Origin of the sequence: uncultured Stenotrophomonas sp. (assembly GCF_963519125.1) — a bacterium.
In the GTDB taxonomy this organism is placed as follows: Bacteria; Pseudomonadota; Gammaproteobacteria; order Xanthomonadales; family Xanthomonadaceae; genus Stenotrophomonas.
The window spans coordinates 56704-108426 of record NZ_CAUQLJ010000005.1; the positions used below are offsets into that span (position 1 = coordinate 56704).

The 51723-nt window shown below is 65.9% G+C and carries 75 protein-coding genes and 1 tRNA gene (2 of these 76 cut by a window edge); 45 read left to right on the forward strand and 31 right to left on the reverse strand.

The genetic code is table 11. The features are described from left to right. Positions 1-215, forward strand: partial view of a 7-cyano-7-deazaguanine synthase QueC gene (queC, locus tag RYM47_RS05590; RefSeq protein WP_315386561.1) — the final stretch only. It extends 451 nt beyond the left edge of the window; only the last 215 of its 666 coding nucleotides appear in the window; its start codon lies beyond the left edge, outside the window; the stop codon is at positions 213-215. Between the two features lie 78 nt (positions 216-293). After that, a tRNA-Lys gene (locus RYM47_RS05595) sits at positions 294-369 on the forward strand. Positions 370-433: 64 nt separating this feature from the next. Here the strand turns inward: RYM47_RS05595 and RYM47_RS05600 are convergent. From RYM47_RS05600 to RYM47_RS05690, 19 genes are all read right to left on the reverse strand, one after another. Further along, positions 434-916 carry a GIY-YIG nuclease family protein gene (locus tag RYM47_RS05600; RefSeq protein WP_315386562.1) on the reverse strand — a complete coding sequence of 161 codons (483 nt, stop codon included), beginning with the start codon at positions 914-916 and terminating at the stop codon, positions 434-436. Between the two features lie 13 nt (positions 917-929). After that, positions 930-1958: a tyrosine-type recombinase/integrase gene (locus RYM47_RS05605; protein ID WP_315386563.1), complete on the reverse strand. Its 1029-nt coding sequence runs from the start codon at positions 1956-1958 to the stop codon at positions 930-932. Next, complete coding sequence (locus RYM47_RS05610) at positions 1958-2170, reverse strand: DUF4224 domain-containing protein (protein ID WP_315386564.1); 213 nt, start codon at positions 2168-2170, stop codon at positions 1958-1960. The genes RYM47_RS05605 and RYM47_RS05610 overlap by 1 nt, the downstream gene beginning before the upstream one ends. A gap of 15 nt (positions 2171-2185) precedes the next feature. Continuing rightward, complete coding sequence (locus tag RYM47_RS05615; protein ID WP_315386565.1) at positions 2186-3166, reverse strand: DNA cytosine methyltransferase; 981 nt, start codon at positions 3164-3166, stop codon at positions 2186-2188. Next, positions 3163-3309 carry a hypothetical protein gene (locus RYM47_RS05620; RefSeq protein ID WP_315386566.1) on the reverse strand — a complete coding sequence of 49 codons (147 nt, stop codon included), beginning with the start codon at positions 3307-3309 and terminating at the stop codon, positions 3163-3165. Before RYM47_RS05620 ends, RYM47_RS05615 begins: the two co-directional genes overlap by 4 nt. Then, positions 3302-3529 (reverse strand): hypothetical protein, encoded by a 228-nt coding sequence (locus RYM47_RS05625; RefSeq protein ID WP_315386567.1) that lies wholly within the window; start codon positions 3527-3529, stop codon positions 3302-3304. The genes RYM47_RS05620 and RYM47_RS05625 overlap by 8 nt, the downstream gene beginning before the upstream one ends. Next, on the reverse strand, positions 3526-3783 hold the full coding sequence (locus RYM47_RS05630) for a hypothetical protein (RefSeq protein ID WP_315386568.1): 258 nt from the start codon (positions 3781-3783) through the stop codon (positions 3526-3528). Before RYM47_RS05630 ends, RYM47_RS05625 begins: the two co-directional genes overlap by 4 nt. After that, a complete protein-coding gene (locus RYM47_RS05635; protein WP_315386569.1) occupies positions 3780-4412 on the reverse strand; it encodes a hypothetical protein in 633 nt (210 codons plus the stop codon). The genes RYM47_RS05630 and RYM47_RS05635 overlap by 4 nt, the downstream gene beginning before the upstream one ends. Continuing rightward, positions 4409-4636: a hypothetical protein gene (locus tag RYM47_RS05640; protein ID WP_315386570.1), complete on the reverse strand. Its 228-nt coding sequence runs from the start codon at positions 4634-4636 to the stop codon at positions 4409-4411. Before RYM47_RS05640 ends, RYM47_RS05635 begins: the two co-directional genes overlap by 4 nt. Further along, a complete protein-coding gene (locus RYM47_RS05645; protein ID WP_315386571.1) occupies positions 4633-4854 on the reverse strand; it encodes a hypothetical protein in 222 nt (73 codons plus the stop codon). The genes RYM47_RS05640 and RYM47_RS05645 overlap by 4 nt, the downstream gene beginning before the upstream one ends. After that, the gene (locus RYM47_RS05650) at positions 4854-5444 is read right to left on the reverse strand and encodes a hypothetical protein (protein ID WP_315386572.1); all 591 of its coding nucleotides are present in this window, start codon (positions 5442-5444) and stop codon (positions 4854-4856) included. Before RYM47_RS05650 ends, RYM47_RS05645 begins: the two co-directional genes overlap by 1 nt. 2 nt (positions 5445-5446) lie before the next feature. Next, positions 5447-6340: an ATP-binding protein gene (locus RYM47_RS05655; RefSeq protein WP_315386573.1), complete on the reverse strand. Its 894-nt coding sequence runs from the start codon at positions 6338-6340 to the stop codon at positions 5447-5449. Positions 6341-6428: 88 nt separating this feature from the next. Further along, positions 6429-6854, reverse strand: coding sequence for a hypothetical protein (locus RYM47_RS05660; protein ID WP_315386574.1), 426 nt, complete (start codon positions 6852-6854; stop codon positions 6429-6431). A gap of 95 nt (positions 6855-6949) precedes the next feature. After that, complete coding sequence (locus RYM47_RS05665; RefSeq protein WP_315386575.1) at positions 6950-7477, reverse strand: hypothetical protein; 528 nt, start codon at positions 7475-7477, stop codon at positions 6950-6952. Between the two features lie 148 nt (positions 7478-7625). Then, entirely contained in the window at positions 7626-7811 is a 186-nt protein-coding gene (locus RYM47_RS05670) for a hypothetical protein (RefSeq protein ID WP_315386576.1), read from the reverse strand. A gap of 106 nt (positions 7812-7917) precedes the next feature. Next, positions 7918-8103: a hypothetical protein gene (locus RYM47_RS05675; protein ID WP_315386577.1), complete on the reverse strand. Its 186-nt coding sequence runs from the start codon at positions 8101-8103 to the stop codon at positions 7918-7920. Beyond that, positions 8100-8447, reverse strand: coding sequence for a hypothetical protein (locus RYM47_RS05680; RefSeq protein WP_315386578.1), 348 nt, complete (start codon positions 8445-8447; stop codon positions 8100-8102). The genes RYM47_RS05675 and RYM47_RS05680 overlap by 4 nt, the downstream gene beginning before the upstream one ends. A 148-nt stretch (positions 8448-8595) precedes the next feature. Then, positions 8596-8910: a hypothetical protein gene (locus tag RYM47_RS05685; RefSeq protein ID WP_315386579.1), complete on the reverse strand. Its 315-nt coding sequence runs from the start codon at positions 8908-8910 to the stop codon at positions 8596-8598. 7 nt (positions 8911-8917) lie between these two features. Further along, complete coding sequence (locus RYM47_RS05690) at positions 8918-9349, reverse strand: helix-turn-helix transcriptional regulator (RefSeq protein ID WP_315386580.1); 432 nt, start codon at positions 9347-9349, stop codon at positions 8918-8920. An 84-nt stretch (positions 9350-9433) separates the two neighbouring features. Here RYM47_RS05690 and RYM47_RS05695 point away from each other — a divergent pair, with 84 nt between their 5' ends. From RYM47_RS05695 to RYM47_RS05860, 34 genes are all read left to right on the forward strand, one after another. Beyond that, positions 9434-9652, forward strand: coding sequence for a hypothetical protein (locus RYM47_RS05695; protein WP_315386581.1), 219 nt, complete (start codon positions 9434-9436; stop codon positions 9650-9652). A 298-nt stretch (positions 9653-9950) separates the two neighbouring features. Then, positions 9951-10319, forward strand: coding sequence for a hypothetical protein (locus RYM47_RS05700; protein WP_102945287.1), 369 nt, complete (start codon positions 9951-9953; stop codon positions 10317-10319). 79 nt (positions 10320-10398) lie between these two features. After that, positions 10399-11238, forward strand: coding sequence for a hypothetical protein (locus RYM47_RS05705; protein ID WP_315386582.1), 840 nt, complete (start codon positions 10399-10401; stop codon positions 11236-11238). Further along, positions 11235-12545 carry a DnaB-like helicase C-terminal domain-containing protein gene (locus RYM47_RS05710; RefSeq protein ID WP_315386583.1) on the forward strand — a complete coding sequence of 437 codons (1311 nt, stop codon included), beginning with the start codon at positions 11235-11237 and terminating at the stop codon, positions 12543-12545. Before RYM47_RS05705 ends, RYM47_RS05710 begins: the two co-directional genes overlap by 4 nt. Next, complete coding sequence (locus RYM47_RS05715) at positions 12542-12712, forward strand: hypothetical protein (protein ID WP_315386584.1); 171 nt, start codon at positions 12542-12544, stop codon at positions 12710-12712. The genes RYM47_RS05710 and RYM47_RS05715 overlap by 4 nt, the downstream gene beginning before the upstream one ends. Beyond that, positions 12709-13176 (forward strand): recombination protein NinB, encoded by a 468-nt coding sequence (locus tag RYM47_RS05720; RefSeq protein ID WP_315386585.1) that lies wholly within the window; start codon positions 12709-12711, stop codon positions 13174-13176. Before RYM47_RS05715 ends, RYM47_RS05720 begins: the two co-directional genes overlap by 4 nt. Beyond that, positions 13173-13529 carry a hypothetical protein gene (locus RYM47_RS05725; protein WP_315386586.1) on the forward strand — a complete coding sequence of 119 codons (357 nt, stop codon included), beginning with the start codon at positions 13173-13175 and terminating at the stop codon, positions 13527-13529. The genes RYM47_RS05720 and RYM47_RS05725 overlap by 4 nt, the downstream gene beginning before the upstream one ends. Then, a complete protein-coding gene (locus RYM47_RS05730; protein WP_315386587.1) occupies positions 13526-14233 on the forward strand; it encodes a site-specific DNA-methyltransferase in 708 nt (235 codons plus the stop codon). Before RYM47_RS05725 ends, RYM47_RS05730 begins: the two co-directional genes overlap by 4 nt. Before the next feature lie 154 nt (positions 14234-14387). After that, positions 14388-14654: a hypothetical protein gene (locus RYM47_RS05735; RefSeq protein WP_315386588.1), complete on the forward strand. Its 267-nt coding sequence runs from the start codon at positions 14388-14390 to the stop codon at positions 14652-14654. Between the two features lie 165 nt (positions 14655-14819). Next, positions 14820-15008 carry a hypothetical protein gene (locus RYM47_RS05740; RefSeq protein ID WP_315386589.1) on the forward strand — a complete coding sequence of 63 codons (189 nt, stop codon included), beginning with the start codon at positions 14820-14822 and terminating at the stop codon, positions 15006-15008. Further along, positions 15005-15808 carry a hypothetical protein gene (locus RYM47_RS05745; RefSeq protein ID WP_315386590.1) on the forward strand — a complete coding sequence of 268 codons (804 nt, stop codon included), beginning with the start codon at positions 15005-15007 and terminating at the stop codon, positions 15806-15808. Before RYM47_RS05740 ends, RYM47_RS05745 begins: the two co-directional genes overlap by 4 nt. A gap of 168 nt (positions 15809-15976) precedes the next feature. Beyond that, on the forward strand, positions 15977-16570 hold the full coding sequence (locus tag RYM47_RS05750; protein WP_315386591.1) for a hypothetical protein: 594 nt from the start codon (positions 15977-15979) through the stop codon (positions 16568-16570). Between the two features lie 47 nt (positions 16571-16617). Then, on the forward strand, positions 16618-17085 hold the full coding sequence (locus tag RYM47_RS05755; RefSeq protein WP_315386592.1) for a hypothetical protein: 468 nt from the start codon (positions 16618-16620) through the stop codon (positions 17083-17085). Positions 17086-17115: 30 nt separating this feature from the next. Next, a complete protein-coding gene (locus RYM47_RS05760; RefSeq protein ID WP_315386593.1) occupies positions 17116-17934 on the forward strand; it encodes a hypothetical protein in 819 nt (272 codons plus the stop codon). Further along, positions 17922-18332 (forward strand): terminase small subunit, encoded by a 411-nt coding sequence (locus tag RYM47_RS05765; RefSeq protein ID WP_315386594.1) that lies wholly within the window; start codon positions 17922-17924, stop codon positions 18330-18332. The genes RYM47_RS05760 and RYM47_RS05765 overlap by 13 nt, the downstream gene beginning before the upstream one ends. Then, on the forward strand, positions 18316-19674 hold the full coding sequence (locus tag RYM47_RS05770) for a phage terminase large subunit (protein ID WP_315386595.1): 1359 nt from the start codon (positions 18316-18318) through the stop codon (positions 19672-19674). The genes RYM47_RS05765 and RYM47_RS05770 overlap by 17 nt, the downstream gene beginning before the upstream one ends. Further along, entirely contained in the window at positions 19671-21707 is a 2037-nt protein-coding gene (locus RYM47_RS05775) for a hypothetical protein (RefSeq protein ID WP_315386596.1), read from the forward strand. The genes RYM47_RS05770 and RYM47_RS05775 overlap by 4 nt, the downstream gene beginning before the upstream one ends. Before the next feature lie 12 nt (positions 21708-21719). Next, on the forward strand, positions 21720-22778 hold the full coding sequence (locus RYM47_RS05780; protein WP_315386597.1) for a hypothetical protein: 1059 nt from the start codon (positions 21720-21722) through the stop codon (positions 22776-22778). A gap of 213 nt (positions 22779-22991) precedes the next feature. Continuing rightward, the gene (locus tag RYM47_RS05785) at positions 22992-23309 is read left to right on the forward strand and encodes a hypothetical protein (protein ID WP_315386598.1); all 318 of its coding nucleotides are present in this window, start codon (positions 22992-22994) and stop codon (positions 23307-23309) included. Positions 23310-23318: 9 nt separating this feature from the next. After that, complete coding sequence (locus RYM47_RS05790; RefSeq protein WP_315386599.1) at positions 23319-23735, forward strand: Gp49 family protein; 417 nt, start codon at positions 23319-23321, stop codon at positions 23733-23735. A gap of 210 nt (positions 23736-23945) precedes the next feature. Further along, the gene (locus tag RYM47_RS05795) at positions 23946-25007 is read left to right on the forward strand and encodes a phage major capsid protein (RefSeq protein WP_102945302.1); all 1062 of its coding nucleotides are present in this window, start codon (positions 23946-23948) and stop codon (positions 25005-25007) included. 46 nt (positions 25008-25053) lie between these two features. Further along, entirely contained in the window at positions 25054-25377 is a 324-nt protein-coding gene (locus RYM47_RS05800; protein ID WP_315386600.1) for a hypothetical protein, read from the forward strand. Beyond that, the gene (locus tag RYM47_RS05805) at positions 25377-25907 is read left to right on the forward strand and encodes a hypothetical protein (RefSeq protein WP_315386601.1); all 531 of its coding nucleotides are present in this window, start codon (positions 25377-25379) and stop codon (positions 25905-25907) included. Before RYM47_RS05800 ends, RYM47_RS05805 begins: the two co-directional genes overlap by 1 nt. A gap of 71 nt (positions 25908-25978) precedes the next feature. After that, complete coding sequence (locus RYM47_RS05810) at positions 25979-26716, forward strand: hypothetical protein (RefSeq protein ID WP_315386602.1); 738 nt, start codon at positions 25979-25981, stop codon at positions 26714-26716. After that, on the forward strand, positions 26713-27468 hold the full coding sequence (locus RYM47_RS05815; RefSeq protein WP_315386603.1) for a hypothetical protein: 756 nt from the start codon (positions 26713-26715) through the stop codon (positions 27466-27468). The genes RYM47_RS05810 and RYM47_RS05815 overlap by 4 nt, the downstream gene beginning before the upstream one ends. Further along, on the forward strand, positions 27468-28892 hold the full coding sequence (locus RYM47_RS05820) for a hypothetical protein (protein WP_315386604.1): 1425 nt from the start codon (positions 27468-27470) through the stop codon (positions 28890-28892). Before RYM47_RS05815 ends, RYM47_RS05820 begins: the two co-directional genes overlap by 1 nt. A 2-nt stretch (positions 28893-28894) precedes the next feature. Next, complete coding sequence (locus RYM47_RS05825; RefSeq protein WP_315386605.1) at positions 28895-29596, forward strand: SPRY domain-containing protein; 702 nt, start codon at positions 28895-28897, stop codon at positions 29594-29596. Continuing rightward, the gene (locus RYM47_RS05830; protein WP_102945308.1) at positions 29596-30093 is read left to right on the forward strand and encodes a hypothetical protein; all 498 of its coding nucleotides are present in this window, start codon (positions 29596-29598) and stop codon (positions 30091-30093) included. Before RYM47_RS05825 ends, RYM47_RS05830 begins: the two co-directional genes overlap by 1 nt. Before the next feature lie 39 nt (positions 30094-30132). After that, positions 30133-30642 carry a hypothetical protein gene (locus tag RYM47_RS05835; protein ID WP_315386606.1) on the forward strand — a complete coding sequence of 170 codons (510 nt, stop codon included), beginning with the start codon at positions 30133-30135 and terminating at the stop codon, positions 30640-30642. Beyond that, positions 30642-31253: a hypothetical protein gene (locus RYM47_RS05840; protein WP_315386607.1), complete on the forward strand. Its 612-nt coding sequence runs from the start codon at positions 30642-30644 to the stop codon at positions 31251-31253. The genes RYM47_RS05835 and RYM47_RS05840 overlap by 1 nt, the downstream gene beginning before the upstream one ends. Further along, positions 31250-31702 (forward strand): hypothetical protein, encoded by a 453-nt coding sequence (locus RYM47_RS05845; protein WP_315386608.1) that lies wholly within the window; start codon positions 31250-31252, stop codon positions 31700-31702. Before RYM47_RS05840 ends, RYM47_RS05845 begins: the two co-directional genes overlap by 4 nt. Beyond that, complete coding sequence (locus tag RYM47_RS05850) at positions 31699-32367, forward strand: hypothetical protein (RefSeq protein WP_315386609.1); 669 nt, start codon at positions 31699-31701, stop codon at positions 32365-32367. The genes RYM47_RS05845 and RYM47_RS05850 overlap by 4 nt, the downstream gene beginning before the upstream one ends. A gap of 13 nt (positions 32368-32380) precedes the next feature. After that, the gene (locus RYM47_RS05855; RefSeq protein ID WP_315386610.1) at positions 32381-33691 is read left to right on the forward strand and encodes a hypothetical protein; all 1311 of its coding nucleotides are present in this window, start codon (positions 32381-32383) and stop codon (positions 33689-33691) included. Beyond that, positions 33691-35847 (forward strand): hypothetical protein, encoded by a 2157-nt coding sequence (locus tag RYM47_RS05860; protein ID WP_315386611.1) that lies wholly within the window; start codon positions 33691-33693, stop codon positions 35845-35847. The genes RYM47_RS05855 and RYM47_RS05860 overlap by 1 nt, the downstream gene beginning before the upstream one ends. On the opposite strand, the gene RYM47_RS05865 is transcribed toward RYM47_RS05860, so the two are convergent. The 3 genes from RYM47_RS05865 to RYM47_RS05875 are packed head-to-tail and all read right to left on the reverse strand — an operon-like array spanning position 35812 to position 36886. Next, complete coding sequence (locus RYM47_RS05865) at positions 35812-36030, reverse strand: hypothetical protein (protein WP_315386612.1); 219 nt, start codon at positions 36028-36030, stop codon at positions 35812-35814. The two genes, RYM47_RS05860 and RYM47_RS05865, sit on opposite strands and share 36 nt — an antisense overlap. Beyond that, positions 36027-36353, reverse strand: coding sequence for a hypothetical protein (locus RYM47_RS05870; RefSeq protein WP_315386613.1), 327 nt, complete (start codon positions 36351-36353; stop codon positions 36027-36029). The genes RYM47_RS05865 and RYM47_RS05870 overlap by 4 nt, the downstream gene beginning before the upstream one ends. Positions 36354-36397: 44 nt before the next feature. Continuing rightward, a complete protein-coding gene (locus tag RYM47_RS05875; protein WP_315386614.1) occupies positions 36398-36886 on the reverse strand; it encodes a hypothetical protein in 489 nt (162 codons plus the stop codon). 113 nt (positions 36887-36999) lie between these two features. On the opposite strand from RYM47_RS05875, the gene RYM47_RS05880 reads away from it, so the two are divergent. The 6 genes from RYM47_RS05880 to RYM47_RS05905 are packed head-to-tail and all read left to right on the forward strand — an operon-like array spanning position 37000 to position 40848. Then, a complete protein-coding gene (locus RYM47_RS05880) occupies positions 37000-37482 on the forward strand; it encodes a glycosyl hydrolase 108 family protein (protein ID WP_315386615.1) in 483 nt (160 codons plus the stop codon). Then, complete coding sequence (locus RYM47_RS05885; RefSeq protein WP_315386616.1) at positions 37482-37805, forward strand: hypothetical protein; 324 nt, start codon at positions 37482-37484, stop codon at positions 37803-37805. The genes RYM47_RS05880 and RYM47_RS05885 overlap by 1 nt, the downstream gene beginning before the upstream one ends. Then, positions 37802-38020 carry a hypothetical protein gene (locus RYM47_RS05890; protein WP_306988326.1) on the forward strand — a complete coding sequence of 73 codons (219 nt, stop codon included), beginning with the start codon at positions 37802-37804 and terminating at the stop codon, positions 38018-38020. The genes RYM47_RS05885 and RYM47_RS05890 overlap by 4 nt, the downstream gene beginning before the upstream one ends. 1 nt (position 38021) lies before the next feature. Continuing rightward, positions 38022-38456 carry a hypothetical protein gene (locus RYM47_RS05895; protein ID WP_315386617.1) on the forward strand — a complete coding sequence of 145 codons (435 nt, stop codon included), beginning with the start codon at positions 38022-38024 and terminating at the stop codon, positions 38454-38456. Next, on the forward strand, positions 38432-38692 hold the full coding sequence (locus RYM47_RS05900; RefSeq protein WP_315386618.1) for a hypothetical protein: 261 nt from the start codon (positions 38432-38434) through the stop codon (positions 38690-38692). Before RYM47_RS05895 ends, RYM47_RS05900 begins: the two co-directional genes overlap by 25 nt. Next, on the forward strand, positions 38692-40848 hold the full coding sequence (locus RYM47_RS05905) for a tail fiber domain-containing protein (RefSeq protein ID WP_315386619.1): 2157 nt from the start codon (positions 38692-38694) through the stop codon (positions 40846-40848). Before RYM47_RS05900 ends, RYM47_RS05905 begins: the two co-directional genes overlap by 1 nt. Here RYM47_RS05905 and RYM47_RS05910 read toward each other — a convergent pair. Next, complete coding sequence (locus tag RYM47_RS05910; RefSeq protein WP_315386620.1) at positions 40845-41900, reverse strand: acyltransferase; 1056 nt, start codon at positions 41898-41900, stop codon at positions 40845-40847. The genes RYM47_RS05905 and RYM47_RS05910 overlap by 4 nt on opposite strands. A gap of 718 nt (positions 41901-42618) precedes the next feature. Between RYM47_RS05910 and RYM47_RS05915 the strand changes: the two genes are divergently transcribed. After that, positions 42619-43290 carry an MliC family protein gene (locus RYM47_RS05915; protein WP_315386621.1) on the forward strand — a complete coding sequence of 224 codons (672 nt, stop codon included), beginning with the start codon at positions 42619-42621 and terminating at the stop codon, positions 43288-43290. 128 nt (positions 43291-43418) lie between these two features. On the opposite strand, the gene RYM47_RS05920 is transcribed toward RYM47_RS05915, so the two are convergent. Together RYM47_RS05920 and RYM47_RS05925 are read right to left on the reverse strand one after the other, a co-directional pair. Further along, entirely contained in the window at positions 43419-44081 is a 663-nt protein-coding gene (locus tag RYM47_RS05920; protein WP_315386622.1) for a DUF3011 domain-containing protein, read from the reverse strand. Between the two features lie 85 nt (positions 44082-44166). Then, entirely contained in the window at positions 44167-44568 is a 402-nt protein-coding gene (locus RYM47_RS05925; protein ID WP_315386623.1) for a response regulator, read from the reverse strand. Between the two features lie 162 nt (positions 44569-44730). Between RYM47_RS05925 and RYM47_RS05930 the strand changes: the two genes are divergently transcribed. Beyond that, positions 44731-45030, forward strand: a complete 300-nt coding sequence (locus RYM47_RS05930) for a zf-TFIIB domain-containing protein (RefSeq protein WP_315386624.1) — start codon at positions 44731-44733, stop codon at positions 45028-45030. 30 nt (positions 45031-45060) lie between these two features. Here the strand turns inward: RYM47_RS05930 and RYM47_RS05935 are convergent, their stop codons facing one another. The 6 genes from RYM47_RS05935 to RYM47_RS05960 all read right to left on the reverse strand — a co-directional run bounded on the left by RYM47_RS05935 (position 45061) and on the right by RYM47_RS05960 (position 51518). Beyond that, entirely contained in the window at positions 45061-45573 is a 513-nt protein-coding gene (locus RYM47_RS05935) for a GNAT family N-acetyltransferase (RefSeq protein WP_315386625.1), read from the reverse strand. Between the two features lie 110 nt (positions 45574-45683). Continuing rightward, positions 45684-46700: a copper resistance protein B gene (locus RYM47_RS05940; protein WP_315386626.1), complete on the reverse strand. Its 1017-nt coding sequence runs from the start codon at positions 46698-46700 to the stop codon at positions 45684-45686. After that, positions 46697-48478, reverse strand: coding sequence for a copper resistance system multicopper oxidase (locus tag RYM47_RS05945; protein ID WP_315386627.1), 1782 nt, complete (start codon positions 48476-48478; stop codon positions 46697-46699). The genes RYM47_RS05940 and RYM47_RS05945 overlap by 4 nt, the downstream gene beginning before the upstream one ends. A 97-nt stretch (positions 48479-48575) precedes the next feature. Beyond that, complete coding sequence (locus RYM47_RS05950; protein WP_315386628.1) at positions 48576-48959, reverse strand: CopL family metal-binding regulatory protein; 384 nt, start codon at positions 48957-48959, stop codon at positions 48576-48578. Positions 48960-49051: 92 nt separating this feature from the next. Beyond that, positions 49052-50857 carry a DNA helicase RecQ gene (gene recQ, locus RYM47_RS05955; RefSeq protein WP_315386629.1) on the reverse strand — a complete coding sequence of 602 codons (1806 nt, stop codon included), beginning with the start codon at positions 50855-50857 and terminating at the stop codon, positions 49052-49054. A 94-nt stretch (positions 50858-50951) separates the two neighbouring features. Beyond that, positions 50952-51518 carry a Dps family protein gene (locus tag RYM47_RS05960; RefSeq protein ID WP_315386630.1) on the reverse strand — a complete coding sequence of 189 codons (567 nt, stop codon included), beginning with the start codon at positions 51516-51518 and terminating at the stop codon, positions 50952-50954. A gap of 89 nt (positions 51519-51607) precedes the next feature. Here RYM47_RS05960 and hrpA point away from each other — a divergent pair, with 89 nt between their 5' ends. Next, a protein-coding gene (gene hrpA, locus RYM47_RS05965; protein ID WP_315386631.1) for an ATP-dependent RNA helicase HrpA crosses the window boundary here: on the forward strand, positions 51608-51723 show its beginning. Its footprint extends 3982 nt past the window's final position; the window shows 116 of its 4098 coding nt (coding positions 1-116); the start codon lies at positions 51608-51610; the stop codon falls past the right edge of the window.

A 51723-nucleotide genomic window follows, 5' to 3' on the forward strand; every position in this document is an offset into this window, starting at 1 on the left:
AAGGGGCGGGCATCCAGGTGCACGCCCCGCTGCAGTTCCTGAGCAAAGCCGACATCGTGCGTGAGGGCGTGCGCCTGGGCGTCGACTTCGGCCTGACCGTCTCCTGCTACAACGCCGACGCCACCGGCGCGGCCTGCGGCCACTGCGACGCCTGCCGCCTGCGCGCCCAGGGCTTCGCCGACGCCGGCGTACCCGACCCGACCCGCTACGCCTGATCGCGACGCGCCGGGGTACGCCTGCGGCGCAAGATGGGTTAGAATGCGCACCCCCGGCGCGAAGTCGGGGCATGCAATGGGCCGTTAGCTCAGTCGGTAGAGCAGAAGACTTTTAATCTTTTGGTCGATGGTTCGAATCCATCACGGCCCACCAACTGCGACAAGGGTTTCAGCCCTTTCCCCTCGCTCCGCAATATCCAGACCGATACGCAACGGCCCTAAATCTTGTGGGCATGGGCCTTGTTGAAGCGCGGCTTCTCGGCGCGGATTGCGTGCTTTTCTGCCGCCTCGGCTTCCGCTCTCGACGGGTGCCATTCGACGGTGATTCTCTCGACCTGTCGGAACCACGATGCTGCGTAACCGTGCGCTCTGGTTCGCTGCATAGGGCTCGCAGAGATGCCGACATACAGCAGCTCGCCGGCCTGGTTGAAGTGCCTGTACAGGCAGACCTCGACCTTCTTCTCCGCCATCTTCACGTTGGTCCGGATCCAGTCCGAGAGCGTGACGATGTCCCAGAGTGCTTTCCCGTCCGCCGTGCGCATGGCAGCCACAGGGAAGTACCGCTTGCGCATGATCGCAGCGCCTTTCTCCGGTGGGACGCCCAGGTATAGGGCAACGGCGGCGGCATCCATCCACCTGCCGCTGACGAGGTCGTTTGCCGAGAGAGAACGGATGGAGGCGTCGCGTTCGATGGAAATCACTGGAGTTTCCCCTTCACTTCGTCGGGCTGGTCAACGCGCCGCGCCGCTTCCTCACGTAGATCTCGGTTGTGGTCACCGACTGGTGCCCCAGCTGCTGCTGTGCCTGGCGGATATCGCCGGCCGAATCGGCCTTGTCGGTGCCGGCCTTGGCCCGCAGATCACGGAACTGAAACTGGTCCTTCGGAATGCCTGCGCGCTCGCGTGCGCGGTCGAAGCGGTAGCGCAGCGCGTCCTTACCGATTGGCAGCCAGTCCTCGCCCAGCAGCAGCCGCGTGCTGATCGGCGCGTTGTCCGGGCGGTCGCGTGTGAGCAGCCGGTCGATCAGCACCTTCAGCTCGCCGGTGATGGCGATGCGCATCTGGGTCTTGGTCTTCCCTTGCCGCAGCACCAGCACGCCGTCCTTGATGTTCCTGCGGTCCAGCTCGCGCACGTCCGCCGGTCGCTGGCCGGTCAGGTAGGCCAGGTCCATCGCATCGCGCAGCACCTGGTCGGCGGCATCGTAGACCCGCTGCAGCACGTCGTCTTCCACGTACACGTCGCGCCCGGTCTCGCGGTTACGGTTGATGCCCAGGCACGGGTTGGGCAGGTCGGTGTATCCCTTCTGCCGGCACCAGTTCCACAGGTGCGACAGCAGCGACTTCTCGCGGTTCGCGCTGACCGGCGCGGCCTTCCGCGACAGCAGGTAGTTGTGCACGTGGCGTGGCTTGATGGACTCGAGCGGGCAGGGCGGGTCGTCGAAGTAGCGCTTCAGCATCGACAGCTCGCGCATGTTCACCGCCTGTGTGCCCGGCGCCTTCTTCGGGATGACCTCGACCTGATAACGCTCGGCAGCCTGTCGGAACGTCAGCGCGGCGCCTGCAGGGATCGCACCGGCATGCTCGAGCTCGGCCCATTTCTTGATGGCCAGGCCGTAGTCGCTGCCCAGCGGTGTCTCTTTGCGCGGCTTGCCTCCGTGGTCGTAATAGAAGTGCACCACGCCTGACTTCTGCTTGCGCTTGCGGAGCCGGGGGATTGCCCCAGCCTTGGTCGGTTTCCTTCCCATCATGCTGCCTTGTTGGATTCCCACTCTGCCGCCGGCGCGGCTTTCGGTTCGGGTTTGCCCTCGATCGCGGACCACAGCACAACCGGCCAGCCGTGGGCATCGAGATAGTGCCTGATCCCGTTCTGGACCAAGAACGCGGCTTGCCGTTTGCGCTGCGGGGTACGGGCCAGGGCCTTGATGTCGTCGCGGGACAGGTAGGGGCTGTCGGCCATGTTGATTTTCTCCTGTCAGTTCGTAGGCGCAGAGGTGGGATAGCAATCCATGTAGGCGCCGATCACCTCTGCGGCGACCTGCGGCACGATCGCGTTTCCGAAAGCCTTCAACGCGCCGGTGCGGGAGTACCAGTGGAACGCTTCCGGGTCCTGGGTGCCGGGCTCGAAACCGGGGCGCAAAGCAGCCACTCGACCGGAAAGCCCATGAGCCAGCAGGGGAATGCTGGGTTCAATCCGACGCCCTTTGTCGTCGTGTCCCGCGACCCGAATGGAGGCAGCCCAACTGCTAGACCGATGGCCTGCGACAGCGGGATCCCGGTGTCCTGCGGGCGAGGCGGCATGCAGCCGCGGCGCGAGTCCGCCGCGGTCGGCGTTGGCCACAACCGGTGGTTCTGCTGCAGCCAGAACACCTGCCGCGGCAACAGATCCAGCCGGCTCGCCCCGTCCTTCCGCGGGGCAAACGACATTCCCAGCGAATCCTTGTGGTCCCGGGTTGTCGGTGTGGGCCAGAGTCCAGAGTCGGTCTCGGCGATGCGGGGCGTCGACGGCACAAGCTGGGATAACGAGCGCCCTGCCGGCGTAGCCAATGCCTTCCAGGTCAGTGAGCACTCCGTCGATCCAATCCCGCCCAACCGCTGCCGCAACCTGCTCTCCCACGAAGAGAGCGGGCCGTCGGGCACGGACGAGTCGGAAGACGTGCGGCCACAGATGCCGATCGTCTGCCTGGGCTTTGCCTTGACCCGCGAGCGAGAACGGCTGGCACGGCGGGCTGCCGGACCAGATTTCTCGATCGTCGGGCCACCCAGCAAGTCGTGCTGCGAGGGGCCATCCACCGATGCCGGCGAAGAAGTGGCACTGCCGGTAGCCGGCAAGGTCGTCGGGTTGAACATCAGTAATGCTCCGGGTGTCGACATGGCCCGCGGGGATCAGGCGGGCGTCAATGAGGTTGCGCAGCCACTGCGCTACGAAGGGATCCCACTCGCTGTAATAGTTCATGCGCGAACGGCCCTCAGGGTTCGGCGCCAGCACCACCGCACCCCGCGCCAGGCGGCCGAGCACGCCCAGCCGATCAGGAACGCGATCAGCAGCAGCAGGCCCGCGATCAGGTACTTCGTAGGCCAGATCAGGAGGTCAGCCATTGGCGCTCTTCCTCTTCTTGCTGGCGCGTCCATCGGCGCCACCCTCGACAACCTGCCGGCGGGTGATGCTGTTCTTGCCGATGGGCGTGTTGCCCAGGGTCTGGACCTTGCCACCGGTGCGCTCGAACTCGGCGAGGTGGCCGGCCAGCTCCTGGCGCTCGACTTCTTTCTGCCGGTCGGTAGCCGCGCCGAAGAGCGGCTTTACGTGGATGCTGCTCACTGGGTCACCCCCATGCCGGCCAGGTCCAGCGTGTCGACGCGATCGCGCAGGCGGTGGCATGCCGCGCGCAGGGCCAGGGCGATCTCGCGGCGCTTGTCGTGCGAGTAGAAGTGCAGGCCCTCGGTGTGCAGCGCGCCCACCTCGTCGCGGCGGAACAGCCGGTAGACGACGATGCCGGTCACGCCCATCGGGACGCGGGCCCAGGAGAAGCGCCCATCCTTCCGGGGCGCCTTGCGGGTGACGGGGCGGCTCATGGCGTCACCACCTTGAACTCGATGACCCACACCCACGGGTTGCCGTCCCAGTCGCCGCCGGTGCTGGTCCAGAGGTCGCGGAAAGCTATCTCGGGTCGAGCGTCGCCGTGTCCGTAGGGGCCGTAGTACGTGACCCCATCATCGTTGTGCACTTCGATGCCTTCGGCGCACACATCGGCCTCGCTGATCGCCTGCAGCCGCTCCACGCGCACTTCGGTGATCTCCAGCACCAGCCGGCAGGCCCAGCGCGGCATGTGGATGCTGGGCATCCAACCGGCGCGGTAATCACCCAGACAAACATCAGCCGGAGTCTCGACCTTGTGGCAGGGGAGGTCGTCGCCAGCCTCCAAGCCGCACTCATCAGCGCGATATTCGATTCCGTCGTACCCACCCCACGGGTCAGGGCGAGAGCCGACGCCCCACGTCTCCCGCACCCAGAGCCTGTCGCCAGGCTTGCCGAAGGAACACAGGTTGTTGCCGGGGTCAGCGACGTACTCGGGGGTGAACATCCCAGGGCCGAGCCACTCCAAGCCTTCGCCTTTGACGGCGCGGCGGGTCTGGGTCTTCTGGCCGGCCAAGATGGCGTGCACCATGGGCCCGTTGAAAAGGATGGGACGTTCCCTGCTCATGCGTGGCTCCGTAGCAGCACGCGGCTCACCGGCCCATGCCACAGGTTGAAAGAGTTGTTGATTCGGACCTGCACCGGGTCACGCTGGATCGGCGGCAGGGGATCGCGTAGGCGGCGCTTGTCGGTCGCGCACGCCGTGCAGGTGGCGGACTTGCCGCGCTTCCCGTCGCTGGCGAACTGGTCCAGGCGTAGGCGGCGCTCACAGCTGGTGCAGCGCTTCTTCATGCGGACGGCTTCCTGCGGCTGCGCAGCGCCGCCCAGGTGAGGGGGAAGGGGCCACGTTTGGCGCGGTCGTAGGCGGTTTTGATGGACACGTCCACGCGCTTCGCGATCTGGCTGGTGGTGACCAGCTTTCCCTCGACGACGTGCGCGTACAGCGCGGCGCGGGTGCGGCCGGCGCGGATCGAGCGTTCCTGGCTGGTGGGGTAGCGCACAGCGTTCATCAGGCGGCCACCTGTGAGGCATGGTTCGCCGGCAGGTGCTCGCGCGCGAAGGCCAGGTAGTCCAACGCCAGCCGCATGCAGTCTTCGTGCAGGCCAGGGTAGCGGGTCACCTCGAGCAGTTGGGGTGGGGAAACCTGGTACTCCAGGTCTCCCACTTCCTTCAGCTCGAAAACGTTCCAGCGGAACACGTCCGCGCCGAACAAATCGAGGTAATACCGCCACTGGTAGCCTGACAAATACCGCTCGGCGTCGAATCGGCTAGTGGTCTTGTGGTCATCCACCCGCCGACCGTCCAGACAGTCGACCTTTCCGGTGACGGTCAGGTCACCGTAGACACCATAGGCCCGCACCTCGCGAATGCTCGGCAGCACCAGCTCCGCGTCCGGCAGGTGGAAGGTGTAGCCCATCGCCTGCAGCACGTCGTAGCTACCGTCATCCGCGTGTTCCAGGGCCTCATGGAAGGCGGTACCGGCAAGCATCGGCTTCGTGGGGTTGTCCACGGTTATGTATTCGACCAGCTGCTCTACCGGCTGATCGTCGTCCTCACGCCAGCGGCGGAAGGCTTCGATGTTGGACACGCGGGCCAGCATGATCAGGCTGCCTTCGGAGCGACGTATTCGCTGGCCTTCTTGTCGAAGGTCAGGCCCAGGGCGGAGGCGCGGTCGTTGAGCAGCACCTGCACCGCACGGCTGCTCTCCTTCGCGCTCTCGATCAGGGCGTTGATCCCTGCGGCATCCTCCACGTCCGCCAAGGTCTCGCGCCACTTCTCCAGCACCGCCTGCGCTTCGCGCTGCTCTTCGGTCATGGCGTTCAGCCGGTCCTTGATCTGCTGGATGACATCGGCCAGGAAGTTCGGCTCGCGTTCCGGGTGCGGTACTTCCAGCGGTTCCAGCTGCCCCGGATTCTTGCCGAAGGCGGCATCGGTCGGGCTGAAGTTGAGGATGCGGCGGCCGTCGCGAATGGACAGGCGGCCCATGGCGTCAGCGGCCTTATAGATCTCGCCCTTGCTGCCGCCCTGCACGTCCAGGCGCTCGATGATCTCGTCACCGTTGCGCTGTTCGTCCATGTGGGCGATCAGCACCACGTCCTTGCCCAGGCTGTTCAGGTGCTTCAGCCACGCCACGAACTCGGCTTTCAGCGTGCCGTAGCCTTGCAGGGTGAGCGCACCACCACGACCTGCCTTCGGGTTGCGGCGGATGATGTCGGCGGTCAGCACGTCGAGCGCGCGCCCGGCGGTATCTACGATGATGGTGTTGAAGTCGGTCAGGTCGCTGGCCTTGATGCCGGCCACATCCTCCCAGCTCTCGACCTGCACGATTTCCTTGCGGTTAGCGGCACGGTGCGCGCCGCGGTCGAAGTCCAGCAGCAGCGGCTTGTCGGCGGTGAAGGAGATCGAGGTCTTGCCCAGGCCAGGTGCTGCGTAGATGCAGACGTTGAGGCGGGAGACGGTGATCGGGTCGGTAGAGCGAATGATGCGAAGTGCCATGGTTAGAACTCCCGTTGGCGGTGGTGGTGGAATAGGTGCCCGGCTTTCGGAGCCGCTGCCGGGCGAGCGGTTGCATCCCTGCGGGGAGTCAGTAGAGGGGGGCGCCTTCGACCAATTCGACGGTCACGTCGTCGGTGCCGGCTTCCGGCTCGGGAGCGGCGACGGAGCAGGTGGTCACGGACTGGATGCCGGCGAGCTGGGCGGTGAGTGCATCGACCTGCTTCTGCAACTCGGAGTTCTTTGCGTCAGTCGTATGCTTGCTGGCGTAGGCGGCCTGCATGGCTTTCTGCGCCTCGGCGACCTTCGGGTGGGTCGGCTCGAGATCCTTGCCCTCGGTGTAATCGATGCGCACGCCTTCGCCTTCTTCGGCGACCTTCCACCCGCTGGTGCTGTAGTACCCATCGCGCTTGTAGACAGTCGCATTCGCCAACAGCGAGGCGGCGAGCGCGGCATGCTCCGCGTCCAGGAAGAGTGCGGTCTGCTGGTTGTCGCCGATGGTGATCTTGATCTTCATGGGTCTGTCCTTGTTCTCGGGGATAGGTGCCGGCTTGGGGAGCCCCGGCCGGCGCGGGGTGGTGCTGCCCGTGGGGAGCGGGCAGCGGGGAGGCGTTACGCCACCAGGTCTTCCTGCACGGGCTTGTCGCCCTTGCTCTGGTTCAGCGGAGACACCAGGGTCAGCTGCACTTCGTTCTTGATCTGCTCGCACAGGGCGCCGGCTTCGGCCTTGGTCGGGTGGAACACGGCGCTGAAAGTCAGCTGCAGCGTTCCGCCTTCGAGGGGTTCGAAGGAGAGCTTCTTGAGGGTCACGTCTTTGATGACCAGCGGATCGGTCAGACCCAGGCCACCGCCAATCAGCAGCGAGTAGCCCGGGTACTCTTCGTCCCACGGCAGCGCGCCCAGCTTCGGGAACTTGACCGCCGTCAGACCGTCGCCACCTTCGATCAGGTCCTGCTGCTCGCCCTGCGCGGCCTTGCGGTACAGCGCCTGGCGCAGGCCCTTCTGGAAGTAATCCAGCACGCTGCTGCTGACGGCCACGACCAGTTTCAGGTCGCCTGCCAGCTTGTTCTCGTCGCCATGACGCTCGGCGCGAGGGTTGAAGTTGGCGACCTTGGCGGTCGCGTCGTTGAGCTCAAACATCGGTGGTGCCTCTCGTTGAGCCGGCCGCGCCGGCGGGGAAGATCAGGCCGGCCAGACCAGCAGCCAGCCCAGGTAGGCCAGCAGCGCGTACGCGGCCAGGAAGGCGAGGAAGTCGGTGCGGTTGCGGCAGCCGGTGGCGGTCAGCAGGTCACGCATTGCCGTCGTCCTCCGCGCAGATCCCGTGGATCGCCTCGTGGCTGTTGATCTCGATGTCCGCGTTGCCCAGCAGCAGGCCGTCCATGCGGATCTCGGTGACGACCAGGCCCGGCGCTGCCGGCGGCTTGATCGCGGGAATGCCCTGGCTCATGGCCCGGACGAAGTCGGTGTCGTTCACTGGAGCGCTCCCACCACCACGGCGACCAGAACGCCGAGGCAGAAAAAGACGAAGTAGCCGGCCATCGTCTTGATGGCGAAGTAGTGCGCGGCGCGGTCCTCGGCAGTCATGCGGCACCTGCCTTCGCGTACTCCGCAGCCGCCTTCGCAGGGGCCACAGCCTGACGCGCGTTGATCGCCGCCAGATGCCGCTGAATGTCGCGCTTGACTTGCGATACCTGCTCACGGGTTACCGGCTCGAACTCCACGAACTCGATGCCCACACCGGCGAAGGTCTTGGTCACGATGTTCATGCCGCCACCTGCTGCACTGCCTGCTCGCGCAGCTGCTCGTCGATCGCGGCGGCTTCGACGGCGGCCAGCTCGTACAGCTTGGCCAGCAGCGGCGAGTCCAACAGGTCCGCCGGGTCGGTGTGGTGCAGCTGGTGCAGCGCCAGCGTCACGTCCGTGTAGTGGTCGCCGTCGAAGGTGCCGGCGGTCCACTGCTCGGCCTCGCGGCACGCTTCCGGGTCGTGGATCAGGCTGCGCGCCAGATCGGCGGCGGCTTCGCTGGTCAGGTCGCCGGTTTCGTCCTCGCTGAGGTTGTCCCAGGAGAGCTGTGCGGCGCGGCTGATATCGGTGGCGGTATGGAGCGACATGGTCTCAACCCGTTCGGATGGCCGTTGCTGGCCGACGAGTTGATTATGCAAGGATGCATTTCTATGTCAATGCAAAGATGCATCGGAACCGAATTTCCCGACGAACGGTAGGTCGTGGTTCAGCCGCTCCCGCGTGAAGACCCCCGCCTCAGTAGGCGGGGAGGCTATCGGCCAAGCTGCAGCCCATCTCGGCAGCGTCGACGTATCCCTGCATCCGCTGCAGCAGATCGTCCAGCTGGGGGTTGGTCAGGTCCGAGACGTACTCGGCGTCTTTCATGTCAAGGAAGTGCTCGATCGCCGAGTGCCAGTTGTGGGCATCCGCGATCCGCCGGATGGCGCGCATCTTCTTCGCCCGGGGCGACATGTCCAGCGGGTGGTCCATCCCCTGGTCAGGGCCAACAGGCGGCAGGGCCGATGCCAGTTCGATGGCGAGGGTCTTCAGCGCGATTTGGTCCAGCGGCACGGTGGCTCTACTCCTTAACAAGTTCCTCCAAAATCATGGCTACCGCCTGCTTCTGCGACCCCTCGGCCCTGGTAATGGCCTTTGCGGTCACCTGGATGGCACGCCATGACACCCGGCGGAACCTCGCGTCGTCCGGCCTCAACTCGGCCAGCATGTGCAGAAGTTCCACCGCCTGGGCCATGGTGGCATCGCCGAATCCCACCGATTGAGACGACGCCGGAGCGTCTTCCAGCTCCATGTCATGGTGGACAAGCTCGTCCAGCGAACACCGGAAATAGGCGGTGATGGCCAGCAGGCTGTCCAGCCTCGGGAACTCGGTTGCCCCGGACATGATCCGCTGCACGGTGGATTGCTGAATGCCCAGCTTCTCGCCCAGCGCGGCCTGTTTGATCTCGGCGCGGCGGGCAAGGAACCGGAGGTTCTTCGCGAGATAAGTCATCGCGGGATGGTCCGCCATGACCGTTCGTCGGGTCGAATGCAACGATGCATTGCCAGCAAGATGCAATGATGCATAATCATCGCCATGAACCCCTCCGACGCCATCGTGAGTCTCGTGGCTGGCGGCATGACCGAACAGGCCATCGCCGTTGAGCTGAACGTCAACCAGACCACCATCAACCGGATTCGCCGGCAGGTGGTCACCCCGTCCTACGAGACCGGCAAGGCGCTGGTCGACCTGGCGGCCAAGGTCGAGCGCAAGAACGCTCGCCGCAAATCCCGGGCCGTCGTGCTCCCCCCCTGATCTATCCACGTCACTGGCTCCGAGCAGGGAAGGGCAGCACCACGCCCGTTCCAGGCTCCGGCGGCTGGCGATCCCTCTGCTTCACCGGCCGCACGTTCACCTTCTTGCCCGCGCGGTCCACCGCAAACCACCTGCCACCCACACGAATTAGCGACAGGACATTGGATCCGGCTCGCTGAAGAGATTTCGACACTGGCTGCTCTACCGATTTGGGGAGCGGCCATTTTGAGAACCAAGCAGGGGAATTCAGGGGACGGCACCGTCCCAGCGATTCCCCACTACCCAGCAAGGGGCATCCATGCGACACCTCAGCATCACTTACCAGGGTGGACTCACCCACACATCCAGGAGCCTGCGAGAGCTGCTGCTGGTGCAGGTCCAGCACCACGGCGGCGTCGTGGCGGTGGCCGGAAAGATGGATCTGGCGCCGTCGAAGCTGTCAGAGAAGCTGGCCGGCGGCGACACGTCGGGCAAGCCGCGCGGCATGACGATCGACGAGCTGGAGCGGTACATCAAGGAGACCGGTGACGTATCCCCGGTGCACTACCTGGTCGAGAAGTTCCTGACCTGCCCGGACGCCCAGCATGCCGAGGCGATCGCCCAGTTCACCAACTTGGCCAGGGCGATGGCACCGCTGGCCCAGAGCCTGGGGATCAAGTGGCCATGAACGCGACCGAGAAAGCCCTGATCGTGGTCCGGGAGCTGTGGCACATCGCCGGCTGCCTGCAGCTGCTGCGGGGTGCGTGATGGCACGCATCCGCACCGTCAAACCTGAGCTGGCCGCCCACGAGGGTATGTTCGATCTGGAAGAGCAGACCGGGCTGCCGGTCCGTTTCGCCTGGGTGATGCTGTTCACCGTTGCGGATAGGGAAGGGCGATTCGCATGGCGTCCCCGCACCATCAAAGCACAGACCCTCCCGCACGATCTGATCGACTTCTCACGCGTGCTCGACGCGTGGCTCACGCGTGGTTTCATCATCAAGTACCGCGTCGGAAATGAGTGGTTTGGGGTCATTCCGACCTTCACCAAGCACCAGGTCATCAACAACCGGGAAACGAAGTCCGATTTGCCCGATGTGTCGGAAGCCGACGAAGTAATTTCCCACGTAAACAACACCTTGGACGCGTGCGATACGCGTCAGCCACGCGAGGACGACGCGTGCGGCACGCGTGAAGTGCATGCACTAGGGGAAGGAAGGAAGGAAGGAAGGGAAGGGACGGGAAAGGAAGGGAAGGAAAACAGCTCTTGCGCTGCGCCGACTTCGTCGTCTCCGGCCGGTGACCTCCTGCCAACGGAGCCTGCCTCACCCACTGCCGTCAGCTTCCTGCTGAACGACGGGAAGGAGTTCCCGATCACCGAGGCGCAGGTGCGGGAGTTCGGCGACCTGTACCCGGGCATCGACGTGCTGCAGCAGCTGCGGGCGATCAAGGCCTGGACGATCTCCAACCCGAAGAACCGGAAGACCCGTACCGGCGCCATGCGGTTCGTGAACGCCTGGCTCAGCCGCGCGCAGAACTCCGCACCGACCCGGCCCACGTCGGGCCCTGCGCCGCAGAAGGGCGCACTGCCGAGGCTTAGCGCATGAGCACAATCGTCGAGAACGAGCGCGCGGCGGTGCACCAGGTCGAGCGGCAGGTGCTGCACACGGCGATGGCTCGGCCGTCCAGCATCGTGGACATGCCGCTGCAGCCCGCGCACTTCGCCAATGAAGGGCACGGCCAGCTGTGGGAGCTGATCCGCAGCATGGACGCCGGGGACAAGCCGGTGGACCCGGTGACGATCGCCGATGTCGCCGAGCGCATGGGCAGCAATCGGCTTCGGGATCTGGCAACGGCCGTCGGTACCGATCGGGATCTGTACCCAAGCAGCCAGCCGGCCTACCAGGCCGAGATCCTGATGGCGGCATGGCGCGATCGCGAGGCGCTGGACATCGCCCGGGAGCTGCAGGACGGCGCGCAGTCGCGGCAGGGCGGCGCGGTCGATGCCGCGATCCAGCGGTTGATGGCCCTGCACACGGTCGACCGCAGTTTCGAGCACACCGCGCAGTCGGCGCTGGATGCGGCGATCGCGCAGGCGCTGGAGGCGCAGCGCAACGGCGGCAAGCTGATTGGGGTGTCCACCGGCATCTACGACCTGGACGAGGCACTGGGCGGTTTCCACGACAGCGACCTGATCATCGTCGGCGCGCGCCCGGCCATGGGCAAAACCGGGTTCCTGCTGGGTGCCACCGCCGCCGCGGCGAAGGCTGGGCCGGTGGGCCTGATCTCCGGCGAGCAGCCGGCGGACCAGGTGGGCCTGCGCTGGCTGGCTGCTGGCTCCCGCGTCAATGTCGGGCGGCTGCGCGCCGGCAAGTTCCGCAACGAGGAAGTCGATGCGCTGCTGGATGCGGCGGAACGCTACGGCGCCATGCCGGTTCGGATCCTCGACCGGCCGTCGCCGGACATTACCGAGGTGATCCGCGAGGCGCGCCGATGGAAGCACCAGCTCGGCATCCGCGCCCTCTACGTGGATTACCTGCAGCGCATCGAGATCGCCTCGATGGCCCGCGCGCCGAAGTACCAGCAGGTAGGCAGCATCGCCCGCGCACTGAAGAACCTGGCGCGGGACCTTCGCATCCCGGTGGTGGCGCTGGCGCAGGTCAACCGCGAAGCCGACGGCGAACGTCCGCAGATGAAGCATCTGGCCGACAGCTCGGAAATCGAGAAGGAAGCCGACCAGATCATGATGCTGTGGCGCGACCTGTCGAACCCGCAGGCCGAACGCTCGCCGGCCGAAATCAACGTCGTGAAGAACCGCCACGGGAACATCGGCACGGTGCCGGTGACCTGGCACGGCGGCTCCACGTCCTTCGTCAATCGCAGCGCAGCCGACGAACTTGGGGAGGTCGCATGACGCCCGCAGAACGATCCCAATGGTGCATCCAGCAGGCCGAGGCCATCGAGGCCGACCTGCTGCCAGTCGAAACCGAGGAAGGCCTGCTGCCCATCGGCCGCGCTCTGGCCACATGGTACCGGTCCATGGCTCGCCGGGTGCTCGACAACGTGAGGGAGACCGCATGAAGCCCGGAACCTACATCCTCCGCGCGGCAGACGCCCGCGCACGTATGGCGGCGGCCTGGCACTTCGCCTGCAGCTTCCTCGATGCCGGCCAGGACGTGCGCGTCACCGTGCAGGAGCACAAGCCAAGCCGCAGCCTAGAGCAGAACGCGATGTTCCACGCCATCTGCGGCGAGATCGCCCAGCAGAAGCAGTGGGCCGGCCGCTGGATCGACGGGGAGGGCTGGAAGCGCCTGCTCGTCGACGCCTGGGCGCGCGAGTCGAACCGGCAGCAGGGCGACATCGTGCCCACGCTCGACGGCAGCAGCATCGTCAACCTGGCCATGCAGACCCGGCGCATGACCGTGGCCGACATGGCAGACCTGATCACTTTCGCCCAGTGGTGGGCGACCGACAACGACGTGAAGCTGCGCGACGTGGCGCCGCTGCGCGATCAGCGCCTGGCTGGCGAAGCGAGGGCGGCATGAACGACGCCGTCAAATGCCCGAAATGCGATGGCGCTGGCGGCACGCGCTGGCACAACCCCGACGGTAGCGAATGGGGAGTGCGGTGCGACCGCTGCGATGGATTCGGCCACATTCCCGATTTCCGCCGCCACGGCCGGTCCACGCCCTACACCAGCGCTGGGATCAAGCGTCTCCCATGCGCCCGCTGTGGTGCCAAGGCCAGCTCGCAGTGGCAGGTGTGCGCCGATGGCCGTTTGTTCCGGCCCCTGTGCAGCTCCTGCGATATCGACCTGAACCGGATGGTGCTGGTCTGGATGAATGACCCCGCGGCTGAAGCAAAGGCAGCTGCTTACGAGAAGAGGGAAGGGGCATGAAAGTTCAAGTTATAGGCGATGCAACCCTGTACTTGGCGGACTGCAGGGAGGTGTTGCCTGATCTGAAGGTTGATCACGTGATAACCGACCCGCCCTATGGGGCGAGGACGCATTCGATGGCCAGAACGAGCAAGAAAGAGACCGCAAGGAGCAGGTACCGGCAGGGAGCTTCTCGCTTCATTGATTTTCAGTTTCTTGAAGATGCTCACTTCGTAGAGATAACCAAGCTTTGCATGCAAGCAGCAAAGCGATGGACGGTGATGACCTGCGACCACCGCCATGCCGGCCTCACCTTCGACTGGCCCGAACATATCCGGCTCGGTGCATGGGTCAAGATTGCGCCCATGCCAAGTCTGAGCGGTGACCGTCCTGGCAGCGGTCATGAATCAGTGCTGATCCTCCATGGCGCTGGACCCAAGCGATGGAATCGACGTGGCGGAGCAGCCATCTGGCGGATGGCACCAATGAAGTCTGCAACCGAAGTTGCCACCCAGAAGCCGGTGGCTCTTGCAGAAGCATTTGTCAGTGATTTCACCGATGCGGGAGAGACCGTTCTTGACCCATTTGCGGGCAGCGGAACTATTGGGATTGCCTGCGTGAGCATGGGCAGAAAGTACGTCGGCATTGAGAAAGACCCGCGCCACTTCGACGTCGCATGCCGACGCATTGAAGATGCACAGCGCCAAGGGAGGTTGATCGCATGAGCTGGGATGACATTGAAAACGCTCCGAAGGACGGGCGACCAGTTTTGCTGGATCACCCGAGATGGCATACGCGCGTACTTCGTGGCGGTTGGGATGCAAATGAGCTTGCGTGGCGTGTGCATGGCTTTGGATGCCCGGCGACCCAGCCCATTAAATGGCATCCGCTGCCCGCAGCGCCGGGGGTGGGATCGTGAGCGGCGCAGGATTCATTCCGCACGCGCAGTGCATGGTCGCCAGCGGCGAGTGCTTCACCCAGGGGCGCTGCCTGCAGAAGTGCAACCCGGCTGCCCTGCACGGGCTTTGCGCCGAGCAGCTGCTGATTCTGGCAGCGCAGGCGCAGCGCAAGGCTGCTGGTGACGGATCGCGCATCGCCTCCAAGATCGACCAGATGGTGCGGGACGTGCGCGGGGGTGTCCTGTGAGGACGAAGAACTCCAAGGCCCTCACCAAGGCCGAGAAAGCGCATATCGACCTGGTGAAGCGCTGCCCGTGCAGCGAAAGACCATGTGGCGCATCTACAAACTCGACGAGATCGGCGCGCTGAACGTGACGATCCGCAACGTGCTGATTCTGATGAGGGGAACCCTATGACCATGCGACTGACCTTCGGGGTCGACCCCGGCTTGACCGGCGCCATCACCACGCTGATCGACGGCGAGCCGGGCCCGTACCTGGACATGCCGACCATGGACGTGGGCGAGGGCAACGAGGTCGACGCCCGCGCCGTGGCGCCGCTGCGGGACCAGCGGCTGGCCGAGGGGAGGGCCGCAGCATGAAGGCAGCGGAGATCAAGGCGCTGTACCCGAGCGAAGCTGCGTTGTGCGCGCGGCTGATCGAGTGCCTCACCTCGACCGGCGGCTGGGTGGTTTATCCGGAAACGGCGGGCTTCGACATCCTCGCGGTGTGGGCGGCGACCGGGCACCAGCTCGGCATCGAGGCGAAGCTGCAGCTCAACTCGAAGGTGGCGGATCAGATCCTGCCGCAACTCTGGGGCGGTGCCGGCGCGCGCGGTCCTGACTTCCGAGCAGTGCTCGTGCCATGCACGACCGAGGCAAACCAGGGCATCGCACGGATGCTCGAATCGCTCGGCGTGCAGGTGCTGGTGCCGGACAGCTGCAGTAATCGTTGGAACCCGCAGCCGGGCCAGGAGATCCAGCGGGAGGTGCACCGGCAGGACCTGCGCAGCACCGCGCCGTGGGACACGGATGGCGGAGCACTACGGGAGTGGGGACAGCCCGCCTGGTTCGACTGGAACCCGGAGCAGCGTTGCGAGCTGCCCGAGATCGTGCCGCTGGTCGCCGCTGGTGTGCCGGCGCCGCTGCGCCTAACGCCCTGGAAGATCGGTGCACTGAAGGTTCTGGCCGACATCGAGCTGGACGGGTTCACCACGGCGAAGGGTGTTCGCGCCCACGGCGTCGACCCGCGCCGCTTCTGCGCATCCGACGGCTGGCTGCAGCAGCTGGGTGAGGGCCGCTGGGCACGCGGCAGCATCCCTGCCTTCGACCGGCAGCATCCCGAGGCGTACGCAGAGGTTCTGGCCACGGCGCGGGCAAAACGCGCCGAGGTAGCTGCCTGATGCGCACAAAGAACTCCAAGGCCCTCACCAAGGCTGAGCGTGCGCACATCGACCTGGTGAAGCGCTGCCCGTGCAGCGAAAGACCATGTGGCGCATCTACAAACTCGACGAGATCGGCGCGCTGAACGTGACGATCCGCAACGTGCTGATTCTGATGAGGGGAACCCTATGACCATGCGACTGACCTTCGGGATCGACCCGGGCCTGACCGGCGCCATCTTCGCGCTGGTCGACGGCGAGCCCGGCGCGCACCTGGATATGCCCACGATGGACGTGGACGGCTGGGGCGAGATCGATGCGCGCGCGGTGGTGCTGTTCATCCGCGAGCAGCGCGCCGCACACCCCGGGGCCTATGTCTCTGCCTGCATCGAGAAGGTGGGGGCCATGCCCATCGACGGCAAAACCAGCGCCTTCCGTTTCGGGCAGATGGCCGGGAAGCTGCAGGCGGTGTTCGAAGTGCTCGGCATCCCCACCACCCGCGCCATTCCGGCGGTTTGGAAAGGGTCGTTCGGCCTTCTGAAGCAACCCAAGGACGCAGGCCGCGTCTTGGCTTGTGCCCGATTCCCCAGTGCACAGCCCAACCTCAAGCGGAAGAAGGACAACGGCCGCTCTGACGCGTTGCTGATCGCCTTGTGGCACGAAAACACCCAGCTCGGCAGCGACGTGATGGGGCTGCAGGCGGACGAAGTTCGCACCGGCATGGATGGCCTGGCCAGTGCGGCGCCGAGCAAGCCGCGCCCGCGAGGGCACGTCCAGGCATGACCGCAGCCCGGCTCAAAACCGTTGATCGACCCCGGCGGTCGGCCAGTATGGACAAGGCGCCTCACCGCCAGTTCCATCGGCCGGCCCTGCCTGTCGGGGTGGTGACGGTGCGAGCCGACGTGCAGCGGGTCGCCGAGCGAGCGCTGGCCAAGGTGAAGGAGGTCCGCCGGGCCAGGAGCTGCGGGACGCTGGTGTTCGCCGCTCCGGACGGCCGGGTCTTTGCCCTGCGCAGCGAGTCGGTGAGCGCGGACACGATGGTCATGTCCCACCCGGAGTGGTTCGTCTGCTCCTACGCCGGCAGGTTCACCAACGGCAACAGCGCGGCGTGCCCGACCCAGCAGGACATAGCCGACGACCTGGTGTTCCACTTCGAGGCCATGGGGCGCGAACTGGGCGACGTGCCGGAGCAGCTGGACATGTGGGGCTTCCACGGTGCCTTCGCTGAGGCGCTGTGCCAGCTGGCCAGGATCCACGGCCGCCGCCGGCAGTACATGGCAGCCGCCTGGCTCCGTTGATCCATCTGGCCGCGAGCGCGTAATAGCGCCATGAGCGACCGCCAGACGCCCGAATCCCGACTGCATGCCATGACTGACCTCCACGCTTCGATCGTGCGGGCCGATGGCAGCGTCGGTGGAATTGACCCCCGGCCGATTCCTGGCTGGCAGAACCACGACGGAAGCGCCACCCGGGGCGCGCAGTACCGGGACGACCAGCCGGCAGGTGTCGACAACAGCCAGCAGGCAGCACAGGGTTGCCGCGTTGCGGCGGGCGCGTTCGGTAGGCGCGCTGACACTTGCCCCCTGGGAACTGCCGATCTCACAACCCCCGAGAAGTTGAGGCAGGCAAGGCTGCTGGCTCTGTGGTGCTGGCACGAAGAGGATATCGCTACGATATTGGGCGTAACCCTCGCCGAGCTTGCCTGCGCAGCGTGGGAGAGCTACGAGCTGCTCGCCGCGCTCACCCCATCGGACGATGAGCGGGAAGCCTACCGGCTCCAGAGGACTGATGCTTCCGCCCGCCGGGCGGCATCCCGCAGGGAACATCGCGCCACCAACCCGTCAGTGCGAATCCGCAACGCAGTAGCTGCACGGCTGTGGGCGGCGCTGAAGGGCAGGTCGGATGGTGCATTGTTCAGCCGACTGGGCTACTCGGCCGAAGACCTGATGAGCCACCTGCAGGCGCAGTTCACCCCCGGCATGAGCTGGGAGAACTACGGCCAGTGGCATGTAGACCACATCAAACCATGCGCCTGGTACGACCACACCGACCCCGCCCAGTTCCGAGAATGCTGGGCGCTGAGCAACCTGCAGCCGCTATGGGCGGCGGACAACCTTCGGAAGGGTGCCCGGGCATGGGAGAGCTGACCCCCAAGCAGGAGGGTTTCTGCCAGCGCTACCTCGAGACCGGCAACGCCAGTGAGGCTTACCGCCTCTGCTACAACGCCTCGAACGCCAAGCCGGAGACCATCAACCGCTCGGCCAAGGAACTGCTGGACAACCCCAAGATAGCCGCAAGGCTCGCTGAGCTGCGGGCTGTTGCGCTGGTCGGCCACTCCGTGACCATGGCCAGCCTGCTGCAGGAGCTGGAAGAGGCTCGCATCGTCGCCAAGCGGAAGCGGCAAGGAGCCGCGATGGTCCAGGCCACGATGGGCAAGGCGAAGCTGGCCGGCCTCGAAAAGGGCGTGGAACCCGCTGAGACGCCAGTCCCCACGTCGGTGAAGGTCGAGATCATCAGCGGGCGGAAGAATGCCAACGCTCAATGAGCCGCAAGCCGAGTTCCTGGCGCTGCCGCACAAGTTCCGCGCCTTCGTGGGTGGGTTCGGCTCCGGGAAGACTTGGGTAGGGTGCGGCTCCCTGTGTCAGCACGCCTGGGAATTCCCTCGCATCCCGGCTGGCTACTTCGCCCCGAGCTACCCCCAGATCCGCGACATCTTCTACCCGACCGTGGAGGAAGTGGCCTTCGACTGGGGGCTGCGGGCGCAGATCAACCAGTCGAACAAGGAAGTGCACCTGTATGCCGGCAGGCAGTACCGCAGCACGGTGATCTGCCGGTCGATGGACAAGCCGGCAAGCATTGTGGGCTTCAAGGTCGGCAAGGCCCTGGTTGATGAGATCGACACGCTGAAGAAGAAAAAGGCCCACGAGGCCTGGCGCAAGATCATCGCCCGCCTGCGCGTGAAGGCCCCCGGGCTGCAGAACGGCATCGATGTGACGACCACGCCAGAGGGGTTCAACTTCGTCTACGAGCAGTTCGAGCAGATCCCCGGGAGCGACCTGAAGAAGGCCGCGCTGTACGGCAAGGTGCATGCCAGCACGTACGACAACGAGGCGTTCCTCCCCGAGGACTACATCGAATCCCTGTTCGAGACGTACCCGGAGCAGCTGGTCCTGGCGTACATCCGGGGGCTGTTCGTCAACCTGACCACGGGTTCGGTCTACGGCGCCTTCAGCCGGAAGCTCAACGGCACCACGGCCACGATTGCCGTTGGCGAGGCGCTGCACGTCGGCATGGACTTCAACGTGATGAACATGACCGCGGTGATCTGCGTGATCCGCAACGACCAGCCGATGGCGCTGGAAGAGCTGACCGGGATCCGTGACACCCCGGCCATGATCACTGCGCTGCGGGAGCGATTCCCCGACAACCGCATCACGGTCTACCCCGATGCCAGCGGCGGCAGCGCGCACACCAACAACGCCAGCGTCTCCGACCTGGGCCTGCTCCGCGCTGCAGGGTTCACCGTCCGTGTCGCTGGCGCAAACCCCCGCATCCGCGCGCGCGTGGTCAGCGTCAACGCCATGATCTGCAACGCCAAGGGCAAACGCCGGCTGCTGGTGAACCCGTACGGCTGCCCGAAGACCACCGAGGCGCTGGAGAAGCAGGCCTACGACGAGAACGGCATGCCTGACAAAACCACCGGCTTCGACCATCCGCCGGACGCTCTGGGCTACTTCATCCACACCAGGTTCCCGGCCGTGGCCAGCGCCCGCGAGCGTCCATCCGTTGAACGGAGTGCCCCCCTGGTGCCCCATACCCGCAGGTGGCTGGAATCCCAGCCCGACGATGCAAACGACGTAGCAGCCCGTAGGAGAAACAACCTGTGACGCCCGAAACCAACGACTTTGCCTTCGTGGAAGTGCTGGACGCTGACGCGGCGGCCGAGCAGGCCAGGGCAGCTGAGGCCAACCGCATCCTGCAGGAAGAGGCCGACGTCGGCGCCTGGCTGAAACGGATCGACGAGGCCCGCGAGTTCGACAAGGCCGCACGCAAGGGCTACGCGATCGACCGTCGGTACTGCGAGGACAGCGTGGACCCGGAGGTCTACGACGTGTCGGTGCCGATCGCCGGCACCTACGTGAACATCCTCACCGGCTTCCTGTACACCCGTGACCCCGAGACCAGCGTTCAGCCCGCCGAGAGCGCCGGGCCCAGCCGCGTGGAAGACGCGAAGATGCTATCGCGCACGCTGGAGATCGTGATCGCCAACCTCTGGAAGCGGGGAAAGCTGAAGGCCGCCGCTGACCAGATGGTGCGCTCCGGCCTGACCATCGGCATCGGCTGGATGAAAGCGGCCTGGCACCGCGAGACCGAGCGCGACCCGGCCGCCGACCGGCAGATCAGCACGCTCCGCACGCAGATCGCCCAGCTGCAGGCGACCGAGCGGCAGCTGGCCGAGGGTGACGCGCCGAACCCTGACGAGCTGCGCGCGCAGTACGAGCAGCAGCTGGCCGGCCTGGAAGACAACGTCGAGCAGGTCATCTACAGCGGGCTCTGCATCGACTTCGTGCGTGGCGACGACATGCAGGTCGCCATTCAGTGCCCGACGCTGAAGGACTACGTGACCAGCCCGTGGATCGTGCAGCGCATCTTCCGCCCGATCGAGAAGGCCAAGGCCGAGTACCCGGATGTCGCTGACCGGCTGTCCAGCGCGACCCTGTACTACAACGTCCGGCCATCGGACGCCGAGAAGCGGGCAGGGCAGGTGTCCGACACCGACGCTGACGCCTACTCGACCGCCGGCAGCCCGCGCACCACCAACGAGAGCGCCGCGGCGAACGTCTGCATCTGGGAGCTGTGGAACCGCGAGACGGGGCAGGTGCTGACCTTGGCCTCTGGCCTGAAGCGCTACCTGCGCGCACCGTTCACCCCGGACCAGAAGTCGACCAGGTTCTACCCGTTCTTCCAGTGGGCGCCGCTGTGGGTTGACGGCCGCCGTCACCCGCAGTCGCTGGTGGACCGTTCGCGCTCGCTGCTGGATGAGTACAACCGCACCCGTACCAACTACCGCGAGCACCGCCGCCGCGCCATCCCGAAGCTGGGCTTCGACAACGGGGCAGTGGAGCCGGAAGAGGCCGACAAGATGAAGGCCGGCGCGGTCGGGGAAATGATCGGGCTGAACCTCAGCGGCGGTTCGCCGAACACTGTCCTCTTCCCGATCCAGTACAACCAGATCGACCCAGCGCTGTACGACACCGCGACCATTCGTTCCGAACTGGAGCTGATCTGGGGCATCCAGGAGGCGCTGTCGTCGACCATCACCGTGGCCAAGACCGCCACCGAGGCCGACATCCAGGATCGCGGCACCGAGTCACGCATCGGCTACCAGCGCGACACTCTGGACGAGACGCTCAGCGACCTGTCGGTCTATACCGCCGAGGTGTCGATGTCGCCGAACGGGCTGACGCATGACGACGTTGTGGCCATTGCCGGGCCGGAAGCCTTCTGGGTCACCACTGGCGACCTGGGCATGGTTGAAGCGCTGGTGGCAGTGGACATCCGCGCCGGATCGTCGGGCAAGCCGGCCACGGCCATGAAGCAGCAGCAGTGGTCGGTGCTCCTGCCGCAGCTGCAGCAGGCGGTGATGCAGATTGGCCAGATGCGCGGCGCCTCGCCGCTGGACATCGCCGACAGTCTGGAACAGCTGGTGGTGGAAACCATCAAGCGCACCGGCGACACCGGCATCGACCCGTATTCGATCATCCCGCAGGCGCCGCCCATGACGCCCGCTGTGCCGGGCCTCCCTGGCCCCGACGGCCTCCCGGTGCCTGCCGCGAACGACCCCGCCGCCCTGGCGATGCAAGACCCCGGCCTGCAGCTGCCGCCCGAAGTGCTGCCACCCCAACTCCCCGCCGCCTAAACGAGGATCACCATGCCGAACCCCAACGAAGCCGCGCAGGCCGCTACGCCTGCACCCGACACCGACCAGACCGTCGCCGAACAGGTCGAAGCGCCCGCCACCGAGCAGCTGGACGCCTTCTCCGCTGGTGTGGAGGAAGCCCGCGCTGCCGAGACCGCCGACGCTGCTCCTGTCGTGCCGCCGCCGACAGATGACGCCGCCGCGGTGGTCGACCCCAGCGCTCCTGCGGCGCCGGTGGAAGGCGAGGGCGGCGATCCTGCCGCCGCGCCCGCTGCTGAGCCCAAGCCCGATGCGGCCCAGTCCGTCGACGACGAGATCAAGGACCTGGGCATCACCAACGAGCGGACCCAGAAGCGGTTCCGTGAGCTGTCCGAGCGCGCCAGCGAGGCCGAGTCGCTCCGCGAGCGCGCCGCGAAGGTCGACGGCTGGGAGGACATGGTCAAGCGCACCGGCACCACCCCGGAGCAGTTCGGCGCAGCGATGGTGTACCTGACCGACATCAACTCCGGCGACCCGGTGCGTATGGGCCGCGCCTACGACACCATGCAGGCCGAGCTGAAGTACCTGGGCGAGAAGCTGGGCCGCGAGGCGCCGGGCTTCGACCCGCTGACTGCGCATCCGGACCTGGCCGAGAAGGTGGCATCGGGTGACCTGGAGCGTGCTGCAGCAGTCGAGCTGGTCCAGCACCGCCAGCGTGGCGTGCTGCAGAACGAACAGCAGCAGAACCAGCACCGCGTCACTGCAACGCAGCAGGCCGAGCAGCAGGGCCTGCAGGCAGTGCATGAGCTGGGCCAGCAGCTGAAGGCAGACCCGCAGTTCCAGCAGAAGTTCGCCTTCCTCGCGCCGACCATCGACATCATCCAGGCCACCATGCCGCCGGCGCAGTGGGCCCCTGCTATCCAGCAGGCCTACCAGCGTCTGCCGGCCATCCCTGCTGCTGCCCCGGCCGTCGCCGCGCGCCCGAACAACCCCGCCCGCGCCAGCGCCGCGCCCGCAGTGCCGGCCACCCCGAAGAACCCGACCGACGCATTTGCCTTCGGTGTCGCGGAAGCACAGGCGCAGGGCCGATGAGCTGGCCTGTCCCGTCGAAGCTGGCCAGGGTGATCCACGCCATCCTGATCGTGCGCTACGGGATGTGGGGCTGAGCTGTAAAACCAGCGTCGCCTTTACAGGAACTTGATACCAGCCCCGGCAACCCCGGGGCTTTTTCGTGTCCGTTGCACATGGGCGGGCGGCTGGGATTCTTGCGCCTCACCCCGCAACACCCAACCGAGGCCGCCAGCTATGAACAATCGACTGCACCAGTACGACGCCAACGCCATTTCCGCTTGCGAACCGAGTGATCCGAATCAGCGCGTGTCAGAGGTGGACGAGGCCTTGGAGGAACATGCCAAGGTCCTCAGTCAGCTGTCCGAAGAGTTGATCCGCGCGCGCCAGTGCTTTCGTGCTGTTCTGCTGCCGGACGCGCCGACGGGCTGCCCCAACGACGCAAGCCCGGCTCCGATTCGCTCCCCGCTCGTCGAAGCGATCGCCGGCCAAACGCAGCTGGCCCGTTCGATTCTTATCGACCTGCGCACCCTCAACAACCGCAGCACGGTCTAAGGGATCAACATGAACGACAAAACCATCGAAGAACAGATCCAGGCCAAGGGCCTCACCGCACCGCGTGTCACCCCGGCCGACATCGAGGCGGAGATCGCCAGCGAGCACTACTTCACCGCGAAGGATGGGGCTTGCGGGTTCACGATTGCCGCAATCAACGCGCCGCCGCAGTTGGCCCTGCTGACCTTCTGTGTGCTGGTGCTGCACAACGGATTCACTGTCACCGGCGAGTCGGCCTGCGCCAGCCCGGAGAACTTCGACGCCGAGATCGGCCGCACCATCGCGCGGCAGAACGCAGTCCAGAAGGTGTGGCCGCTCCTGGGATTCCGCCTGCGCGACCAGCTCGCTGCCCGTGTGCTTACCGAAGCCGATGCCGAAGCGGACCTGGCCGGTACGCCGCGACCCGACAACCCGTCCGCAGCCTGACCCCAACAGACCCCGCTCCGGCGGGGTTTTCTTTGGTCCGTTGACAGTCCGGACCCCTGTCGCATAGTCGCCCCATCGGCAGATGCCGATACCGCGTGTGACGTAAGCCGGGTTCGCCACCGGTAGCGCTGTACTGAGGCATCGCGCCCCTCGAACGCGGAAAGACCCAAGGCCCCACGGGCCTCCTTCTTTCCCTTCGAGGCTACAACCATGCCCTTGACCACTGCCCAGCTGCTGGCTGGTGCCAACCGTCAGATGGAGTCGTACGCGGCAAACGACCCCATCGACCAGTTCTCCACCGAGCGCCCGTTCGCTTCCTGGCTGATCGCCAACAAGAAGGAATCGACCTTCGGCAACGGCATCTTCAACGAGAAGGTGCGGATCTCGAACGACTCGAACTACCAGAACTACACCGGTGACGACCAGGTCACCTACAACCGAAAGGACACCGTCCGTAAGGCGCCGTACCAGCACTACGAAGCGCACGACGGCTTCACGCTGAACGAAACCGAGCTGGCCAACAACGGCATCATCCTGACCGACGACAAGAATGCGGTCATGTCGGATGCCGAGAAGATCCAGATCGTCAACCTGCTCGACGAAAACTGGTCCGCGCTGAAGGATGGCTTCCAGGAGAACTGGGACATCGAAGTCCACCTGGACGGCTCGACCAACCCGAAGGCTGTGCCGGGACTGGACCTGCTGGTCAGCACCACGCCGAACGTGGGCGTCGTCGGCGGCATCGATGCGGCGACCTCGCCGTACTGGCGCAACTTCGCCGACATGGGCATCAGCACGGCTACCGCCGGCAACCTGATCAGCCACCTGGAAACCCTGTGGCGCCAGACCACCACCTACGGAAAGATGGGCGCGCCCAACTTCATCCTGGTGGGCGCGGCGATGTACGACGCCATCCAGGCCGATGCGCTGAAGGTGATGGCCCGCCAGATCACCGTGGGCATCAACACCACTGGCGGCATCACCGTCGACCCGTCCACCAAGGCGCTGGCCTTCAAGGGCGTGCCGGTCGTGTGGGATCCGTCCTTCGAGGCCATCGACGCCCGCCTGGGTGCGATCACCTACCCGTGGACCAAGCGCGGCTACTTCCTCAACAGCAAGACCATCACGCTGCGCCCGGTCCAGGGCCGCTGGATGGTCAAGCGCACGCCGCCGCGCGTCTACGACCGCTACACGCACTACTTCGGGCAGACCGCCGACTACGGCCTGACCATGAAGAAGCGCAACAGCAACGCGGTCTTCTCGATCGCCTGACCCACATCAGCCGGCGGGGCAGCCCCTCGCCGGCGGGAGACCTGAAATGCCGAACATCAAAAAGATTGCGGTCCCGGGCACCGTCACCGCAGGCGCTGGCGTTGCACTGAACGTCACGCCGCTGCTGGGCGGGCAGGGCCGCGAAGGCCTGCTGTACGGCCCGGCTGGTGGCCTGGGCACCGGTGTGGTGCAGCTGCAGGGCGCGCCGAAGAAGCCCGACGGCACCGCCGACACCTACGTGACCATCCAGACCCTCAACTCCGCGACCACCTTCCCGGTCGAAATCGCGGACCTGCCCGACTTCATCCGGGCCAACGTCACCACCGCGCCGGCGGCGGCCACCGAGCTGACGCTCGAAGGAGTCCAGTAATGGCCAAGGTCAAGATCCCCCACGTGCTGCTGCTGATCGACCGCGACGCCAGCACGAAGATCCCGGCCTTGGTGCCGGAGTACGAGCAGCCGATCTTGGAAGAGATCTACGGCGAGGACCTGGTGCACGAGCTGGAAGACCAGGCCAAGGACATCGAGGTCGAGGACTTCGACGCCCAGAAGGCCTTCGATGGGCTGGTGGCCAAGTACCAGCCGACGCCCGAAGGCGACCGGGCGCGCAAGTTCTTCTACCCGAAGCTGCGTGACCTGGAGAAGAAGCTGGGCATCAAGGCTGGCGCCGAAGGCAAGCAGGCGGCCAAGGGGCAGGGCAAGCAGGCGGCCAACCAGGACGCTCCGCCGGCTGCGCCGAGCCTGCTGGACGGCACCGTCGACGACATCACCGCTGGCCTGACCAGCCTGTCGGATGACGAGCTGGACGCGCTGCTGGATGAAGAAGCGGCTGGCAAGGACCGCAAGGGCGTCCACGCCGCGATCGAGGCCGAGCGCAACAAGCGCGCTGCCAACCAGTAACCCTCCGCTGGCGGCGGGGGTGGCGGCCAGCTGGGGAAACCTTGCTGGCCGTCTTTTCATCGGGAACACCCATGGCAGACCCCATCAGCTACAACTGCGCGTGCGACGACGACTACGAGCGCACCACGCTGGCCGAAATGCGGAAGCGGCTGCTGCGGCGCCTCGGCTTCTCCGCGCAGGCGGACAATCCGCCGCCTGGTATGGCCGACCTGCTCGACGACTTCATCCGGAGCGCCCAGGAGCTGCTGTTCAAGCGCTACTCGGTATTCCGCCGGGAGCGGTTCTATACCTGGAACCTGGTCGCCGGCACGCGCTTCTATGATCTGGACGCCAACGCTGACGCCTGCACGAAGCGGCTGGAGCCGCGCATGATCAGCTGGGCGGGGATCTCGCAGGGAGACGGCAGCTGGCGCCCCCTTTACTGCGGCATCGATCCGGTGATGTACACCGCGCGCGGCCCGGGCATCCCCAGCCACTACGAGATCCGGCAGTGCATCGAGCTTTGGCCTGCGCCGTCGGATACGACCTGGCAGCTGCGGATCAAAGGACAGTTCGGGCTCGAACCGCTGCAGGCCGGCACGGACTACACGACTGTGGACCCCGAGGCTATCTTCCTGCTGTCCCTGGCCAACGCCAAGGCGCACTACGGGCAGCCGGACGCCGGCAACTATGCCTCGCAGCTGCAGTCCTACGTGCGCGACCTGATCCGCGGCGGCCACATGACGCGCCGCTATTTCCCCGGGACCAGTGATCCGCGTAACGCCGTCCGCCCGATCCCTGTGGGCGGCTGGCCGGAGGGCAACCCGTGAAGCAGGAATCGCTCTCAGCGGTCAAAGCGGGCATCACCCGACTGCGCGACAAGGGCGGCGCGTCCAAGGACGCCGTCTACGACCTGGTCAATGGTTATGTCACCGCAGCGCGCACGATCAAGTCGCGCCCCGGCACCCGGATCTCCCACGCCCTGCCGCCCGGAACGAAGGGCCTGGTGTTCTTCCAGGGCAAGTTCGTCGTCTTCGCCAACGACGTCATCGCCTCCACGTCGCCAGACGTCGAAATCGAGGTGCTGCGGCACCCCACGGTGCCCGGCGCTCCGCTGAAGGAGATCCACTTCTCGATGCCGTTCCTCGGCTACCTGTACGTCGTCGCAGAGTTCGAAGGGGCGTCCGACCCGCGCTACGTGCACTACTGGTTGGAAAAGGGCGAAATCTGGCAGCCCGGCAAGACCTACTTCCCCGGTGTGCTGGTCCGCCCGACCGACGGAAACGGGCTGGCGTACCGCTTGGAGAGCGATAGGTCCGGCTACGTGCCTTGGGCTCCCAACGTGGCCAGGGCCGACGGCGATGTGGTCGTGCCAACCACCGACAACGGGTTTAAGTACACCGTGATCGAGACCACCGGTGCTTCGGCTCGTTCGGGCACCACCGAGCCGGTGTGGCCGACCAACGCCGGCGAGACCGTCTTCGAGGACGCCAATATCCAGAACGCACTCGGCACCAACACCACCGACACGCCTGCGGTCCCGCCGGACGTGAAAGACCGCTACGGCTCGGGGAACACCTGATGGCAGTCCCACTCTGGCAACCCGGCACCCTCTACCAGCCTGGCGACATCGTTCAGCCCATCACCGCGCCGTCGCCGACCGCAGCGCAGGTCGAGAATGGCGACTTCGCCGCTGGCAACGTCAACTGGGACTTTACGGGCGGCGCGGAGTTCTCCACCACCGGTGGATATTCCGGAAACGGCAACTGCGTGCGCATGCCCGGCAACGTAGCCGACGGCCTGGCACTGAACCGCACACAGCTGGTCGTGCCCAGCACCGGTAGCACGTTCGAAGCCACCGCGATGATCAACCAGGGCGCCTCGATCGCGGGCGCCACTCGCGGCTGGGTGGAGGTGCGCTGGTACGACATCGACGATGTCCAGATCGCGCTGGAGCGCGGCAACGTCGTTAGCGACGGGAGCGGCGGCGCCTGGCACCAGTCCAAGGTCACCGCCACCCGCCCTGCAGGTGCGGCCTACGCGCGCGCAGGCATCGCGCTGTTCTCGGTTGCGGACCACAACCACCCAATCTGGGGCGACAACCTTTCCGTGTCGGGAACGTTCGCCGGGCTGCCCGATGGGCTGGTTTACAAGGCTGTGCAGCCGGAATCAGGCTTCTCGGCGCCAGACGAGCCGGCCTGGCCGCCCATCCTCGGCCAGCAGGTCATCGATAACGAGGTCATCTGGGAGGCGGTGGCATCGACGCGCGTCACCTGGGAGGCTTCGCCGCTGTACGTGAGCGGCGACACGGAACCGGTGTGGCCCACCGACATCGGCGGCTTCGTCAAGGACGGCACGATCAACTGGAAGACCGTGTCGCGGCGGGTGGAGGACGAGAACTGCCCGGATTCAAACATTGTGGTCATAGGGGCCAGCAAGGTGTTTGCCGGTGACGACGACATCGTGCGGTATAGCGCCACAGTGAACCCCTTGGACTGGACCAGCACGGATGACGCGGGGTACCTGCCAACGGGTCTGCAGAACTACGGCGCGAATCCGGTCTCTGCGATGGGCCTGTACCGCGGCAACCTGGTGGTGTTCAACTCCGAAGCCTTCCAGCTCTGGCAGATCGACGAAGACCCGGCCAGCATGGCCTTCATCGACGCGCTGCCGCTCGGCAGCACCCAGCATCGTTCCATCGCCCCGGTGTCGAACGACCTGTTGTTCCTGGCCTCGCAGGGCATTCGCTCCATCGGCATCGCAGCGAGCTCGACGAACTACCAGGCTGGCGACGTTGGCATGCCGATCGACCCGCTGGTTGACGGCCTCATGCGGGAAGTCGGCACGTCCGGCACGAAGCCAAAGGGGCTGTATCAGCCCGCAGCCGGACAATACATGCTGATTTTCCGGGGGACCGGCGACGTTCGCCCATCCAACCTTCTGCTGCAGGAGAACGGCGATCCGATCCTGCAGGAATCCTTCGACTACATCCACCTGGAGCCATAACGATGGCCGATTCTCCTATCTCCGCTCTGCCGCAAGCAGGAGCTGTCACTGGCGCCGAGCTGCTGGCATTGGTCCAAGGTGGCATCACCTGTAAGGCGACGCTGCTTCAGGCCCTGGCCATTCTCTCGACTCGCTGCGTGTGGGACAGGAATGTCTTCAACAACTCCATGGGAGGCGTAATCAGTAATGGAGGCCTGACCCATACAGCTACCAACTCCGGCATCGGCAACATGGTTTTGGCCAGCCGAGCAAATTCCACTGGGAAGCGGTACTTCGAAGTAAGGATGGATGTCGTGACGGGCGCTGGGACGCCGACCGTTGGAGTTGCGCAGTCGAACGCCAGCTCTGCGCAAGTTGGGCAGGGTCCCGTGGTGAGCACCAACCGCAACTCGGACTGGGGGTTGCTGGCCAACTCGGGGAACAAGTACGGGCAGGGCACCTCCACAGCGTATGGAACGGCGCTTGTCGCAAACGATGTTCTGATGGTCGCTGTCGACCTCGATGCCGACCTGATCTGGTGGGGAAAGAACGGCACCTGGTTCGCCTCTGGGAATCCAGCAGCGGGGACGGGCGCGGCCTTCAACACCGTTCAGGACGCGGTCTACCCGGCCATCACGAACTCGGCTGGCTCAAAGGCCACGGCCAACTTTGCCGGACCCTTCCAGTACGCGCCGCCCGCCGGGTTCACGGCCTGGGACGCCTGATGAAGTCCTCGACGATCCTGGTGTACTCGATCAGCGCCACCGGTCAGGTTGGCGCCTGGTCGCGCTACACCATCGCGCTGAACATCGATGAATGGTGCATCGCCGGGGACGACCTGTACCTGCGGTCCGGCGATTACATCCACGTGTTTGACGAGGATGAGGTGGGGGATGAGACATCCCCCGGCATCGTCGGTCCGTTTAAGGGCGAGATCCAGTGGTCCTGGCTCGACTTCGGCCAGCCCGGCGTGACCAAGAACCTATATGGCTTCGATATCGTCGGCATCAGTGACGTGGCGGTGTCCTTTGGCTATGACCAGAGCAACGGCGGCTACTTCACCACCCCGTATACCGTGCCGGCCGACACGGTGCCGGGTATGGTCATCCCGATGCCGCTGTCGGCGCCGTCGTTCTCCGTCCGCCTGACCTACGACGGTACCGAAAAGTGGCAGTGGAACGCTTTCAGCCTGTACCTGCAGGACCTGCGGGGCATGTCGTGAATCCGTTGAACGCCAGGCCTGCGCTGGAAGAATCTGCCCATGCAGAAAGCGCACCTGCCTTCCAATGTCATCCCATGCCGGCCGGTTCACCTTCTGGCGCTGGCCGAGGTCATGCGCAAAACCGAGCAGGCACAGCTGCTGGCGGTGCTGGGGACCGCCGAGTACGAGCCGGACACAGCCGCGCACTGGCTGATCAACACCTGGGCGCAGTCGGCGCCCTTCGCGCTGACCGTGGTGGGGAGGGACGGCATGCCGGCAGCTGCAGGCGGCTTCCATCCGGTGGCACCGGGCGTGTGGCAGTCGTGGATGGTCGGCTCCGAAGCGGGCTGGGCCGAGCAGTGGCGCGCAATGACCAAGGCCACCCGCTGGCTGATCGATTCGCTCCTGGCCACGCAGGCGCACCGGGTGCAGACCAGCGCGCTGACGACGCGGGAGAAGGCTATCGAGTGGTTCGAGCGGTCCCTGGGCATGCGGGCAGAGGGTGTGGCGCGCGGCTACGGCATCAGGGGCGAGGACATCGCCCACTTTTCCAGATTGCGGGGTGAATGATGGGCGGCGGAAGCAACGGCTCAGCCACGAAGGCGGCGCAGGAGGAATCTTGGCGCCAGAACAACATCGATCAGGCCGTCAACCAGATCAACGGGATCTACAACGGTGCTGCGCGCAAGGCAGAGATCGACGACTTCCTGGCGGCGACGCGGTCGTTCTACTCGAAGGAGCTGGAGCGGCAGAAGGGCGTGGCCGACCGCAGCCTGCGGTTTGCCATGGCGCGCAACGGGCTGACCGGCGGCAGCGCCTCGATCGACGCCAACCGCACCCTGGGCGAGAACTACCAGTCCGGCATCCTGAGCGCTGACCGCCTGGCCCAGCAGGCTGCCGCAGACCTGCGCACTGCGGACGACACCTCCCGCATGAACCTGATCTCGCAGGCCAGCACCGGCATGGGCCTCACCAGCGGCGCGCAGCAGGCCGCGCAGGCAATGCAGGCCAACCTCGAGAGCGGGCGCGGTGCGATGAAGGCCGACGCCTTGGGCGACGTCTTCGGCGGTCTGGCCAACATCTACACCAACTCCAAGAACATGGCCGACGAGCGCCGCGGTAGCCGCGCCTACGGTCTGATCTATCAGCCCGGGTTCGGCGCTGGGGCAGGTGGGCGATGAGCCTGGACGCTCCCACCGCGCTGGTGGTGTTGGACGCGCTGATGGCGCCGATCAGCAACCCGTCTCTAGCCGATATCCAGCGCCTGCAGGAGGCCACGGCGCAGCTGCCGCAGGTCGACTTGCCGGTGGAGCACACCTTCCTGCCTGGCCAGTACGTGCGCACGCTGCGGATGCCGGCCGGCGCGCTGGTGGTGGGCAAGCGTCACCGCCACCGGCACGCCCTGATCGTCACCGGCCACGTCACTGTGCGCACCGAGGCCGGCATGGTCGAGCTGCACGGTACACACGTAATCGACTCGCAGCCCGGCATGAAGCGGGCCATCTACGCACATGAGGAAAGCGTGCTGATCACCTCGCACCTGACCGAAGAAACCGACCTCGAGCGCATCGAGGCCTACGTAATCATGCCGGACGACGCGGTTCTGGAAATCGAAGGGGAAGCGAAATGACCTGGGTAGCTACTGCAGTCGTGCTCATCGGCGCCGCCGCGAATCAATACAACACCCACCAGACCCAGAAGCGGCAGGACAACGAGCTTGGCCTGCAGATCCAGCAGCGCGCCGCGCGGCAGAACGAGGCCGACAAGGAGGTGATGAAGACCATCGCCGACCGGGCTGCCAGCGACGGCGACGCCGGCCGGTCTTCGATGCTGGACCAGTACATGAACCAGGTGCGGTCGGCGCAGGGCTCGGCTACTTCTGGGCTGCGGCAGGTTGGCGGCGTGTCCGAAGCCTACCGCCAGGCTGCAAACGACGCCGCGCTTGGGATCAGCGACTACGCCGGCGACACCGCCAGCCTGATGAGCCGGATCGACGCACCGGTGCGGCAGCGGCAGGGCGAGGCGCAGCAGAACGCGCAGCTCAGCACCGCGCTGAGCCTGATCGGCAATCGTTCCGCCGGGCAGGACTTCCTGTCCAACCTGCGCCTGCAGGGGATCCGCCGCAATCCGGGGCTCGATGCCTTCGTGCAGGTGGCCAATGCCTATGCCGGCGCCGCTGGTGGTGGCGGGGGAGGTGGGGCGAACACCTCGGGCCTTTCGAGCCAGGCCAACGGCATCACGGCGGCGAACAACGGCACCATCTTCAACAACTCGCAGCAGCGCTGGGGCTACTGACATGGCAGACCTGATGAGCATCCTCCAGGCCAACGCCGCGCCGCCGCAGGGCTGGACCTCCGTTGGCCAGGCGCTGGCTGGCCTCGGCGGTGCCGGCAGCCAGAACGCCTACGACCGGGGCATGGCCAAGGCCGCGCAGCTCGACCAACTGGTGCAGACCGCGCGCTACAGCCGCGAGAAGGCCATGGAAGCCGAGGACGCACGCAAGGGGCGCGGTGGCTTCGCACCGGCCGCGATCGCTGCGGGCATCCCCGAGGCGCAGGCCGGCCTGCTGTCCAGCGCGTTCGCTGCTGGCTACGACCCCACCAAGCTGAGCGGCTACCTGGGCGACACCCAGGAGCGCGGGTTCCGCGAGGGCGCCGTGGGCCGCGCGCTCGCTGGTGACTTCGGCGGCGGCAACGCCTACCTGATGGGTGTGGCCAACGGCCCGGTGGAACTCGCCTCGGTGCAGGGCCAGAACCTCATCAACAACCGCCTGCTCGAGGGCGGCGGCGGTATCACCACCACGGAGCAGGGCCGGGCCGGCATTGCGGCTGACGCGGCGCGCGCGGCGGCGTCCTACGCCAGCGCGAACAGCTCCAATGCATCCGCTGCTCGCACGCGCCAGGGAATGGCTCTGGACCGCGCCGACACGATGGGAGGTGGCGGGGGCAGGGCAGGCATGAAGGCGCCGAGCGGCTACCGCTGGACCGGCGACGGCCGGCTGGAGGCCATCCCTGGCGGCCCCGCCGACAAGCCCTTCGGCAGCGGCGCGTCGGAAGACGAACGAAAGGCCGCCGGCTGGCTGGGCCAGGCCAATCGCGCCTTGGCCAACATGGAAGATTCGATGTACCGCACCGACGCCCAGGGGAACCGCGTTCTGGACGCTGCTGGCCGGCCGATTCCGACGGGTGCGGACACCCCCGGGTTCTTGGAGCGCTACTCGCCGAGCGAAGAGCTGAGCAACCGCAGCATGAGCCCGGAGCGCCAGCGTTACGCCAACGCGTCGTCGTCGCTGTCAGAAGCGCTGCTGCGCGCGGCCACCGGCGCCGGCGTCAACGAGTCGGAGGCACGGCAAAAGGTGGCCGAGCTGACCCCGCAGCGCGGCGACTCGGAGGCGGTGAAGCGCCAGAAGATGGCCGGCGCTGCCGGCTACATCGAGGATCTGCGCGCGCGTGCTGGCCGGGCACTGCCCGCCAACGCCACCGGCGGCGCGGTGCCCATGCGGCCTGACGCCACCCTGCGACCGACTACCGGCCAGGCCCCGCCCGTCGGCACCACGCGCGGCGGCTATCGCTACACCGGCGGCGACCCTGCCGACCGCAGCAGCTGGGAGCGTCTGTAATGGCCATGCCCTGGGAGGAATACCAGCAGATCAATGCAGGCGCGCCAGCGAAGGCCGTCACCGCCCCGGCCGTCGAGCGTGGCCCGTGGGACGACTACCAGCAGGTGAGCAGCGATCTGCCGATCACCGACCTGCCGGCTGTCCAGGCGCAGCGCCCGGACTTCAGTGGCGTAACGGCCACGGTCGACTCAACGGCCGATGGCCGGCAGGCGGACGGCTGGATGGCCGGCAAGCTTCGCGATGCTCTGTTCGGCGCCCGTTCGGTGCTGCAGGGCACCGGTAGCCTCATCGGCGCGCTGGGCGGCGATGCGCTAGGGGCACTGGAGACGCAGGTCACAGGCCGACCGGTTGCCAGCTTCCGTGACAACGCCGCGCGCCTGGCTGACGCGATCGGCCTGCCGCAGGCGCAAACCAGCGGCGACAGGATTTTGGGCGATATCGGCGAGGCGCTGACTGGCACCGGGTTGACCCTGGGCGCCGGCGGGCTGGCGAATGCAGGCCGTTCGGCGCTGCCGACTGTCGCCCAGGCAGCGCCGGCGCCGCAGGTGGTCCCGTCTATCGGCCAGCGCGGTATCGAGCTGCTCACCGCGCAGCCGGCGCTGCAGGTGGCCAGTGCGACCACCGGCGCAGCGGCCAGCTCTGGGGCGCGCGAGGCCGGCGCGAATCCTCTGGTGCAGGCGCTGGCGGGCCTTGCCGGGGGTCTCACACCTGCTGTGGCCACTGCGGGCAGCCAAGCGGCGCTGCGCGGCGCCCTTCGCGGTGGTGAGACCAACCGTGTCGCCTTGGGCGAAGCCATCAAGGACTTCGACGCGCTGGGTGCGACCCCGTCGGTTGGCCAGGGGACTGAAAGCTGGGCTCGGCAGGGTGCAGAAAGCCTGTTGGCTGGCGGCCCCACCAGCGGCGGCGTGATGCGCCGCTTCGCCGAGGAACAGAACGAGCAGATCGGCGAGGGCCTCGGCGAGCTGAGCAATCAACTGGCGAAGAATATCAGCGGCGAGCGCGCCGGCCGTGCCATCGAGCGCGGCGTGGACACGTTCTCGAAGAACACCAACGCCATGCGCAAGGCGCTGTACTGGCAGGCAGACCAGCACATCCCTGCCGACACGAATATCGGCGTGTCCAACACTCAGCGAGCACTGGCTGAGTTGACCACGCCTGTAGCGGGCGCGGAGGCAACCACCGGCGCGCAGATCAGCCCCAAAATTCAGCGCATGGCCGACAACCTGGCCGAGGACGTGGCTGCCGCTCAGCAAGCCGGCCAGACCGGCATCCCCTACGAGGCCGTGAAGAGGATCCGCAGCCAGATCGGTGAGGAACTATCCGACTTCGCGCTCTCCACCGACCGGCCCACAGCGCAGCTGAAGAAGCTGTATGCATCGCTCTCTCAGGATCTGGAGGCAGCCGCTCAGGCGCAAGGGCCGAGCGCAGTTGCAGCGGTGCGGCGCGCCAACAACTACTTCAAGGCCTCCGCCGATCGGCTGGAAACGCTGGAGCGCGTTGTCGACAAGAATGGCGGCCCGGAAAAGGTGTTCCAAGCTGCGATGGCCGGCACCAAGGACGGCGCCACCACGCTCCGCGCCGTCATGCGCTCGCTGCCCGAGGACAGCCAGAAGGCAGTCAGCGCGGCGGTGATCAAGCGTATGGGTCTGGCGAACGCGGGCGCGCAGAACGCGGCCGGCGACGCCTTCAGCCCGAACACGTTCCTCACCAACTGGGGCAACATCAGCCCGGAGGCGCGCCGGACCCTGTTCGGCCGGTTCGGTAAGGAATTCAGCGACAACATGGACCGCGTGGCCAGGGTCGCGGAGCGGATCAAGAACGGCTCGGAGGTGTTCAAGAATCCCAGCGGCACCGCCAACCGCGGCGCGGCGCTCGCATATCCCGTCACCATCGGCGGCCTGCTCATTACTGGCCAGCTGGGAGCTGCAGCACTGGCAGCAGCAGGTGGAACCGGAGCGAACGCCTTGGCTAGGGCGATGACCAACCCTCGTTTCGTCAAATGGCTCGCGAAGAGCACCGAAATGCCGGTGGGCGCTTTGCCGGCGCAGATCAACGTGCTGAAGCGGATGAGCGGTGAAAACGACGACGAAGCAGTCGCCGAGGTCGCGGCCGCGCTTGAGTCAGGCGTAGGGAGCGCTGAAGGCCCAGATCAGTAACCCGACGATCGCTATCACGATCGCCAGCAAAGCACCGCCGCCCCACAGGGTGAAGTAGGCGCCATGCCACCACCTTGTGGGGTGTTTTGCTTCGAACTCCCGATCAGCGTCCGCCTGGGAGATCTTCTTCCACGCCGTTTGCGGCTCAAACTGCCCAGCGTCCTTGAATCGCTCGTCGCTCATTTCCGGGTTTCCTTGCACATGTAGAGGCCATGCTCGGTCTCGTATCGACAGCCGACGCCGCACTCGTAACTGCCCCAGCCGTTCTCTTCCGCGTCCTCGCGGCCGTCGTCCTCGAGGCTCTTCCGATGTTCGCGGAGCGCCCAAATCGCCGACGCCTGGCATTCCTCGAAGGTCGGGTAGGTCCCGTAGATGGCCCTCTGGGCGTCGACAGCGTCCAGTGACTTGCCCGGCGGGTAGACGAATGCCGTCCAAACCTCAGGTTCGCGGCTGCACCCGGCAAATGTCAGGCAAAGCGCAATAGCGGCAAGGGCACGGCGGTTCATGGGGCGGATGGTAGCACCCGGCCGCGTGGGGCGGCCGGGGTATATCACTGCGCCGTGGCGTCGACCTCAACCAGCGGGCGGTCACCGACTTGGCGGCCATGTTGATCGACGAGCCAGACGGACCATTTCATGATCCTGGCGCGCCGCGTGTGGACGGTGTTCTCGTCAATCTCATGCCCATCCAGGCCGATCAAATGGCGCTCGTTGTCGAATGTGAAGATCGCCAGCGGCTCCGCAAGCATGACGGCGCCGGGGTATGGGCCGTCTTGAGTCCGGCGAAGGTCGAACAGGTCTTCGGCGCGAATCGAAGTGGTGTAAGGCGCAGAAACCGCGAAGACGCGTTCGTCGATCGTGGAGAGAAGATCGCCAAGCGCGCCGTCGTTGTCGTTTCGATTCAGTCGAACAGCTTGGTTTGCGGTGGCACCAATCTTGCGGGCAACCATGTACCAGTTGCCCCTTTCATCCGCGACGATAGTGCCGGGGGCCACATTGGCCGCACTGGTGTACTTAAAGGCTTCAAGCGGAAAGCTCATCACCATCTCCTTGGCAGCCCCGGCCAATCCGGGGCCTGGCCGCATCGTACACCCTCCGTTGAACCCGCCCGGCGCCCGGGCAGCATGGCTCCCATCAACAGCAGGGGCCGGCCGTGAGCCAATTCGACGAGATCATTGACCGGGTCCTCTCCCATGAGGGCGGCTACGTGAACAACCCCCGGGACCCGGGCGGTGAGACCCAGTGGGGGATCAGCAAGCGCTCCTACCCGACGGTGAACATCCGGGCGTTGACCCGGCAGGGGGCGGTGGACATCTATCGCCGCGACTTCTGGCAGCGTGTCCAGGGCGACCGGCTGCCGCGCGCCGTGGCTTTCCAGGCGCTGGATGCTGCGGTGAACCATGGCATCGGCAACGCCGTTCGGTGGCTGCAGCGCGCAGCCGGGGTAGCCGACGACGGCATCATCGGTCCGCGCACGATTGCCGCGGTTGCTGGGCAGGACCCGGCGGACCTGGTGCTGCTGTTCAACGCTGAGCGGCTGGAGTTCTACGCGAAGCTGGGCACGTTCGACACGTTCGGCAAGGGCTGGACGCGCCGCGTGGCCGGGAATCTGCGGTACGCCGCACAGGACAACTGATGCCGGCGGCAAAGAAAGCGGTGAAGCCCTCGCCGATCAGCCAGCTGCAGGGCGTCCTGCTGGTGCTGGACAACCGCAGCGGCCGGCCGACGGCGGAAATGCTGGCCAACGTCCGAGAAATGGTCGGCGACGCGCTTTCGGTCATGCAGGAGCCGGACCCGGTGAAGCAGCGAATCGGCTTCGTCCTGCTGGCGATCCAGCAGTCCACCCAGGTGGCGATCAAGGAAGTGCGCGGCAAGCGCCTCACCCGCGTCACTGTCATCGACCAGCCCCTGTACCACTGGGCGCTGGAGGAAATCCACGCATTGGCAGGTGCCGCATGACCTTTGCAAGTCGAAACGTAGGCGCCGCGCGCGCCGGCATCGCCACCCTGATCCTGTTCCTGATCGGCATGGGCATGGCCGCCATGCTGGCAGTAACGATCCCGGAGCAGAACAAGGACGCTTTCCTGATGCTGATCGGCGGCCTGAACACCGCCATGGGCGGGATCATCCAGTTCTACTTCAACATCGGCTCGCGCCGATCCGCCGGAGGCTGACGTGCAGATCCCAGATCCCGTACGGCCCTATGTCGACCTGATCCGCTGGGGCCTCGTGGTGGTGCTGGCAGGTGGCCTGTTTATCGCCGGGTGCAACCATGGCAAGGACCGCCAGGCGGCCGCGAGCCGGAACGAGATCGCTGCGGCGGCCAAGGCCCAGGCTAGTGCAGAGGCGAACGCCGCCGAAAACCTCCGTGCGGCGAATGCCTGCGGCCTGCTGCTCAATGATGTGAACCGGCAGACCCAAGCATCGATCGACGCCGCCGAATCGGCGCGCAAAGCAGCCGCTGCAGCAGCCAGCCGGGCCGAGGCGGCAGCGGCCGAGGGCCAGCGCCGAGCCACTGCAGCAGAGAAGGCTTTGCAGGCCGCCAAGTCGCAAACCAACTGTCGTTCCCAGCTGGAGCTCGAACTATGCGCCGCTATTCCGTTGCTCTGATCGCCGCGCTGCTGATCGGCTGTGCGAGCCAACCCGGGCGGCCGAAGCTGCCGGAAACGGTCTATGTCACAGTCGAGAAGCTGGTCCCGGTGGATGACGGTCTGACCCAGCCCTGCGTGACCACCCGCGTTACCACGCGCACCGTTGAGGCTGTGGTCAGCGCCTACAACGCCAACCTGCTCGCCCTGCAGGACTGCAACACGCGCATGGGCGAGATCCGCGCTCTGGGGCGGTAATGGCCGGCAAGAAGATCCAGCTCAAGGACCAGCTCGGCCGGGTCATCCGCCTCAACAGCGATGCCACCGACGGCGCGACGCTGGGCAAGAACCTGTACGGCCCGGACGGGAAGCTGCTCACCGCGGCGCAGATCATCAACCCGCCCGCCAGCAACCAGAACGCCTCGACCACGGTCTGGAAGCTCATCCGCGAAGTGCCGGCCAACATCCAGAAGCTGGCCAAGCTGGCCACCAGCGGATTCGCGGTACGGCAGGCCAGCGGGGAATGGGTGACGCGGTCGCTGCAGGCGGGCGTTGGGATCGACATCACCAACCCCGACAGCGATGCGGGCGACCCGACGATCAGCCTTGAGGACCTCCCCGACAGCGGCGTCGGCGCGGCGCTGGTCAAGATCACCCGCGATCCCCAAGGACGCATGTACGGCACGCAGGCGGCGTCGACCAGCGACCTGGCCGAGGGCGCCAATCTCTACTTCACCAATGCGCGAGCCGACGCCAGGATTACCGCACAGAAGGGTCAGCCCAACGGCATTGCCGAATTGGACGCGGGCGGCAAGATCCCGACCGCTCGGCTGCCCGCGATCGCGATCACCGAAACCTTCGTGGTGGCCAGCCAGGCCGCGCAGTTGGCGCTGACCGCCCAGGAAGGCGACGTCGTTGTCCGCACCGACCAGTCGAAGAACTACATCCGCAACGCCGGCACCTCCGGCACGATGGCCGACTGGACCGAACTGCTGACGCCAGCTGCGCCGGTCCAATCGGTGAATGGAAAAGTCGGCACGGTAAGTCTGACCCCGTCGGATGTAGGTGCCGCGACAGCCGCGCAGGGCGCGAAAGCTGACACCGCTGTGCAGTCGGTTGCCGTCGGAACGGGGATGTCGGCGAACATCACCGACCCCCGCAATCCGAGCATTTCACTGGCGAGCAATCTGCAGACTCTCTCTGCAAACACCTGGAAGCCTGAAGTCATTGGCAAGGACTTCAATCTTGCAGGCACGGATGCCACTGAAATCTCGTTGGGCGTCAAGAATGACGGAGGTGGTACTGCCGTCTTCCACTACTACACCAAGCCGCTAAGTGGACTACCACTGTTCGGCGCAATTGTTGGCGGTGCCGGTAGTCGTCCCTGGGATGGTACAACTTGGGCCGCACACTCCACGGCGGCTTATCATCTCCTTGCCTCCGAGAATCACACGCCGACTGCGACTGGCACCGACTTCCGGATCGTTGCGACGCCCATTGGGACCACGCAAGCCAACCGCATCATCAATTCTGACTTTAACGGCGACGGAGACATCATCAATTCGCTGGGGCTGACCCGGAGGAAGATCAACACGCTAGAGCGTGGTCGCGGTATCGAAATCGTGCGCAGCAACAATGCGTGTGAAATTTCGATGGTGTCGGACCTAAGTACGTCAACCTATCAGAGCCTTTTCCGTGGGTACTCGATAGGAGGAACTATCGCGTCCCCCGGGGCGACCACGATCAACAAGGGGACTGGCTACGCTCTGTGCGGTCATGATGGTTCCGCATACGTTGGCGCCAAGGCCCTCGTAAGTCTCCTGACCTTTGACAACTGGAGCCCAACCAGCACGCCAACCACTATCGCGCTGGAAACCACGGCAACCGGATCAACAGCGCGCACAGCGCGATGGTTTGTAAAGGACACTGGGCACTTCTACCCTGGTGCTGACAACGCCTACGACATGGGCACCCCGACATTCCGGGTTCGCCAGTACTACGGCGTCAACACTTCGATCAGTACCTCCGACGCCAGGCTGAAGACAGCTCCTCGCGATATGTCCGAGGCTGAGGTGGCTGCATTCATCGAGGTCGGCCGGCTGCCTATGGTGTGGCAGTGGCTCGCGAAGGTGGACGAGGAAGGCGAGGGCGCCCGTCTTCATTCGGGTCCAACCGTCCAGGCAGCCATCGAAGTTATGCACAAGCACGGCCTGCAGTGGAGCCTCTACGCCGCCTTCTGCTACGACGCGTGGGACGACATCCCTGCGGTCATCAACGAAGACGGCGATGTTTCCGCCGCCGCTGTCCCAGCCGGATCCAGATACTCATTCCGGAAAGAAGAGCTGATGTGGTGGATTATGCGGGCTTTCATTGCTCGCCAAGATGCGATCGAACAGCGATTGGCTAAGCCTTAGGATCGGCCGGCCAATGCGGCAGGGCCTGGCGCGTGTGAGCGCACCCGATCCCGAGTTTTTCGAAGCGGGACATCCACCAGTTGAACAACCGCGGCGCTGAGGAAAATCGCAACAGGGATTGCCCACAGCGCGATCGGCCATCCGCGCATTGCCTCTGGCTGACCCATGGCAAGCCAAACCAGATAGCCAGCCGGGTAGTGGATCAGGAACACTGGGTAGGACAGATCTCCGAGCCATCTATCTATGCGCCCCAGTGTGCCTTGGGCTCGGATGCCGTGGAACAACAGCGAAACGAGCGCGGCCAGCGCTATGACCCCATAGTAGTAAGGGTTTGACGTTGCGCTGGTGTCGTAGGTACTTCCTTTCCAGACCACAAGGAACGCGAAAATCGCGCCCAGAAGCAGAACTGGCTGAGCCGCGGTGCGGGTCATCCAGGCAGGCCTATGTTTGACCACAAGATCACTGGCCCTGAATGCAAGGGAGCCGGTGCAGAAGGCCAACATAGCAGCTGATACCGGGGCGTACCGGGTCGTCGGGTTCATCCCCGCATGGAAGGTGTACGCGTGGTATGCGGCTGCAGCCAGCAGGGTGGCAGCTGTCCAACGCCAGCTCCGGGCGGCAAACGCCCAAAGGAGGAAGTAGCAACAAATCTCCACAGCGATGGACCAGGTGGACGGGATCAGCCTGAACTTGAAATTGCCAGGCTGGTCCGGGAAGAAGGTCCAGGGCCAGATGAGCAGATTCCCGATCACGTCCGTCACGCGGCCGGCCCACACCCAACAGGCATGGAACTCGGACATCCTGGGGAGCGTGAACCACATGAAAAGCGTAAGCAGGGCTAGAGCGTAATAGGACGGATACAGCCGCAGGAATCGGTTCAGCGCAAAGGACTTGAACTCGAACTTGTACGTCCTAGCCAGGATCATCGTTACCAAGTAGCCGCTGATGACGTAGAAGCACTCCACGGCGAACTGGCCAAGGTTCGGGATCCTGCCCGTCAGGTGGAAAAGCACCACGCACAGGGCGAGGAAGAAGCGGAAGCTGCCGAGCATGCGAGCGCCATGTGCGTGAAGGTGGCGGCAAGTATCGGCGCAAAGGGGTGGCATCTTCCAGTGGCCGGCCGTTCTCATCCCCTGAGCCGGTGTGGCGGTATGGTGGCCGCATGGACACCCCAGACCCCAAGCCGACCCGGCCAGACCCCACGAAGATGGCGCCCACCCTGGGCCACCTTCTGCTACCCGACACGCGCACTCCCGAGGAAAAGTTGGCCGCCTCGGTGCGCGAAACGAACCGGCGCAGGGGCAGGGCGCGCGGCAAATGGTGGGAGAAGGACGCTCCGCAATGACCATTTCGCCCCAGTCAGATCAATGACTTACCCGGCGATCTGCGAAGGCGAATGCGGAGCGGGATTCCGGGTAAATCCCTTGCGGCAGTAGGGAGTTTCCGCAGACTTTTAATCTTTTGGTCGATGGTTCGAATCCATCACGGCCCACCAATTGCATCAACGACTTAGGCGCCCGGTGGGCGCCATTTTTGTGGGTTTGCAAAATTGATTTGATTTGGCCCACGAACGCGCAGCGCAGGCTGTTCGATGGGACCACCGGACACCGGACGTTCGCATTCTCGCAGCCGTCGTCATCGGGCCGGCAGCGGCGCTGCCAATCCTGTTCAATCCAGCTGAAAAGGCGCCGTTGCCGTGTGCCGTATACGCCGCGTACCGGTTAGCCGGTGCACACTCGGCGTCTGTCCTGATTGCGCAGTGGAGCTGCCATGAATCGTTTTGTATTGATCGGCTTGGGTGCGCTTGCACTGGCGGCCTGTAAGCCAGCGCCCACCGACCCGGTGGCGCCGGCGCCCGCTGCGCCGACCAATGAGTCGCCGAAGCCGGTGGCGACTACCGAAACACCAAGTGCTGCGGCCGCTGGGCAAGGCCCGTCGTTCGATTGCGCCAAGGCCGCGTCCGATGCGGAGAAGACGGTCTGCGGTGACGCCCGTCTGTCGGCTCTGGATCGCGAAGTGGCCGCGTTGTACAAAGCCGCGCAGACAGGTCCGGGCGAACTGGACGTGGCCGCCGAGCAGCGGGGCTGGATCAAGGGTCGCGACGCTTGCTGGCAGGCGGTGGATGCCAATCGCTGCCTGATCGAGTCCTATCAGACGCGTATTGTCGAACTGCGTCTGTCTTCGGCAGCGGCGCCGGCCGCGAAAGCGGTGCAGTACGCCTGCGACGACGCCAGCAAGCCGCTGTCGGTGGTGTTCCACAACGATCTGGACCCGCAGGTTGCGGTGGTCCGGTTGGGGCGCGACCAGGCGATTACGTTTGCTGCGCCCTCGGCCAGTGGCGCTCGCTATACACGCGAGGGCGTGGAGTTCTGGGAACACCAGGGTGAGGCGACGCTGGACTTCTACGGCACGCGGTTGAGCTGCAAGGTCGCCGCTCCGTAGAGCCGGGCTGTGCCCGGCTGCTCGCCATGCCGAGATCGTGCGGAGCCGGGCAGAGCCCGGCTCTACGTTGAAGTGTCGGCACCTTTACGCGCCGGGCAGGGCCCGGGAAGACGGCATCAGCGCATCATTCAGCGTACGCGGTGATACCGCACTTCGTTCTGGCGGTCGCCCACTTCTGTCGTTACGAAGCCGTCGCGGCTCTGGTTGATGTCGAATACGCTGTTGCCCACGTTGAGCTGGCCGCCGTTGACCCAGCCAGACAGGTTCTGTCCGCGGGCCTGCGCGCTCATGCGGCCGTCCGACTCGATCCGCATGCGGATGTCGGCGTTGTACATGGGGTTGTAGCCTTCGAACTCGCCGACCATCCATTGCGGCACGTAGGAGGTGTGACGTGCGCCCTGGTAGTTGTCGTCGTCGTAGCGGTTGTCGTCCTTGTTGGCGTTGTGCGCCAACGCACCCAGGATGGCGGCGCCGATCAACACCCCGGCCGCTACCTTGGCATCGTGGTTGTCGTCGTCGCGGTCATGGTGGCGATCGTTGTTGCTGACCCGGAAGGAAGCACGGCAGCCGTCGTCGACCCACACATTGCGGCGGTCGTAATCCCAGCTGCGGCCTTGGCGGCACTCGGCGCCGGAGAGCTTGCGGTCCAAGGTGACGTAGCCGGCATACGGCAGTGAACACGACTGGTAGCGGTTGTCGCGGCTTTCGCAGGTGACGAAGTCGTCGGCACGCGCGTCGGCGAGGGTGGCCAGCAACAACAAGGGAGTACCCAGCAGCAATCGGGTCTGCATGTTCGGGAGTCCGGCGAGGGTGGCGGAGTGGCACGGTGTCACCGCCACGATGCGCAGCCCTCGATGAAATCCTGATGAAACCGCCTCAGGCCGCCCGGTCGACCTCGTGGTCGCCGAAGCAGGCGCGAATGGCGTCCAGCAGTTCGCTCATGGAGTAGGGCTTGGGCAGGAAGTGGATGCCCGGGGCGAGCTGCGGGGTGACCCGGTCCGGCTGCAGGCCGGAAGTGACCAGCACCGGCAGGCTGGGGAACTGCTGGCGGATGCGGTGGGCGGCTTCGATGCCGCTGAGGCCGCCCAGGCAGACGTCGGTGAATACCAGGTCGAAGCGCTCGCCGGCCTGCAGCAGGCCCAGTGCGGCTTCGGCCGTGCTGACTGCGGCCACTTCGCAGGCCTGGCTTTCCAGCGCCATGCGGCTCAGTTCGCGGGTGTCTTCGGTGTCTTCGATCAACAGCACGCGCGGTTCTACATGGCGCTTGGACAACAGCATGACGCGGATTTCCCTGGCAGGACGGTTGGAGTGGCGCGGCAGTATGGGGAGGCGAAGGTGAGCGGGCCGTGCAAAGGGTGTTGCGCATTCGTGGCGTTGTTGCCAACCGGTCAGGTAAGCCACGGTAGAGTCGCTTTCTGACCCCGAATGGAGCCAAAACCGATGCAATGCCCCGTCTGTACGACCCAAGCGCTGGTGATGTCCGAGCGCCAGGGCATCGAAATCGATTACTGCCCGCAATGCCGGGGCGTGTGGCTGGACCGAGGTGAGCTGGACAAGATCATCGAGCGCTCGGTGGGTGCCGCCGCGCCTGCGCCGGTTCGTGCGGCCGCGCCGCCGCAGCAGCAGGAATACGTGCAGCACCGCGATACCCGCCACCTGGGCCAGCAGCACCACGGCGATGGCCATGGGTATCGCAAGAAGAAGAAAGAGAGCTTCCTGTCGGACCTCTTCGACTTCTGACCGCCGCGGCGGTACCCGCGCCGGTCCTGATCAGGGCCGGCGCAGGATGAATTCCAGGTCGCGGCTGTCGCCCACCGGGAATTCATAGCTGCCCACCTGCTGGCAGCCATGGCGTGCGTAGAAGCGCTGCGCGCCGTAGTTTTCCGACCAGACGCCGACCCACAGGGTGCGGCGGTGTGGCTGGTCCAGCCATGCGAGGAAGGCGTCCATCAGGCGGGCGCCGTGGCCGACTCCCTGGCGGCTGGTCAAGACGTAGAGCCGCTTCAGTTCGATGTCGCCTTCCTGCGCGTCTGCGTGGGGGAGGCTGTTCGGGCCTGCGGCGAGGTAGCCGATTGGGTGATCGCCCTCAAACAACAACCACGCTGCACTGCGCGGGTCTTCGAGTTCCCGGCGTTGCGGTTCGGGGGAGTAATGCGCGTGCAGGAACGCCGCGAGGTCCTCCGGCGGGTAGGAGTCGCCGAAGGTTTCGGTGTAGGTGGCGATGGCGAGTGCGGAGAGCAGATCGGCGTCTGTTGGGGTTGCGCGGCGGATGGATGTGGTCATGGGAGATAGTGGCGCGCGGTGAGGGAGGTTGGATTGATCGGGCACCGCGAGGACACGCATGGCGTGTCGCTACGCGGGGGCGTCAGAACCAGAAGGGTACGCCCGGGTCCTCAGAACCAGACGCGGACGCCGGCTACCCAGCGCGTGTCGCGGGTGTGTTCGCCTGCGGCCTCGTGGTAATCCGCCGTGTCGCCGAACAACCGCTCGTGGGTGATGCCGATGTACGGTGCGAAGCGGCGGCTGAATTCGTAGCGCAGGCGCAGGCCAGCCTCCACCTTGTTCAGGCCCGAGCCCATGCCGTGCTCGGGTTCGTCCTTGGCGGCGAGCGTGGCTTCCAGCAGCGGCTGCAGGATCAGGCGGTTGGTGAGCAGCAGTTCGTACTCGACCTCGAGGGTGGCTGCCAGTTGTCCGCCGTCGCCGACGTACGCGGTCGCGGAGGTTTCGAACTTGTACGGGGCCAGGCCCTGGATGCCGAGTGCGGCCCAGGTCCGTGACTCTGCCGGACGGAAGTCCTGCTTCACGCCTGCCAATACGTCCCACCAGGGCGACACGCTGCGCCCGTACAGCACTTCCAGATCGGACGATCCGGTCCGACCGCCGCTGCGTTCACCTTCGCTGCGCAGCCACAGGCGGTTGATGTTGCCGCCGACCCAGCCGCTGGCTTCCCATGACTGGCCGGTGCCGTGCTGGCCGTCCCAGTGTTCCAGACGGTTCACCAGCAGCAGGCTGTGGACCTCCGGTGCGTGTTCCATCGCGCCGTGGTCGATGGGCGGGAACGCAGCTGCGCGGTCGGCGTCGGTGATGGCCGGAATGGGTTCGCGTGGCGCGGAGGGAGCGACTACGTGACCCATGGCGGCATGGTCCATTTTCGAATGGTCCATGGCCGAATGATCTACGTTGGGTTCGGCCGCTTTGTCGTGCCCCATCGCCGCATGATCCATGTTGCCGTGATCCATCGTGGAATGGTCCATGGCAGCGTGGTCCATCTTCGAATGATCGACCGGTTCCTGATAATCCTGCGATGCAGCTTCGCCATGGCTGTGCGACTGCGCCCATGCCGGCGCTGCGAGCGCAACCAGCAGCGCGGCACCCAGCAATTGCGGTTTGAGGGATCGAATCGTGCTCATTCTTCAATCCTCACTTCGCGCATCATGCCCGCTTCCATGTGGTAGAGCAGGTGGCAGTGGTAGGCCCACCTGCCGAGTGCGTCGGCGCGGACGCGGTAGCTGCGGCGGGTGCCGGGCGGCATATCGATGGTGTGTTTGCGCAGGTGGAATTCGCCGGCGGCATTTTCCAGGTCGCTCCACACCCCGTGCAGGTGGATGGGGTGCTGCATCATGGTGTCATTGACCAGCACGATGCGCATGCGCTCGCCGTAGTTCAGCCGCAGCGGTTCGGCACTGGCGAAGGGAATGCCGTCGAACGACCAGCTGAACTTTTCCATGTTCCCGGTGAGGTGCAGCTCCACCTCGCGCGACGGTTCGCGACCGTCGGGATCCTCGAACAGGCTGCGCATGGCGCCATACGTGAGCACCTGGCGGCCGTTGTCGCGCAGGCCGATGCCGGGGTCGTCCAGCTTGGGCGCGGTGGCCATGCTCTGCATGTCGACCAGCGGGTTGCCGTGTTCGCTCGGCGCGTGTCGCGGTGCCTTGCTGCTGCCGTGCCCACTGCCGTGGCCAGCGTGGCCCATGTTGGCGCCGCAGCTGCCTTCCATGCCTTTCATGTCATGGCCCATATCACCATGACCCATATCGCTCATCGTCAGCAGCGGGCGCGGGTCGCGCGCGGGGATCGGCGCCTGCAGGCCGTGGCGCACGGCCAGCGTGCCGGCGGCATACCCGGTGCGGCCCATGTCCTGGCAGAAAATGGTGAACGCGTCCTGGCCGGTCGGTTCGACGATCACGTCGAAGGTTTCGGCCGGGGCGATCCGGAATTCGTCGATGCTGACCGGGTGGATGTACTGGCCGTCCGCGGCGACCACGGTCATCTTCAGGCCGGGAATGCGCACGTCGAAGTAGGTCATCGAGCCGCCGTTGATGAAGCGCAGCAGGACCTTTTCGCCGCTGCGGAACAGTCCGGTCCAGTTGCCCGTCGGCGTGGTGCCGTTGAGCAGGTAGGTGTAGGTGTGCGCGTTGACGTCGGAGATGTCGGTGGGCGTCATCCGCATCCGTCCCCACATGCCGCGGTCGGCGGTGGCGGCGGCCCAGCCGTCGCGGCGCACGTCGCGCAGGAAGTCGGGCAGGGTGCGCTTGTAGTAGTTGTCGTGCTCGGCGAGCTTCTTCATGCGCCGGAACAGCGCGCCGGGGTCCATGTCGGTCCAGTCCGAAAGCAGGATCACGTGCTCGCGGTCGAAGCGGTACGGCGCCGGCTGCAGCGGGTCGATGATCAGCGCGCCGTACAGGCCGGCCTGTTCCTGGAACATGGAATGGCTGTGGTACCAGTAGGTGCCGGACTGTTTCAGGGCGAAGCGGTACTGGTAGGCCTCGCCCGGGGCGATGCCGTTGAAGCTCAGCCCGGGCACGCCGTCCATGTTGGCGGGCAGCAGGATGCCGTGCCAGTGGATCGAGGTGGGGTGGCCCTGCAGCGCATTGGACACGCGCACGTTGACGGTGTCGCCCTCCCGCCAGCGCAGGATCGGCGCGGGCAGGCTGCCGTTGACGGTGATCGCCGGGCGGGTGCGTCCGGTGAAATTGGCCAGCGATTCGCCAATGCTGAGCTGGAACTGCTCGCCGCTGAGCACCTGCGGGGCAGTGGCTACGCGTGGGCCGGCATTGGCCAAGGCGCGCGCGGGCAGTGCGGTACCGGCCAAGCCGGCAACCACGCCGCCAGCGGCCAGGCCCTGTACGAACAGGCGCCGTGACGGCAACCGCGGGGCGGCCGCGCCGGGGAAAGAGGGGTGGGACATTGCAACTCCGGATCCGAAAGGCACGCGCAGGTGCCGACAGGACGCGCGTGCGGGAGCACGGCATCGCATGACGCAGGCGTTCGTGACGAACGCGCGCTCAGGCGATGGGAGGGCGGGTGATGCGATCCAGCGGCAGGCTGGGCAGGGCGGACTGCGCCACCGGCAACGGCGCCTGGAACAACGGCGGCGGGATCGGAAGCCAGGCGATCTGCGCGGTCAGGCTGGGCTGCTGGGCGCAATTGCGCAGGCAGTCCTTGATCCTGCAGTGCTCACTGTCGTCAGGGGCGGGTGTGTCGGTCCCGGCCGGGACGGTGGGCATCGCCGCGTGGCCCTCGCCATGGCAGGGCGGCGCGGCGGCCTGCCGTGCTACGGGCGTTTGCGCCATTTCCAGCATCATCGGGCCGGCCATGGCCGCGTTCAGCCCGTTGAGCAACAGGCTGAGCATCAAGACCACGCGCAGGAGCAGGCCACCGGCAGACATGGACGCCACCTTACCGACAACGCGGTGCGTGCGCACCCCTGCCTGAACGGCAGGTTCAAGTCTGGACGTGGGTCTGGCAGGGCGCAGCGGCATCAGCCTTCTTCGCGGACGATCTCGACCAGCCGCTCGCCGTAACGGGACAGCTTGGTGCCGCCGATGCCACCGACCCGGCCGAGCGCGTCGATGCTGGTCGGGCGTTGTTCGGCGATGTTGCGCAGGGTGCTGTCGTGGAAGATCACGAAGGCCGGCACGTTCTGTTCGCGGGCCAGTTCGGCACGCAGGCCGCGCAGGGCGTTGAACAGGGCCAGATCCTGCGGCAGTACCGACAACCCGGTGCGCTGTGCGCTGCGCTCGCGTCCGCTGGTGCTGCTGGCCGGGTCGCGGCGCATGCTGATCTGGCGGCGGCCGGTCAGCACGTCGCGGCTGGCATCGGTCAGGCGCAGGCCGCCATGGCCCTCGCTATCCACTTCCAACAGGCTGGCGGCGACCAGCTGGCGGAACACGCTGCGCCAGGTGCGTGCATCCAGGTCGCGGCCGATCGCATAGGTGCTCAGCTTGTCGTGGCCCTGCTGCTTCACCTTCTCGTTCTCGCTGCCACGCAGGACGTCGATCAGGTGACCGACGCCGAAGCGCTGGCCGCTGCGGTAGACGCAGCTCAATGCCTTCTGCGCGGGAATGGTGGCATCCCACGAAGCGGGCGGGGTCAGGCAGTTGTCGCAGTTGCCGCAGGGCTGCGGATAGGTCTCGCCGAAACCGGCCAGCAGCACCTGGCGGCGGCACTGCATGGATTCGCAGTAGCCCAGCAGGTGATCGAGCTTGCCCCGCTCCAGCTGCTTGCGTTCTTCGCCGGCCTCGGACTGCTCGATCATCTGCTTGAGCAGGACCACGTCGCCCAGGCCGTAGCACAGCCATGCTTCAGCGGCTTCGCCATCACGGCCGGCGCGACCGGTTTCCTGGTAGTAGCCTTCCATCGACTTGGGCAGGTCGGTATGCGCTACGAAGCGCACGTCCGGCTTGTCGATGCCCATGCCAAAGGCGATGGTGGCGCACATCACGATGCCATCCTCGCGCAGGAAACGGCGCTGGTTGTTAGCGCGCACTTCCGGCGGCAGGCCGGCATGGTAGGGCAGGGCGTTGAAGCCTTGGCCGCAGAGGAATTCGGCAGTCTCCTCGACCTTGCGCCGTGACATGCAGTAGACGATGCCGGCCTCGCCACGGTGGCCGCGCAGGAAATCGGTCAGCTGCTTGCGGGCATTGTCCTTCTGCACCACGGTGTAGCGAATGTTGGGGCGGTCGAAGGAGCTGACGAAGTGGCGTGCTTCCTGAAGGTCCAGGCGCTCGGCGATCTCGCGCTGGGTCGGCGGGTCGGCGGTGGCGGTCAGCGCGATCCGGGGGATCTGCGGCCAGCGCTCGTGCAGCACGGTCAACTGGCGGTATTCGGGGCGGAAGTCATGGCCCCACTGCGACACGCAGTGTGCTTCGTCGATGGCGAACAGGGCGATGTGGCTGCGTGACAGCAGCGACAGGAAGCGGCCGGTCAGCAGCCGCTCGGGGGCGACATAGAGCATGTCCAGCTCGCCCGCGAGCAGTTCGCGCTCGACGCGGCTGGCGGTCTCGACGTCAAGGGTCGAGTTCAGGTACTCGGCACGCACGCCGAGCTGGCGCAGGGCTTCGACCTGGTCCTGCATCAGCGCGATCAGCGGCGAAATGACGATGCCGGTGCCGTCGCGCAGCAGGGACGGCACCTGGTAACACAGCGACTTGCCGCCGCCGGTGGGCATCAGTACAAGCGCGTCGTTACCGGCCGCGACATGCTCGACGATCGCCTGCTGCGGACCGCGGAAATCGTCGTAGCCAAAGATGCGGTGCAGCAGTTCGTGCGCGGGGCGGGAAGACATCGCGCTAGTTTAGCGCGCCCGGGGGGGCCGTTCCCGTAGGAATTCACCGTGCAGGCCCGTGGGCCGGCCAGCGGCCGGCACCACGGGTCCCCGATCAGGCCAGAAGTGAACGCAGCATCCAGGCGTATTTCTCGTGGGTCTGCAGGCGCTGGGTCATCAGGTCTTCGGTCGGGGCGTCGTCGGCGTCGTCGGCCACGTCCAGCACCTTGCGGGCGGTCCGGCAGACCGCTTCGTTGGCAACGACCAACTGGCGTACCATTTCACGCCAGTCGGCGCTGTTTGTCAGGCCCGGTTCCTCGGCGATCGAGGTCAGGGCGGCAAACTCGCGGTACGAGCCGGGGGCGTTGAAGCCCAGGGCGCGGATGCGCTCGGCCACGTCGTCCAGGGCCGCCCACTGCTCGGTGTACTGGGTTTCGAACATGACATGCAGCGAGTTGAACATCGAGCCGGTCACGTTCCAATGGAAATTGTGGGTCTTCAGGTAGAGCGTGAACGCGTCAGCCTGGAAGGCCGCCAGCCCGTCGGCAATCTTCTTGCGATCGCCCACCTTGATCCCGATATCGATGTTCGGGGCCGAGGGCGCCGCCGGCAGGGACGGGGTCGAGGCAGCCAGCTTCTGCTTGGTGGCCTTGGGCTTGGCCGGGGATTTGGTCTTCGCCATGGGGGAGTTCCTCTTCGTGGAGTGGATGGTCTTCACAATAGATCAGACTAACCTTCAGTAGTACTCATACGTATTAAACGATTCGATTGATGACAGCTATCAAACAACCTGCCGCCTCGTCCGTCTCTTCGCAGCAGGCCGCCATTGACGGGGCCATGAGCCGGGACCGCGGTCGTCTGCTCGGCATGCTCTCGCGGGTGCGCGC

Coding starts and splice junctions, on each gene's coding strand:
- RYM47_RS05935 (WP_315386625.1), bottom strand. CDS start 45,573: ATGACCACATCCATCCGCCGCGCAACCCCAACAGACGCCGATCTGCTC.
- RYM47_RS05945 (WP_315386627.1), bottom strand. CDS start 48,478: ATGTCCCACCCCTCTTTCCCCGGCGCGGCCGCCCCGCGGTTGCCGTCA.
- RYM47_RS05865 (WP_315386612.1), bottom strand. CDS start 36,030: ATGAGCGACGAGCGATTCAAGGACGCTGGGCAGTTTGAGCCGCAAACG.
- RYM47_RS05855 (WP_315386610.1), top strand. CDS start 32,381: ATGAGCATCCTCCAGGCCAACGCCGCGCCGCCGCAGGGCTGGACCTCC.
- RYM47_RS05825 (WP_315386605.1), top strand. CDS start 28,895: ATGGCCGATTCTCCTATCTCCGCTCTGCCGCAAGCAGGAGCTGTCACT.
- RYM47_RS05770 (WP_315386595.1), top strand. CDS start 18,316: ATGCCAACGCTCAATGAGCCGCAAGCCGAGTTCCTGGCGCTGCCGCAC.
- RYM47_RS05760 (WP_315386593.1), top strand. CDS start 17,116: ATGAGCGACCGCCAGACGCCCGAATCCCGACTGCATGCCATGACTGAC.
- RYM47_RS05650 (WP_315386572.1), bottom strand. CDS start 5,444: ATGCTGGCCCGCGTGTCCAACATCGAAGCCTTCCGCCGCTGGCGTGAG.
- RYM47_RS05715 (WP_315386584.1), top strand. CDS start 12,542: ATGACGCCCGCAGAACGATCCCAATGGTGCATCCAGCAGGCCGAGGCC.
- RYM47_RS05660 (WP_315386574.1), bottom strand. CDS start 6,854: ATGAAGATCAAGATCACCATCGGCGACAACCAGCAGACCGCACTCTTC.
- RYM47_RS05860 (WP_315386611.1), top strand. CDS start 33,691: ATGGCCATGCCCTGGGAGGAATACCAGCAGATCAATGCAGGCGCGCCA.
- RYM47_RS05700 (WP_102945287.1), top strand. CDS start 9,951: ATGCGACACCTCAGCATCACTTACCAGGGTGGACTCACCCACACATCC.
- RYM47_RS05765 (WP_315386594.1), top strand. CDS start 17,922: ATGGGAGAGCTGACCCCCAAGCAGGAGGGTTTCTGCCAGCGCTACCTC.
- RYM47_RS05720 (WP_315386585.1), top strand. CDS start 12,709: ATGAAGCCCGGAACCTACATCCTCCGCGCGGCAGACGCCCGCGCACGT.
- RYM47_RS05705 (WP_315386582.1), top strand. CDS start 10,399: ATGGCACGCATCCGCACCGTCAAACCTGAGCTGGCCGCCCACGAGGGT.
- RYM47_RS05960 (WP_315386630.1), bottom strand. CDS start 51,518: ATGGCGAAGACCAAATCCCCGGCCAAGCCCAAGGCCACCAAGCAGAAG.
- RYM47_RS05755 (WP_315386592.1), top strand. CDS start 16,618: ATGGACAAGGCGCCTCACCGCCAGTTCCATCGGCCGGCCCTGCCTGTC.
- RYM47_RS05920 (WP_315386622.1), bottom strand. CDS start 44,081: ATGCAGACCCGATTGCTGCTGGGTACTCCCTTGTTGTTGCTGGCCACC.
- RYM47_RS05925 (WP_315386623.1), bottom strand. CDS start 44,568: ATGCTGTTGTCCAAGCGCCATGTAGAACCGCGCGTGCTGTTGATCGAA.
- RYM47_RS05885 (WP_315386616.1), top strand. CDS start 37,482: ATGCCGGCGGCAAAGAAAGCGGTGAAGCCCTCGCCGATCAGCCAGCTG.
- RYM47_RS05830 (WP_102945308.1), top strand. CDS start 29,596: ATGAAGTCCTCGACGATCCTGGTGTACTCGATCAGCGCCACCGGTCAG.
- RYM47_RS05805 (WP_315386601.1), top strand. CDS start 25,377: ATGGCCAAGGTCAAGATCCCCCACGTGCTGCTGCTGATCGACCGCGAC.
- RYM47_RS05645 (WP_315386571.1), bottom strand. CDS start 4,854: ATGAACGCTGTGCGCTACCCCACCAGCCAGGAACGCTCGATCCGCGCC.
- RYM47_RS05735 (WP_315386588.1), top strand. CDS start 14,388: ATGGCATCCGCTGCCCGCAGCGCCGGGGGTGGGATCGTGAGCGGCGCA.
- RYM47_RS05905 (WP_315386619.1), top strand. CDS start 38,692: ATGGCCGGCAAGAAGATCCAGCTCAAGGACCAGCTCGGCCGGGTCATC.
- RYM47_RS05630 (WP_315386568.1), bottom strand. CDS start 3,783: ATGAGCCGCCCCGTCACCCGCAAGGCGCCCCGGAAGGATGGGCGCTTC.
- RYM47_RS05635 (WP_315386569.1), bottom strand. CDS start 4,412: ATGAGCAGGGAACGTCCCATCCTTTTCAACGGGCCCATGGTGCACGCC.
- RYM47_RS05675 (WP_315386577.1), bottom strand. CDS start 8,103: ATGAACATCGTGACCAAGACCTTCGCCGGTGTGGGCATCGAGTTCGTG.
- recQ (WP_315386629.1), bottom strand. CDS start 50,857: ATGTCTTCCCGCCCCGCGCACGAACTGCTGCACCGCATCTTTGGCTAC.
- RYM47_RS05665 (WP_315386575.1), bottom strand. CDS start 7,477: ATGTTTGAGCTCAACGACGCGACCGCCAAGGTCGCCAACTTCAACCCT.
- RYM47_RS05930 (WP_315386624.1), top strand. CDS start 44,731: ATGCAATGCCCCGTCTGTACGACCCAAGCGCTGGTGATGTCCGAGCGC.
- RYM47_RS05840 (WP_315386607.1), top strand. CDS start 30,642: ATGGGCGGCGGAAGCAACGGCTCAGCCACGAAGGCGGCGCAGGAGGAA.
- RYM47_RS05710 (WP_315386583.1), top strand. CDS start 11,235: ATGAGCACAATCGTCGAGAACGAGCGCGCGGCGGTGCACCAGGTCGAG.
- RYM47_RS05780 (WP_315386597.1), top strand. CDS start 21,720: ATGCCGAACCCCAACGAAGCCGCGCAGGCCGCTACGCCTGCACCCGAC.
- RYM47_RS05940 (WP_315386626.1), bottom strand. CDS start 46,700: ATGAGCACGATTCGATCCCTCAAACCGCAATTGCTGGGTGCCGCGCTG.
- RYM47_RS05615 (WP_315386565.1), bottom strand. CDS start 3,166: ATGAACTATTACAGCGAGTGGGATCCCTTCGTAGCGCAGTGGCTGCGC.
- RYM47_RS05850 (WP_315386609.1), top strand. CDS start 31,699: ATGACCTGGGTAGCTACTGCAGTCGTGCTCATCGGCGCCGCCGCGAAT.
- RYM47_RS05795 (WP_102945302.1), top strand. CDS start 23,946: ATGCCCTTGACCACTGCCCAGCTGCTGGCTGGTGCCAACCGTCAGATG.
- RYM47_RS05845 (WP_315386608.1), top strand. CDS start 31,250: ATGAGCCTGGACGCTCCCACCGCGCTGGTGGTGTTGGACGCGCTGATG.
- RYM47_RS05915 (WP_315386621.1), top strand. CDS start 42,619: ATGAATCGTTTTGTATTGATCGGCTTGGGTGCGCTTGCACTGGCGGCC.
- RYM47_RS05820 (WP_315386604.1), top strand. CDS start 27,468: ATGGCAGTCCCACTCTGGCAACCCGGCACCCTCTACCAGCCTGGCGAC.
- RYM47_RS05745 (WP_315386590.1), top strand. CDS start 15,005: ATGAAGGCAGCGGAGATCAAGGCGCTGTACCCGAGCGAAGCTGCGTTG.
- RYM47_RS05950 (WP_315386628.1), bottom strand. CDS start 48,959: ATGTCTGCCGGTGGCCTGCTCCTGCGCGTGGTCTTGATGCTCAGCCTG.
- RYM47_RS05725 (WP_315386586.1), top strand. CDS start 13,173: ATGAACGACGCCGTCAAATGCCCGAAATGCGATGGCGCTGGCGGCACG.
- RYM47_RS05680 (WP_315386578.1), bottom strand. CDS start 8,447: ATGTCGCTCCATACCGCCACCGATATCAGCCGCGCCGCACAGCTCTCC.
- RYM47_RS05910 (WP_315386620.1), bottom strand. CDS start 41,900: ATGCTCGGCAGCTTCCGCTTCTTCCTCGCCCTGTGCGTGGTGCTTTTC.
- RYM47_RS05785 (WP_315386598.1), top strand. CDS start 22,992: ATGAACAATCGACTGCACCAGTACGACGCCAACGCCATTTCCGCTTGC.
- RYM47_RS05890 (WP_306988326.1), top strand. CDS start 37,802: ATGACCTTTGCAAGTCGAAACGTAGGCGCCGCGCGCGCCGGCATCGCC.
- RYM47_RS05610 (WP_315386564.1), bottom strand. CDS start 2,170: ATGGCCGACAGCCCCTACCTGTCCCGCGACGACATCAAGGCCCTGGCC.
- RYM47_RS05750 (WP_315386591.1), top strand. CDS start 15,977: ATGACCATGCGACTGACCTTCGGGATCGACCCGGGCCTGACCGGCGCC.
- RYM47_RS05695 (WP_315386581.1), top strand. CDS start 9,434: ATGAACCCCTCCGACGCCATCGTGAGTCTCGTGGCTGGCGGCATGACC.
- RYM47_RS05790 (WP_315386599.1), top strand. CDS start 23,319: ATGAACGACAAAACCATCGAAGAACAGATCCAGGCCAAGGGCCTCACC.
- RYM47_RS05640 (WP_315386570.1), bottom strand. CDS start 4,636: ATGAAGAAGCGCTGCACCAGCTGTGAGCGCCGCCTACGCCTGGACCAG.
- RYM47_RS05810 (WP_315386602.1), top strand. CDS start 25,979: ATGGCAGACCCCATCAGCTACAACTGCGCGTGCGACGACGACTACGAG.
- RYM47_RS05655 (WP_315386573.1), bottom strand. CDS start 6,340: ATGGCACTTCGCATCATTCGCTCTACCGACCCGATCACCGTCTCCCGC.
- RYM47_RS05605 (WP_315386563.1), bottom strand. CDS start 1,958: ATGGGAAGGAAACCGACCAAGGCTGGGGCAATCCCCCGGCTCCGCAAG.
- RYM47_RS05620 (WP_315386566.1), bottom strand. CDS start 3,309: ATGGCTGACCTCCTGATCTGGCCTACGAAGTACCTGATCGCGGGCCTG.
- RYM47_RS05690 (WP_315386580.1), bottom strand. CDS start 9,349: ATGACTTATCTCGCGAAGAACCTCCGGTTCCTTGCCCGCCGCGCCGAG.
- RYM47_RS05875 (WP_315386614.1), bottom strand. CDS start 36,886: ATGAGCTTTCCGCTTGAAGCCTTTAAGTACACCAGTGCGGCCAATGTG.
- RYM47_RS05835 (WP_315386606.1), top strand. CDS start 30,133: ATGCAGAAAGCGCACCTGCCTTCCAATGTCATCCCATGCCGGCCGGTT.
- RYM47_RS05900 (WP_315386618.1), top strand. CDS start 38,432: ATGCGCCGCTATTCCGTTGCTCTGATCGCCGCGCTGCTGATCGGCTGT.
- RYM47_RS05730 (WP_315386587.1), top strand. CDS start 13,526: ATGAAAGTTCAAGTTATAGGCGATGCAACCCTGTACTTGGCGGACTGC.
- RYM47_RS05800 (WP_315386600.1), top strand. CDS start 25,054: ATGCCGAACATCAAAAAGATTGCGGTCCCGGGCACCGTCACCGCAGGC.
- RYM47_RS05870 (WP_315386613.1), bottom strand. CDS start 36,353: ATGAACCGCCGTGCCCTTGCCGCTATTGCGCTTTGCCTGACATTTGCC.
- RYM47_RS05740 (WP_315386589.1), top strand. CDS start 14,820: ATGACCATGCGACTGACCTTCGGGGTCGACCCCGGCTTGACCGGCGCC.